This is a genomic window from Cyanobium sp. Morenito 9A2, assembly GCF_024345575.1.
Lineage (GTDB): Bacteria > Cyanobacteriota > Cyanobacteriia > PCC-6307 > Cyanobiaceae > ATX-6F1.
In genome coordinates, this window is the sequence record NZ_JAGQBJ010000011.1 from 53,194 (window position 1) to 103,843 (window position 50,650).

Sequence of the window (50,650 nt, forward strand, 5' to 3'; positions counted from 1 at the left end):
CCCCTGCTCAACCGATCGTTTTTTCGTGGCTCGGATTGCCGGCGTCGACATCCCTCGTGACAAGAGGGTCGAGATTGCACTCACCTACATCTATGGCGTCGGGCTGACCCGGGCCCAGAAGCTCCTCGCCAAGACCGGGGTCAACCCCGACATCCGCGTCAAGGACCTTGACGACGCCGATGTTCAAAAGCTCCGTACGGCGGCTGAGGGCTTCACCCTCGAGGGTGACCTGCGCCGCCAGGAGGGTATGGCCCTCAAGCGCCTTCAAGACATCGGCTGCGTGCGCGGCCGTCGTCACCGCATGGGCCTCCCGGTGCGTGGACAGCGCACCCGCACCAACGCCCGCACCCGCCGCGGGGCTCGCAAGACCGTGGCCGGCAAGAAGAAGTAAGCCCCCTTGTGAACCCCCATCGGGGCGTTCCACTTCCCACCTCTCCCCTACCAGCCCCCCTCCATGGCGAAGCCAGCCAAGAAATCCGGCGCGAAGAAGACCAAGCGCAACGTGCCCAACGGTGTCGCGCACATCCAGAGCACCTTCAATAACACCATCGTGTCGATCACCGACACGGCGGGCGAGGTGATCTCTTGGTCATCGGCCGGTGCCAGTGGCTTCAAGGGTGCCCGCAAAGGCACCCCCTTCGCCGCCCAGACGGCCGCCGAAGCCGCCGGTCGCCGCGCCCTGGAGCAGGGCATGCGCCAGATCGAAGTCTTGGTGCGCGGTCCGGGCTCCGGCCGTGAAACCGCCATCCGCGCGCTTCAGGTGGCCGGCCTCGAGATCACCTTGATCCGCGACGTCACGCCGCTGCCCCACAACGGTTGCCGGCGGGCCAAACGCCGGCGCGTTTGATCCTTTGAAATCCGGCCCGTCGAGGCCCGCTTCCCTCACCTTTTCGAGCTTCGCACCGTGCTGCAGTACCAGATCGATCGGACCGAACACCAGATCTCCGACGACCGTTCCCAGACCGGCGTGTTCGTGATCGGCCCCCTTGACCGGGGTCAGGCCATCACCCTGGGCAATGCCCTGCGCCGGGTGCTGATGGGGGGCCTTGAGGGCAGCGCCATCACAGCTGTGCGCATCGCTGGCGTCAACCACGAATACGCCACGGTGCCCGGTGTACGCGAAGACGTGCTCGACATCTTGCTCAATTGCAAAGAAGTCACCGTCAACAGCCGCAGCCGTGACCTGGAGATCGGTCGTCTGGTGGCCAACGGCCCCGCCACCGTCACGGCCTCCGAGCTGCAGTTCTCACCGCAAGTGCACGTCATCGACGGCCAGCGAGTGATTGCCACCGTGGCCGAAGGCCACAGCCTCGAACTGGAAGTCCACGTGGAGCGCGGCATCGGCTACCGCCCGGTGGATCGTCACCACGAAGACGTCAGTGCCATCGACCTGCTGCAGATCGATGCGGTCTTCATGCCCGTGCGTCGGGTCAACTACACCGTCGATGAGACCGCAGTCGGGGAAGGTGGCTCCTCCCGTGAACGTCTCCGCCTGGAGATCCAAACGGACGGCTCCGTCACCCCCGACGATGCCATGGCCCAGGCGGCCAATGAGTTGATCGCCCTGTTCCAACCCCTCGCCAGCCTCACCTTGGTGGATGAGCCGGGCCTGGAGCCGGAGCCTTCAGCCGAAGCCCAGATCCCCCTCGAGGAGCTGAACCTCTCGGTTCGTGCCTACAACTGCCTCAAGCGAGCCCAGGTCAATTCGGTTTCCGATCTCATGGGCTTCAGTTACGAGGATCTCCTTGAGATCAAGAACTTCGGTTCAAAATCGGCCGATGAAGTGATCGAAGCGCTTGAGCGCATCGGGATCTCCCTGCCCCAGAGCCGCACCAGCGCCTGATCGGCGGCCCAACGTTTCCCTTCCCCAGCCTCAGAACCATGCGACACCAGTGCCGAGTCCCCCTGCTGGGACGCCCCGCCGACCAACGCAAGGCTTTGCTCCGTGGTCTCACCACCCAACTGATCCGCGAAGGCCGGGTGACCACCACCAAGGCCCGCGCCAAGGCCTTGCGCAATGAAACCGAGCGCATGATCACCCTGGCCAAAGAAGGCAGCCTCGCGGCCCGCCGTCGCGCCATCGGCTACATTTTCGACAAGCAGTTGGTGCACGCCCTTTTCGACAAAGCCCAGGAGCGTTACGGCGAGCGCAACGGCGGCTACACACGGATCATCCGCACGGTGCCCCGCCGGGGTGACAACGCCGAGATGGCCATCATCGAGCTGGTCTGAGCACCCCAGCCGACAGCTCTCAACGGGCCGCCCCGAGCGGCGCGCAGGCGGGGCGCCAAGCGACTCGAGCAGAACGCCGCATCGCCCTCTGCCTTCAGTACGACGGAGCGCCCTACCGGGGTTGGCAACGCCAGCCCACCGGGCTCAGCGTTCAGCAGGTCCTTGAAGAGGCCATTGCCTGTCTGGATCCCGATGGCCATGCGCGTGTGTCTGCTGCCGGCCGTACCGATGCTGGCGTCCACGCCGCCGCCCAGGTGGCGCACTTCGACTGCGCTGGACCCATCCCAGCTCAACGCTGGCCCGCAGCCCTCAACGGCCGGTTGCCCCCCAGCCTCCGCGTGCAGGCGGCGGCGGCTGTCCCCTCCGACTGGCATGCCTGCTTCAGCGCCGTCAGTCGGCGCTACCGCTACACGATCCACAACGCCCGGCAGCCGAACCTTTTTCTGGCTCCCTTTTGCTGGCACCGCTACCAGTTGCGTCTGGATGAGCAACTGATGCGGACCAGCCTGGGCAGGCTCCTTGGCCACCATGATTTCTCCGCCTTCCAGCGGGCCGGCAGCAGCCGCTCCCATGCCCGCACCACCGTCCAGGAGGTGAGCGTGGAGCGCCAGGGCGATCTGATCGTGACCGAGATCCAGGCCAGCGGCTTCCTCTACGGGATGGTGCGCCTGCTGATGGGCCAACTGGTGGCGGTGGGTGAAGGCAGGCTCTCCCCCGTTGAATTCGAGCGCCGCTGGCGCGAGCGGGCCCGAGGCGAGGTCAAAGAAGCGGCCCCACCCCAGGGCCTCTGCCTGCTGCGGGTGGGCTACCCAGAGCCTGTTTTCCCAAAGGCTGCGTGGTACGATTGCCAACCGAGGTATCTCCTCGAGATTCCTGATCCACCGGAGCTTTTGCCCCCTCTGCCGGCCCCCTGAGCCGGCAGAACAATGGATCAGAGCTGGGGAATCATCCCCCTCCTGAGTGCCCCCGATCCCACCAGCCCGCCCCTAAGACGCGCCTTGAATCAAGGCCGTCCCCGGCGAAGCGTTAGGGTCAACACAATGCGTCTGCGGCACTAGAACTCCGGTGCCCTGCCGTCACACTCCCTGTCCAGCCCCATCCATCGGGATGGCGCGCTACCGATCCGGCCAGCCGGTGCGATGAACAAGACTCTCGTTCCCCAGATTGATTCCCTCGAGCGCCAGTGGTTTCTGGTGGACGCAGCGGATCAGACCCTCGGCCGCCTGGCCAGCGAAGTGGCCCAGGTGCTGCGGGGGAAGAACAACCCCAACTTCACCCCCCATCTCGACACCGGTGACTTTGTCGTTGTGATCAACGCCGACAAGATCCGGGTAAGCGGCAACAAAGCCACCCAAAAGATCTACCGCCGCCACTCTGGTCGACCCGGTGGCATGAAGACCGAGAGCTTCGAAGCTCTCCACGCCCGCCTGCCCGAGCGGGTGGTCGAGAAGGCGATCAAGGGCATGCTTCCCCACAACGCCCTCGGCCGTCAGCTCTTCCGCAAACTGAAGGTCTACAAGGGCGCTGAACATCCCCATGCCGCCCAGCAACCCAAGGTCCTCGCGCTCGATCCCGCCACCTCCGCCCCATGAGCACTCCCTCCAATCGCGTCGTTTACTGGGGCACCGGCCGTCGCAAGACCGCTGTCGCCCGTGTCCGGGTGGTGCCCGGCACCGGCACCGTCACGATCAACGGACGCCCTGGCGACAACTACCTCAACTACAACCCCAGCTACCTGAGCGCGGTCAAAGCACCCCTGCAGACCCTGGGGCTCGCCAACGACTACGACTTGCTGGTCAATGTGCGCGGCGGTGGCCTCACCGGCCAGGCCGACGCGATCAAGCAGGGTGCCGCTCGGGCCCTTTGCGACCTCTCCCCCGACAACCGCAAGCCCCTGAAGACCGAAGGGCACCTCAGCCGTGACCCCCGCGCCAAGGAACGGCGCAAGTACGGCCTCAAGAAAGCCCGCAAGGCTCCTCAGTTCTCCAAGCGCTGATCCCCACCATGGCCAAGCCCGACATCCATCCCACCTGGTACCCCCAGGCCAAGGTGATCTGTAATGGGGAGGTGATCATGACCACCGGCTCCACCTCCCCCGAACTGCACGTCGACGTGTGGAGCGGCAATCACCCCTTTTACACGGGAACCCAAAAAATCCTCGACACCGAGGGACGTGTGGACCGTTTCATGCGCAAGTACGGCATGGCCGGTGCGGCCTCCGACGTGAACGAAACCAGCCCAGCCAGCGAGGGAGCCACGGCGACCTCCTGAAAGGATCGGTTCAAGCGATGGCACAGGCCGGGTGCTGAAAGGCATCCGGATTTTTGCCGTCTGGAGCTGCCGCACTGATCGCCATGGACGCCACCTTCCTCAGCGAGCGCCTGGAGACGGCCTGCCGCACCTTCGCCAGCCTTGAGCGGCAACTGGCTGATCCCGACGTGGCCGCCAACCCCGGCCAGCTCGAGCGCATTGCCCGCGAACGTTCGCGGCTTGAGCCATTGGTGAATGACTACGAACAGCTCAATGGTCTGCGGCGGCACCAAAGCGAAGCTCGCGAGCTGCTGCGCAGCCACCGCGGCGACATCGAAATGGAACAACTCGCCCAGGAAGAGCTCTGCGATCTGGCGGCCAGCATCGCTGCACTGGAACAGAGACTCACCCTGGCGTTGTTGCCCAGGGACCCGCGGGATGAGCGCAGCGTGATGCTCGAGATCCGGGCCGGTACCGGCGGTGATGAGGCGGGGATCTGGGCCGGCGATCTGGCACGCATGTACGAGCGCTATGCCCAGTCGCTGGGCTGGCAGGTGGATCCGGTCAGCGCTTCGGAAGCCGATCTGGGTGGCTATAAAGAGCTGATCCTCTCCATCCGCGGCGAAGGGGTCTTCAGCCAGCTGAAGTACGAAGCCGGCGTGCACCGGGTGCAGCGGGTGCCGGCCACCGAATCCCAAGGGCGGGTGCACACCTCAACAGCCACAGTGGCGGTGATGCCCGAGGTCGATGCGGTGGAAGTGCAGATCGACCCGACCGACATCGAGATCAGCACGGCACGCTCGGGCGGCGCCGGCGGCCAGAACGTGAACAAGGTGGAAACGGCCGTGGATCTGCTGCACAAACCCACCGGCATCCGGGTTTTCTGCACCCAGGAGCGCTCCCAGCTCCAGAACCGCGAGCGCGCCATGGCGATCCTGCGAGCCAAGCTTCTGGAACGCCAGCTGGCCGAGGCTGCCGAGAAGGAAAGTTCAGCGCGCCGGGCCCAGGTGGGCAGTGGTGATCGCAGCGAGAAGATCCGCACCTACAACTACAAAGACAACCGCACCACCGACCACCGCCTGGGACGCAACTTCGCGCTTGAACCGGTGCTGCAGGGGCAACTGGGGGACCTCATCGGCAGTTGCATCGCCGCGGAACAGCGCCGGCAACTGGAGGAACTCGCGCACAGCTCTGCCGGATGAGCCGCCTGGCTTGCCTCCGCTCAGGCCCCAATCACGTATTTGGCCCATTCCTGGTGGGTGCCGGCGCGAATCTGGCGGGTGGCCTCGAAGTAAAGGCTGCTGATCGGCCGCCGGGGTTCGCGGGCCAGGGGCATGCCCGCCTCCCGGGGGGTGCGGTTGCCCTTGCGCACGTTGCAGCGCAGGCAGGCCGTGGTCACGTTCTCCCAGCTATCCCCGCCGCCGCGGCTGCGCGGCAGCACATGGTCGATGGAGAGTTGCTCCCCTTGGAAGCCGCAGTATTGGCAGCTGTGGCCGTCGCGGTGGAAGACGTTGCGGCGGGTGAGCGGCAACTGCTTGTAGGGCACGCGCACGAATTGGCGCAACCTGATCACGGTGGGGAGGTGATGGTCGGGGCGAATGGGCCGTCCCAAATCGTGCTCCAAGCCCTCAGCCTTTCCTTTGAGCAGCATCACCATGGCGCGGCGCCAGGTGGTGATGTTCAGCGGCTCATAGGAGGCGTTCAGGACAAGAACGTGGCGCATGCCAGTTCCACTGTTGGGGGGCATGCTAGGTGGACTTTGCCCCGGGCCTGGTGTCGAGCGACGCTGTTGGCGCCTCTCCCCGCCTTCGCCCCCTGAGCGGCCCGGTCCCGATGGTGTTGCCCGACCCCAGCGAACTGGCAATCCTGCTGGACGGTGAGCTGAGGGGTGACTGGCAAACCGCGACCAGATCAGCCCCCCTGCGGACCGCCGCCATCGATTCCAGGCGTGTGCGCAGCGGCGATGTGTTTTTCGCCCTGGTGGGCCCCCAGAACGACGGCCACACCTATGTGGAGGCCGCCCTGGCCGCGGGGGCGGCTCTGGCGGTGGTCCAACGCGGCTGGAGGCCCAGCGCCTGTCCTCTGCCACGGCTGGAGGTGGAGGCCCCACTGGCGGCCCTGCAGGCGCTGGCGGCCTGGCACCGGCGCCGTGCCATGGGGCGCGTGCTGGCGATCACCGGCAGCAACGGCAAGACCGTGGTGAAGGAGGCACTCACCGCGCTGCTGGCCACGCGCTACAAAGTGGCCGCGTCTCCGGGCAGCTGGAACAGTCAGGTGGGGGTGCCCTTGGCGGTGCTGAGCGCACCGCTGGGCACGGAGATCGGCGTGTTCGAGGCAGGGGTCTCCGCCCCCGGCGAGATGGCGGCCCTGGCGGCGATCCTGCAGCCCGATCTGGGGGTGCTCGTCAACGTGGGCCTCGCCCACATCGCCGCCTTCGGCACACGGGAGGCCACCGCCCGGGAAAAACTGCGGCTGTTCGCCACGCTGCCTGCCGAGGGGTGGGTAATCACCCCGGACGACCCCCTGGTGGCAGCGATGCCGATGCCCTGCGAGCGGCTGCTGGTGGGGAGTCAGCCCCGGTTGCTGGAACAGCGCCCCATTCCCAACGGCACCCTGCTGACCCTGGCCTTCACGGACAGCACTGTGCACATCCCCGTGCTCAGTCGTTCCGCTCCCTTGATCGACGACCTGCTGATCGCGATCACCGCTGCCGTCCGCCTCGGGGTCAGCACCGAGGCGGTGGCCACCACCCTCCACGAGTACTCCTTCGGCCCCACCCGCATGGAGACCTGGCGCACACCCGATGGGGTCACGATCATCAACGACGCCGCCAGCTCCGATCCGCTCTCGGTCCAGGCGGCCCTTGACACCGTGGCCGCCGGCCCCAGGGGCGGGGGCAAGCGCATCTTCGTGTTCGGCGGCATGGGCGAGCTGGGGGAACTCGATCAGCGCGAGCACCGGATCATCGGCCGGGTGGCGGCGGAGCGCGGCTTCACCCACCTGGTGTTGCTGCCCCATCCCTCCCAGGCCCAGATGGCGGCGGCCTGGCGCGAGGTCCAGCCCGAAGCGCCGGTGCTGGAGGTGAACCTCTCCGACCTGCGGGAAACCGTGCGTCGGCTGGCCGAACCCGGCGACACGCTGCTGATCAAGGGCCCCCGCAATGAAGGGCTCGCAGCGGCGGCGCGAACGATCTGGGAGTCGATGGCACCTAGGCGATTCCAGGTGGACCTTGGCGCCATCGCTGAAAACATCGCCCGCGTGCGAGCCCTCTGCGGGCCAAAGGTGGCCATCCTGGCTGTGCTCAAGGCCTGGGCCTATGGCACCGAACTGGCGCGGGTGGCCAGCTCCCTGCAGGAGAGCGGCGTCGATTGGATTGGCGTCTCAGCTGCCGATGAAGGGGCGGTGGTGCGCCGAGCCGGGGTGCACCTTCCGATCCTCGTGATGCTGATGAACGGCGAGGAAGTGGACAAGGTGGTCCGGTACCGGCTGACGCCCGTGGTCTATTCCCTCGCTTTCGCCCGCACCCTGGTCGAGGGCCTGCGGGCCCATGGTGCCAGCTGCGAGGTACACCTGGAGATCGACACCGGCATGGGGCGCCTGGGGGTACCCCCCGCCGAGGCCCTGGAGGCCGCCCGTCTGCTGCGCCGCTCGGGGGTCACCCAACTGAGTGGCCTGATGACCCATTTTTCCTGCGCCGACGACCCCACTGCCGATGGGCACAGCCAGGAACAATTGGAGCGTTTCGAGCTGGTGGTGGCGCAGATCCGCGCAGAGGGGGACCCCGAGGAGGCCCTGATCGTCCATGCGGCCGCGACGGCGGCGGCCCTGCGCTTCCCCCGCTCCCGCTTTGACATGGTGCGCCTGGGCCTCGGGCTCTACGGCATCCATCCGTCGGCCGCGGTCGCGCGAACGCTGGACCTGCAGTTGGCGGTGGCCTTCGTGAGCCGTCTGGCCCAGGTGTCGCTCTGGCCGCGCGGCCAAAAGGTGGGCTACGGCGGCACCTACGTGGTGGAGGCGGAGGCCTTGCGTGTGGGCATCGTCGAGGCCGGCTACAACGACGGGGTGCCCTGGCGCCTGGCCGGGGCCGGCGAGGTGATGGTGCAAGGCCAGCGCGTACGCATCCTCGGCCGCATCTCGATGGATTCAATGGCCGTGGACCTCTCGGGGGTGCCGGAGGCGGCCGTGGGCGACGAGGTGCTGATCTTCGGCGCCAGCGAGGGGCAGGAGCTGCGGCCCGAGAGCGTGGCGGAACGGGCCGGCACGATCCCCTACGAGTTGCTGGTCAACGTCGACAGCCGCCGGGTGCAACGGGTGTTCCGCGGCGACTAAGGCGCAGGCAGAGGTGGCCGAGCGACAGCACTGATAAGCTTTCAAGGCTGCTGGAGAGGTGGCTGAGTGGTTGAAAGCGGCTCCCTGCTAAGGAGTTACAGGAGGCAACTTCTGTCGAGGGTTCGAATCCCTCCCTCTCCGTTCCCAAGTTCTGTTCAGCCGGGTTGACGCCCGTGGTCGCAGGCCCTTTCAGTCGACTGGACTGACGCTGAGGGTACGGGCGATCGCCGGCAACAACGCGCCGTCGGCGGCCCGCTCCGCCCCCTCGCTGAACACCACCAGCAGGAATGGTGCCTGGCCCTCAGCCTCGACATAGGCGGCGTCATGGCGGGCCTGGCTCATCCAGCCCGCCTTGCTCCACAACCTGGCTCCCTCCGGCAGACCCTCCCCCAAAAAGCCATCCACCTGATTCTCCGGATCGGCTTCGCGATCGGCCGGATCGAGGGAGCGATCAAGCAAATCGCGCAGGCGAGCGCAGGCGGGTGGCGACACCAGCGTCCCGGCCAGCAGCCCATGCAGGAGGCGTGCCGTGGCATCGCTGCTCAGGCGGTTGCGATTGTCCACGGCCGCTCCATAGAACTGGCGCTCACGGCCAAAGGGCCCGTCCCCCCAGGTCTTCTGACAGGCGTTGCAACCCGACCACTCCGCCCAGCCCAGCCCAGCGAGCCATGCATTCACCAGCTGGCGCTGGGCCTGCCAGGCGGCCAGCCGTGGGGCGGGCAAGTCCGGGCCACTGGTGGTACCGCTGAGCAGATCCACCAACAGGCCTGTGGCGTCGTTGCTGGAGTCGCGGATCATGTCTGCCATCGCCCGCCGCAGCTCTGGGCCGTCCTCCAGCAACTGCTGCTGCAGCCAAGCCTCTACCGCCACCGCATAAACGAGCTTCACCACGCTGGCGGGATACCGCTGGCGCGAACCGCCCCAACTGGCCCCAGAGACCGGCAGGCCCCAGAAGGCCGACGGCTCGAGACCCGCCCCCTGATCGATCAGGCTGCTCCGATAGCGCAGCCAGGTGATCGAGAGCTGAGTTCCCAGCCCCGGACGGCCCTCCAGTTCAAGGCGCTCGACCAGCGCCTCCAGGATCGAGACCATCGCCTCGTCGGGGCGGTAGAACGCCATCGAAACAGCCAACAGCAATGGCGAGATTAGGCACCTTGGATCGAGCCGACCTCCCCACCGGCACCCCAGCCGCCCCTGAGTTGCTGCAAGGAGGCAGCCACTGGCTGCTGCAGGGCGACCTGAACGGCTACAGCCGTCCCACCGGCCAGGGCCTGGCCACCCAGGCGCGAGCTGGTCGGGGCCTGCGCGTGCTGGCCAGCCCAGAGCCACGGGGCAGTCGGCTGCGCGTACGGTTGTTGGAGGACGGCTACCCCTGCTGGGTGGAACCAGCCGATCTGCTCGGCCGCGCCACGGCCCGGGGACCCTGGCGCGCGCGGTTGCTGGAAGCAAAGGCGATTGAGGCGGCGACCGCCGGCGTGATGCATTTCGCCGACCAGGCCCAGAGGATCAGCAATCACTACCTCTGGGGAGGGAGCCTGGGCCCCAACTACGACTGCTCAGGCTTCATCCAAACGGCCTTCGAGCGCTCAGGGGTGTGGATCCCCCGTGATGCCTACCAACAGGAGCGATTCTGCCAACCCGTGGCTGTGGGGCCAACGGTGTTCAGCCTGCTGCGGCCTGGGGATCTGATCTTCTTTGGCACACGCCAGCGCTGCACCCATGTGGGCCTCCACCTGGGCAACGGCCGCTACCTGCACAGTTCCGGCCGCGCTCACGGGCGCGATGGCCTGGGTGTAGACGGCCTCAGCCCTGCTGACACCGATCCCGTAGCGAGCCACTACCGACGCGAACTGCGGGGCGCGGGCCGGGTGGTGCGCTGCCATGACGGATCGACCCTTGCCTAAGTTGCAATGATCCACGGCCCCAACCCAGGCCCCCATGAGCGAGTCCCAGGCCCCCGAGGTCTCGATTGTGGTGCCCCTCTTCAACGAGGCGGAGAGCCTGCCACCGTTGGTTGAACAGTTGCTGGCCAGCCTGCGCCCCCAGGGACGCAGCTTCGAGCTGGTGCTGGTCGACGATGGCTCGGTGGATGCCACCGCCAGCGTGCTCACGCGGCTGGCGGAGACGACCCCCGAACTGGTAGCGGTGCTACTGCGTCGCAACTACGGTCAGACCGCCGCCATGGCCGCCGGTTTCGATGCCAGTGTCGGGGCCTTGATCGTGACCCTTGACGGGGACCTTCAGAACGATCCGGCCGACATCCCTTTGCTGCTCAAACGTCTGGAAAAGGGGTTCGATCTGGTCAGCGGCTGGCGCCACGAGCGTCAGGACGGCGCCCTCAACCGCCTGCTCCCCTCCAAGATCGCCAACGGCCTGATCGCCCGGGTCACCGGCGTGAAGCTCCACGACTACGGCTGCTCGCTCAAGGCCTACCGACGCGAAGTGGTCGCCGACATGAACCTCTATGGGGAGCTGCACCGCTTCCTGCCAGCCCTGGCCTTCATTGAGGGGGCACGGATCACCGAGGTGAAGGTTCAGCACCACGCCCGGCGTTTCGGCCGCAGCAAGTACGGGCTGGATCGCACCTTCCGGGTGTTGATGGACCTGCTCACCGTGACGTTCATGAAACGGTTCCTGACCCGACCCATGCACGTCTTCGGCCTTGGGGGGCTGGCGGGAATCGGCGCCGGTCTGCTGATCGCCCTGCATCTGAGCTACGCCAAGCTCGTGCTGCAGGAAAACATCGGCAACCGACCCCTGCTGATGGTGGCCGTGCTGGCCATCGTCACAGGGGTTCAGCTTTTCTGCTTCGGCCTGCTGGCCGAACTGCAAATGCGCACGTATCACGAAAGCCAGGGCCGGCCGATCTACCGGGTGAGGGCCACGATGCGGGGAAGGCTGGGCACCTGAGCCGCCGTCACCGGGGAACACCTACGCCCCGGAAGGGTGCAATCGCCGCCGCCGCCAGAGCCACCACAGCTGCATCCCCATCGCGCAATCCCCGACGCAGCCAGGGCAGACCCGAGGGGTGAGGCCACTGCTGGCACGCTGCCATCGCTTCGAGCCGATCGGCAGGGCGTCCTTGCCACAGCCCCCTGATTCGCCCCGCGCAGCCAAGCACTCCCGGGGTGAGACCCCCCGGTCCGCAATGATCGCCAAGGGTGCGTCAACCAGTTCCAACGCCCGGTTCAGAGCCGCCCCAGCTGCCGGAGGGCCGTCAGAACCGTCGCTGCGCAAAGGCCAATCAGGGCTTGCATCATCTGATCGAACGACCTCCAAGGGACAGGTCTGGGCGGGTTGAACTTTTATGTCGCCACTTGATCCTTGCTGGGGGCCCTTGGGAAGAGCTCCTTACAGTACCGGCGGTAGCTGTGTTGGCCCAAGCTGATGACTGGAGATTTTGTCGTTGCCTGGTTGCCGTCGGTGTTGGTTCCCTTTGTGGGAATTCTGGGTCCGGCGATGGCGATGGCCCTGCTGTTCAACGTGATCGAAGCGAGCGACTGACGTTCCGATCGCCCTTCCCTTCGCGCTTAACCCTTCCCCCTCAGCCATGACCGTGACCCCCGTGGCCGACCCCTGTGTCGGCAATCTGGCCACCCCCGTCAACAGCAATTACTTCACCAAGGCCTTCCTCAACGCCCTTCCGGCCTACCGTCCCTCCCTGTCACCCAACCGACGGGGCCTTGAGGTGGGCATGGCCCATGGGTTCTTCCTCTACGGACCCTTTGCCCTGACAGGCCCCTTGCGCTCCACCGAGTACGCCAGCACGGCAGGTCTGCTGGCCTCGATCGGCTTGGTGACGATTCTCACCGTCTGCCTGTCGATCTATGGCACCGCCGGCAACGGTCCCAACGTGCAACCTCCCGATGCCACGATCGCCAATCCTCCCGCTGACCTGTTCACCAAGGCCGGCTGGGCTGAATTCGCCAGCGGCTTCTGGCTGGGGGGTTGTGGTGGTGCGGCCTTTGCCTGGTTGCTGGCAGGCACCGCCATCGTCGCCCCCTTGGTGAAGATCGCCAGCGGCGGCTAAACCGTGGGCTGAATCGCTCATAGATTCACCTGATCCCACCAAGGTTCGCCTCTTACACCTCGCCCCGCCTCGCCGGGGCTTTTTTATGGTCGCCAGAAGTGCACACAGCCGCCCTGTGATCCAGGCGGACAGGAGGACGTGCCCAGGGCGGGTAGGCCGCAAGGCGGAGGGTGGGCAGGTTCATTGAACAACCGAAGAACGCCAAGAACCTTGGGCCGCATGCAGAGCGTCAAAAACCAAGCGAGCACCCCCTGAGTGACATCAACCATGGTGAACAAGGATGGATGAAGCACACTCCTGCCTACTTAAAGCAAGACTTTAGATATTGCGCTCAAAAAGAGACCTGAAGACTTGTTCAGTTTGAATTAACCCAGAGGTGAAGGGATTGGAGAACAGATCGAGAAACAGCGCTGGCAAGGGCAAGGCAAGCAACAAGGCGCCACCATTGATCCTATGGCGCCAACCACCTCGAGCCGTGGAGAAAAGAAGCACCGCAATAGCAAAATAAAGCACGATGACAGCCAACCAAAGGATCGACTGAAAATTTGGCTTGGCCTGGGATAGACGCTTCTCGCGAGCGTCGATAATGTTGTAGAGAATCTCCGCAGACTTTTGCTGGTAAAGCGTGGCTGCAGGAGACTCCTCAATGCCCTTGGGCAAGTTCGCATTTTTGGACGAGAAGAACAACTGCAACTCATCAAGCGCTAACGAGGTCTCGGGGCTGCGCTGACCGGAGCGCATGGTCTTGGATTCACTTTCAGCGATCGAATCGGCATAGTCGTAGACCAGTCGGCGCGCCTCCACCCGCTGCTCCTCTGGGAGAACTGAAACAATCGCTCCGAGCCTGTTCAACGTGACCGCTTCGGCGGTGGCGGTGGAATTCAGCTCCAGGACATGAATGAAAGCATTGGAAAGCAGAAAGGCCGTCACCAGACCAAAGATGCTAGCCAAAGGTCCCAGCATGATTGGATCGAACTGGTCACTCAGGAGCTTGCGGCGCCGCAAAAAGGACACAAGCTTAAGCGCCAAGAACACCAGCACCAAGGCGATTCCGTAGATGCGGATTACTCCGACCAAGAAGGGGAACAGCTGATTGATGAAGAGCAACATGAGCTAAATGGGAAAAAGGTTGCGACAGAACGGACAGAGTCAGTGAATAAAATTGGCGCCGCCACCCATCATGAATGTGAGCTGAACAAAGTCACTTCCATTGTGATTGGTCGGTGAGAAGGACAGCTTGAATCCGCCGAAGTCAACATTGCTCATCGACTCCAGACCTCGCCGCAAAGAGACCCGAGTCGGATTAGGCCCTGCCCTACGTAACGCTTCGACGGTAGTCTTGGCAGCTAGAAAACCTTCGAGGCTGTAGAAGCTAAAGCGAAGACGTGGATCCGAGCGGCGCAGAATGCTCTGGTACTCGTGCACGAGAGGAACTGTGGCATCCCAGGGGAACGGTACGACCTGGGTGATGCCAATGTTGCGACCCAAGGGGCCCAAGGCCTTGGCGAGGGGAATACTTCCAACGAACGATAGGCTCATCAACTGGGCTTCGGACCCCAGTGACTTGATGTTGCGCACAAAACTGGCCGCCGTTCCATAGGTGGTGACCATCACCACAGCATCGGGCTTGGCATCGTGAATCAGCCGGGCCGCTACTCCTGTCTCCAAGCTGTTGCGTTGGACAGAGGCCTTTTGCACCAGCTTCATCCTGCGCCGAGCAAGGGCAAGTTCAACGGCACGCAGCCCGTCGCGGCCATAACCATCGTATTGATAGAGCACCGCCACATCGCGAAAGCCATAACGGACCAAGTAGGAAACAATCCGCTCGGCCTCTTGGTTATAACTGGCCCGAATGTTGAAGATCAACGGATTGGTGGGGGTCCGAATCAATTGGGCACCACTCACGGGAGCCACCAGGGGAACGCCCTGGCGCCTCATCTCTGGCAACGCAGCTTCTATTCCAGGAACACCAATCAGGCCGAACAGAGCGTAGACCTTCTGCGATCGAATCAGATCGTGCACATTGAGGCGGGTTTTGCCAGGGTCATATTGATCATCAAGCACTTGGACAGCTATTTTTCGGCCATACACACCGCCCTGGGAATTGACCAGATCAAAGTAAGCCAAGGAGCCCGCCACAAAGGCTTGCCCCAGTTGTCCTGAGGGACCCGTCAAGGGGACCGACTGTCCAAGCAGGATGGTTTGCTGGTTGATGCCGGCCTCCGAAGCACGGAGCCAGATGGCGGGAGCGATCACCGCGAGGGCACCTCCCGTTGTCACCAGGAGGACCAGCCATCGGCGGCGCGCAGGCCCTAAGGAACACCAACGAATAGCCACCAACCTTGCACGTCTACGGATGCCGAACATTCGTGAGAATTCTGCTGTGCATTAATCACAAAGCTAATCCCAGCAACGATCAGAAGAAACGAATCCTCGCATCCATTGACCCATGAAAAAGCCCCGGCTGACGCCGGGGCAATGGAGGTAAGGTGCGTCCCTCGAGGAAGGGTGCTTATCCGAACTTGCCTGATGTGGAAGCGATCAGGAAGGCCGCATAGGTTAAGACATAGCCGACTGAGAAGTGAGCCAGACCAACCACACGGGCTTGGACAATCGAGAGGGCCACGGGCTTATCGCGCCAGCCAACAAGGTTGGCAAGCGGAGTGCGCTGGTGGGCCCAGACGATGGTTTCGATCAACTCTTGCCAGTAACCGCGCCAGGAGATCAGGAACATGAAGCCCGTCGCCCAAACCAGGTGACCGAACAGGAACATCCAGGACCAGACGGCCAGGTTGTTAGAGCCAAACGGGTTGTACCCGTTGATCAGCTGAGAGCTGTTCAGCCAGAGGTAATCACGGAACCAGCCCATCAGATAGGTGCTGGATTCGTTGAACTGAGCCACGTTGCCCTGCCAGATGGCCAGGTGCTTCCAGTGCCAGTAGAAGGTAACCCAACCCACGGTGTTCAGCGCCCAGAAAACCGACAGATAGAAGGAATCCCAGGCCGAGATGTCGCAGGTACCGCCACGGCCAGGGCCGTCGCAGGGGAAGGAGTAGCCGAAGTCCTTTTTATCGGGCATCAGCTTGGAACCCCGGGCATCCAGGGCGCCCTTCACCAGGATCAAGGTGGTGGTGTGCAGGCCAAGCGCGATGGCATGGTGCACCAGGAAGTCTCCAGGGCCGATCTGCAGGAACACATCGGTGTTGCCGGAGTTCACCGCATCCAACCAGCCCGGAAGCCAGACGGCGCTATCAGTGCTCGCGATGCTGCCGGAGCTGGCCAGCAGCACATCCATCCCGTACAGAGCCTTGCCACTGGCGGCCTGCACGAACTGGGCGAACACAGGCTCCACCAGGATCTGCTTCTCGGGGGTACCGAAGGCCACGACCACATCGTTGTGGACGTAGAGGCCCAGGGTGTGAAAACCGAGGAACAGGGAAACCCAGCTCAGGTGGCTGATGATCGCTTCTTTGTGCTCAAGCATCCGAGCCAGAACATTGTTCTTGTTGGCTTCGGGGTCGTAGTCACGAATGAAGAAGATCGCACCGTGGGCAAAGGCACCGACCATCAAGAAGATGGCGATGTACTGGTGGTGCGTGTAGAGCGCCGCCTGGGTGGTGTAGTCCTTCGCGATGAACGCGTAGGACGGCAGCGCATACATGTGCTGCGCCACCAGGCTGGTGATCACGCCAAGGGAGGCCAGGGCCAGACCCAGTTGGAAGTGAAGGGAGTTGTTGACTGTGTCGTAGAGGCCCTTATGGCCAGCGCCCAGGGCGCCACCGAAGGGAGTTCCCTTGGGTGGATTGTGGGCCTCGAGGATTTCGCGAATCGAATGACCGATCCCGAAGTTGGTCCGGTACATGTGACCGGCGATCACGAAGATGCAACCAATCGCCAGGTGGTGGTGGGCAATGTCCGTGAGCCACAGTGCTTCTGTCTGGGGGTGGAAACCACCCAGGAAGGTGAGGATCGCGGTGCCGGCTCCTTCCGAAGTACCGAACATTTGGTAGGCCGTATCCGGGTTCTGGGCGTAGACCCCCCAATTACCCGTGAAGAACGGCGCCAACCCAGCCGGATGGGGAGCAACCGAAAGGAAGTTGTCCCAACCGACGTGCACACCCCTTGATTCGGGGATCGCCACGTGGACCAAGTGACCGGTCCAAGCGATGGAACTGAAGCCGAACAGCACAGCCAGGTGGTGGTTGAGCCGGGATTCAGCGTTCTTGAACCAGGCCAAGGACGGCAGGAACTTGGGCTGCAGATGGAGCCAGCCGGCGAACAGGGCCCAGGCCGAGAGGATCAACAGGAAGATGGATCCCTGATAGAGCTCAGCGTTGGTGCGCATTCCGATCGTGTACCACCAGTGGTAAAGACCTGAGAAGGCGATGTTCACCGGAGAGGAAGCGCCGGCCTGGGAGAAGGCCGTGATGGCCCCCTGGCCGAAGTGAGGATCCCAGATCGCATGAGCGATGGGACGGACATGCAGAGGATCGGCGACCCACTGCTCGAAGTTGCCCTGCCAGGCGATATGGAACAGGTTCCCAGAAACCCAGAGACCGATGATCGCGAGATGGCCGAAGTGGGTGGAGAAAAGCTTTTGGTAAAGCTTTTCTTCCGTGATCCCGTCATGGCTCTCGAAATCGTGAGCCGTGGCAATCCCGTACCAAATACGGCGGGTTGTGGGGTCCTGTGCCAGACCCTGGCTGAACGAAGGAAATTTCGTTGCCATTGGGAAAGGTCAGGTGTGAGGTCAGCCGACCGCAATGAGTCGGGACAGGAAGAAAGCCCAGGTGGTGGCGATACCGCCCAGGAGGTAGTGGGCAACGCCCACGGCACGGCCCTGAGTGATGCTCAGAGCGCGTGGCTGGATGGCCGGAGCCACCTTCAGCTTGTTGTGAGCCCAGACGATGGACTCGATCAGCTCCTGCCAGTAGCCGCGGCCGCTGAACAGGAACATGAGACTGAAGGCCCACACAAAGTGCGCACCCAGGAACATCAGGCCATAGGCACTCGAGGAGGAGCCATAGCTGTTGATCACCTGAGCGGCCTGGGCCCAGAGGAAATCACGCAGCCAACCATTGATGGTGATGGCGCTCTCGGCGAAGTTGCCGTTGGTGATGTGCGAAACGGAGCCGTCTGCATTCACCGTTCCCCACACGTCGCTCTGCATCTTCCAGCTGAAGTGGAAGATCACGATCGAGATCGAGTTGTACATCCAGAAGAGGCCGAGGAACACGTGGTCCCATGCCGACACCTGGCACGTACCGCCACGGCCGGGGCCGTCGCAGGGGAAGCGGAAGCCCAGGTTGGCCTTGTCGGGCACAAGCCTGGAACTGCGGCTGTAGAGGACACCCTTCAGCAGGATCAGCACGGTGACGTGGATCGTGAAGGCATGGATGTGGTGGACCATGAAGTCGGCCGTTCCCAGGGGGATCGGACCGGCGGCCACCTTGCCGCCAACGGCGACAACGACACCGTTGAACACTTCGCTTACACCGGCCAGCGCATTGGGAGCGGTGGTGCCGGCAGCAGCGGCGTGCAGACCCTGAATCCATTGAGCGAAGATGGGCTTCAGCTGAATGGCCGAGTCACTGAAGAGGTCCTGGGGGCGACCCAGGGCACGCATGGTGTCGTTGTGGATGTAGAGGCCGAAGCTGTGGAAGCCCAACCAGATGCACACCCAGTTGAGGTGGCTGATCAGGGCATCACGGGCCTTCAGCACCCGATCCAGCACATTGTCAATGTGCTTAGCGGGGTCATAGTCGCGGATCAGGGCGATAGCGCCATGGGCGCTCGCACCAACGATGAGGAACCCACCGATCCACATGTGGTGCGTGAAGATCGAGAGCTGGGTGGGGTAATCAACAGCGATGTAGGGATACGGAGGCATCGCATACATGTGCTGAGCAACAATGATGCTCAGCGAGCCGAGAAGAGCCAGGTTGATGGCCAGCTGGGCATGCCAGGACGTGGTCAGGAACTCATAGAGACCATCGTGGCCCTTGGGGGCTGGGAACAGCAGGGGATCACCCTTCTGGCCCTCGAGGATCTCCTTGATGCTGTGACCGATGCCCCAGTTCGTGCGGTACTGGTGACCGGCGACGATGAAAAGCACCGCAATCGCCAGATGGTGATGGGCGATGTCAGTCATCCAAAGGCTGCCGGTTACAGGATTCAACCCGCCCTTGAAGGTCAGGATGTCGCTGTAGGCGGCCCAATTGCCGGTGAAGAACGCCTGGAGGCCGGCCCCGAATCCTGGGAACAGCTGGGCGATCAGATCCTGGTTGAGGAATTCGTGAGGCAGGGGGATGTCCGCCACCGAAGCGATGGTCTTGCCATTGAGCACCAGGGGCTTCCCGGCATCGATGGCATCCATCAGAGCAGTGGTGGGCAGGGACACATGAATCAGGTGCCCTGTCCAGGACAGGGATCCCAAGCCCAGGAGACCGGCCAGATGGTGGTTGAGCATCGACTCAACGTTCTGGAACCACTCGAGCTTGGGAGCTGCCTTGTGGTAGTGGAAGACGCCGGCGTTCAGCATCAAGCCCGCCATTACCAGCGCACCGATGGCGGTGCACAGCAACTGGAACTCGTTGGTGAAGCCCCAGGCCCTCCAGACATGGAAGAGGCCGGAGGTGATCTGAATGCCGTGGAAACCGCCACCCACATCCCCGTTAAGGATTTCCTGGCCAAAGATCGGCCAGACCACCTGCGCACTGGGTTTCACGTGCGTGGGGTCGGCCAGCCAACCGGAATAGTTGGAGAAGCGGGCACCGTGGTAGAAGGCGCCGCTCAGCCAGATGAAGATGACGGCCAGATGGCCGAAGTGAGCACTGAAGATCTTGCGAGAGACCTCTTCGAGATCGCTCGTGTGGCTGTCGAAATCGTGAGCGTTGGCGTGGAGGTTCCAAACCCAGGTGGTGGTTTTGGGACCTTTGGCGAGGGTGCGATCGAAATGTCCGGGCTTGCCGAACAACTCGAAGCTGACAGGAACGGGGTTCCGGTCAACCTGGGCCTTCGCCGTTTTCCCACGTTCTGGTGGGCTGATGGTCATCGAGACGTTCCTCGAGGGACGGGGTCGAGGTGGAGGTCCACCCCTCCGACCGGGCCGGAACGGCCAGGCCGGTGGGCCTTACGAACCCCCGGAAAGGCCGGGGGGTTCATGGGGCACCAGCGCATGGAGCGGGAGCAGCCCGAAGGCCGAAAACGCTTGCCATGACTGGAGCTGGGGCCCCATTGAGGGGACCGCTGGCGAAAGTATAGGGGCCACATCCAAAGCACATAGGCGGGCAGTTACAAAGGTTCAATGCCGCCGCTATCCAGTCTGCGACTGGGCTCTTGACGGCGGATTGTGTTAGCGAATGAAGGCCTGTTGGGACTGAATTGTTATCACCATTGCCGGGGATTTCATCGGCTCAAGCATTGATCCAAACCACCCGCCATCCTGGGCAGCAGAATGCCGCCAGCACGGCACCCCGACGCGAGGAGACAACCGCATGCTGGCAGCGGCGCTTCGGGGGCTGACCGCCCTGATGCTCGTGGTGATGACCTTGCTCTCCACGGGCTGTCAGGGACAGTCCCACCTCCCTTCACCTGAGCCGGTGCTGGGCCCGAGCCAGCCCAGCGGCAATTTGCAGGAAGTGGCCCCACCCGGTGCCGTCTTGCAGCTGCAGACCCGCCTGGCGGGCCACCGGCCGCGGGTGACGATCCAGGCCCCCGCCAACGGAAGCCTGCTGCCCGCAGGGCCCTGGGAGCTCACGGTTTCCGTGGAGGATTGGCCGCTGGCCGACGCCGGGCCGCTCGGGATCGGCCCCCATCTGGTGCTGCAGCTCGATGGGGAGCCCGCTATCCGTGTCACCAGTAACACGCTTCCGATCAAGGTATCGATGCCTCAGCTGGGCCCAGGCAGCCACCGGCTCACCGCCTATGCCGCCTTCCCCTGGGGCGAAGCCCTGAAGCAACCGGGAGCAAGTCAACAAATCACACTGCACCGGGTGGCCCCCAATCCCCTGTCCCTGCCGGCGGAAGGAAGCCCCCAACTGATCCCCGTGCCCGCGGCGCGCGCCAGCAGCGGCCAGCCCGTCCTGATCGATTGGTTGTTGCTGGGGGCCCCCCTGCAGCATCTGCGCGACGGAGACGACAGCTGGCGGCTGCGGGTGACGGTCAATGGCGACAGTTTCCTGCTTGATCGCCAAGCCCCCCTCTGGCTTCAGGGCCTTCACAACGGCAGCAACGCGATCGTGCTGGAACTACTCGACCAGGTCGGTCAGCCGCTCAACCCACCCTTCAACAGCGTGGTGCAGGAGCTGGAGCTGACGGCTGATCCCCTCCGGGGCTGGCAGCTGGGCCAGCTCGCTGACGATGACCTGCAACGGCTGCTTGGTGTGGCCACCGCCGGGCCAGCTGAGCTGGAACCCTCGCCGTCACCTGCCACTCCCGCCGCCGAAAACCTGCCTGCTCCCCCAGGATCTGAGCCAGCGCTGCCCGTGGAAGCGGCGCCACTGCCCCCCTTGGCGCCCCCGGCCTCCCTTGACTCGCCAGCCAGCAGCCCTCCGGAGGAGCCAGCCGCTCAGCAGCCTGGCCCCGCCGCCGCCAGCCCCGCAGCCCCGATCACCGAGCCGGCTCAGCCGATGTCCCTACCGCTAACCGCTGCCCCACCAGACCAGCCCCCGACCCCAGCTACAACGTCAGCCAGCGCCCCTGAGCCCAGCGCTGAAGCGTCTGAGCCAGCCACAGCTCCATGGCCCGAAGCCTCACTCGATCAGGCCCCTCCCAGGCCCCGAGACCTGGTGAACCCCGACGGGACCCTCGTGATGCCCCCAAGCGAGGGACCCCTAGGCCGCCTCCGTGCCAGGTTCGCTCGATGAAGGAGCAACCGATTCGGGGCCTGGGCCTCAGCCCCGCCGCCACTCCCGTTTTGGAGCGACTGCGGCGGGCGGGCTTACTGGATGAGGTGGGTCCAGCCGGTGAGGCCGGCTCCCTTCTGCGGTGCCACTGGGAGGAGAGCGCGGCCTTTGTGGTGGTGGGCGCCTGCGGCGCGGTGGTGCGCTTGATCGCCCCCCTGTTGAGCGAGAAGAGTCTCGATCCTGCCGTGGTGGTGGTGGATCCCCAGGGGCGCTATGCGATTCCGCTGCTGGGGGGCCATGGCGCCGGCGCTGAACCACTCAGCAGGCGGATCGCGGCCCTGCTGGGGGGCGAGGCGGTGCTCACGGGCGCCTGCGCCGCCAGTGGACGACTTCCCCTCGACAGCTTCGGTGCCGCCTGGGGTTGGCGGCGGGGCCAGGGCGACTGGAGCCCGCTGATGAAGGCCATCAACCAGGGGCACCCTCTCCAGCTGCGCCAGGAGAGCGGTAGCTCGCTCTGGCGCCAGTCGCCGGCGGCCCAGCAGCTGGCGCTGATCAAAACCCTTCGTAGTGACGGGTCTGAACCCACACTGGTGATCAGCCACTCGCTGGGGGAAGGTCTGCGCTGGCATCCGCCGAGCCTCTGGCTAGGGCTGGGCTGTGAGCGCAACACCAGCCTCAGCCTGCTGGAGCGGGCCGTCGACCGCAGCCTGGCGGCCCATGGGCTTGCAGCAGAGGCCGTGGCGGGGTTGGCCAGCGCCGAGCGCAAAGCCGACGAACCGGCCCTGCTCGAGCTGGCCCAACGACGGGGCTGGCCCCTGCGCTGTTTTGAAGCCAGCGAACTGGCCCGTGTGACCGTGCCCAACCCCTCGCCCGTGGTGGAGCAGGAACTGGGAACCGCCAGCGTGGCCGAAGCCGCCGCCCTGCTGGCGGCGGGAGCCGGGGCCCAGTTGCTGATGGAGAAACGGATTGAGCGCCCCCAGCGGGGCGAGCAGGGCGCCTCCACCCTGGCGGTGGCCCTCTGTGCCAGCCAGCAGGCGCCCCAGCGGGGCCGCTTGCATCTGGTGGGCAGCGGACCGGGTTCGCTTGAGCTGCTGACCCCCGACGCACGCCAGGCCCTGGCCGAAGCCACGGTCTGGGTGGGCTATGGCCTCTACCTGGATTTGCTCGAACCCCTGAGGCGCCCCGATCAGGTGCGCCTGGATGGCGTACTCACCCAGGAAACCGAGCGCTGCCGCCAGGCGCTCGAACTGGCCGCCCAGGGCCTGACCGTGGCCCTGGTCTCCTCAGGGGACAGCGGCATCTATGGCATGGCGGGCCTCGCCCTGGAACTTTGGATGGCCCTGCCCCAAGGCGGACAGCCAGGATTCCAAGTGCACCCCGGCCTCTCGGCACTGCAATTGGCGGCCGCCCGGGTCGGGGCGCCGCTGATGCACGATTTCTGCACCATCAGCCTCAGCGATCGGCTCACCCCTTGGCCCACGATCGAGGAGCGCCTCAAGGCCGCCGCCCTCGGGGATTTCGTCGTTGCCCTCTACAACCCCCGCTCCCAGGGCAGGCAATGGCAACTCGAGCGCGCCAGGGCGTTGCTGCTCGAAGGCCGGCCCGAGCACACGCCCGTGGTGCTGGCGCGTCAACTTGGACGCCCCGAGGAGTTTGTGCAGCTCAGCACCCTCGGCGAGCTGCCCTTTGAGCAGGTGGACATGCTCACCGTGGTGCTCGTGGGCAACCGCAGCAGCCGGGTGGAGCAGGGCCGCATGGTGACCCCCCGGGGCTACCCAGGGGCGGTGCTCGCTTGACTCAGGAAGAGGAAATCGGGATGACAGGATTCGAACCTGCGGCCCCTTCGTCCCGAACGAAGTGCGCTACCAAGCTGCGCCACATCCCGATGGCCGGAGTGTAGGTGATGGGGGCCGCCCTCTATCGAACGGGGATTCCTAAAGTGAAATCCCGCCGACTGCCCTCCGCCGGAGTGGTCTGAGCCCGTGCTGAAGCCCAACTGGTTGCGCGTCAAGGCGCCCCAACGCGAACGCATCGGGGCCGTGGCAGATCTGCTTCTCGACCTCAAGCTCAACACCGTCTGTCAGGAGGCCAGCTGCCCCAACATCGGCGAGTGCTTCGCCGGCGGCACCGCCACATTCCTGATCATGGGGCCCGGCTGCACGCGTGCCTGCCCCTACTGCGACATCGACTTCGACAAGAGCGTGCGGGAGCTCGACCCCAGCGAGCCGATTCGGCTCGGTGAGGCGGTGGCGCGCCTGGGCCTGCGCCATGTGGTGATCACCTCGGTGAACCGCGACGACCTCGCCGACGGCGGTGCCCGTCAGTTCGTGGCCTGCATCGAGGAGGTGCGGCGACGCTCGGCGCACACCACGATCGAGTTGTTGATTCCCGATTTTTGCGGCAACTGGGAGGCCCTGGCCGCCGTGATGGCAGGGGCGCCCGACGTGCTCAACCACAACATCGAAACGGTGCCCCGGCTCTACCGCTTGGTGCGCCCCCAGGGAATCTACGAGCGTTCGCTGGAACTGCTGGATCGGGTGCGCAAGGGCTGGCCGCGCACTTACACCAAAGCAGGGTTGATGGTGGGCCTGGGCGAGAACGATGGCGAAGTGCTGGATGTGCTAGCCGATCTCCGGCGCCATCAGGTGGACATCGTCACCATCGGCCAATACCTATCCCCTGGACCCAAGCATCTGGACGTCCAGCGCTTCCCCACGCCCGAGCAGTTCGAGGGCTTCCGCCGGCACGGAGAGAGCGAACTGGGCTTTCTGCAGGTGGTCAGCTCACCGCTGACCCGAAGCAGTTACCACGCCGGTGAGGTGCAGCGCCTGATGCGCGAACACCCCCGCTGAGCCGCCCCCACAAGGGAAGCGCTCAGACGACCACCTGCTCCCGCTGGCCCAAGCCCACGGTGGTCAACTCACTGGGAGGAACCAGCACCTTGAAGCGCCCGCGCCACAGGGGCCAATGGGCAAGGATCTCTGCCGCCTTCAAGCTGCCGGTGTGATCGAGATGGGCCTCCAGAAGCGGTTTGAGCAAACGCTCCTGTTCAGGGGTTTCAAGGCCGTGGAGGCTGACGGTTTCGCCATTGAGTAACGAGGCCAGGCCTTCCCGCTCGTCGAGCAGGAAGGCCACACCACCGGTCATGCCCGCAGCCACGTTGCGGCCAGTGCTGCCCAGCACCACCACCACGCCTCCCGTCATGTATTCACAGCAGTGGTCGCCGGTGCCTTCGACCACCGTGCGAGCACCACTGTTGCGAACGGCGAAGCGCTCCCCGGCGCGGCCGAGGGCGAACAACTCACCACCGGTGGCTCCATAGAGGCAGGTGTTGCCCAGAATCACCTGATGACCGGCATCGTTGCCCCCAGGCGGGGGCACCACCACGATCCGTCCGCCATGGATGCCCTTGCCGACATAGTCGTTGGCCTCCCCCTCCAAGCGCAACTCCATACCCTGAAGCAGGAAGGCACCGAAGCTCTGGCCAGCAGCGCCGCCAAAGCGCAGGTTCACGGACCCCTGGAATCCGGCGTTGCCGTGGCGGGCGGCAATCTCACCGGCCAGACGGGCGCCAACGCTGCGGTCGGTGTTGACGATCGCCAAGGAACGGCTCACCCGGCCGTGGGATTCGATCGCGGCTGCGATGGCGGGATCGGCGAGCAGGAGATCTTCAAGGATCGGTCCATTGCCATGGGCCTGGGTCGCATGCTGCAGCCAACTGCGATCCTCGGCCCCGGAAATAGGATCGAGCAGGCAGGAGAGATCAAGGAAGCTGGTCTTTGCCAAGGCGATGGAACGCGGCTCGAGCATTTCAGTGCGCCCGATCAAATCCTCCAGCCGCGCCACTCCGAGCACACTCAGCAGCTGCCTCACTTCCTCGGCCACGAACAGGAAGAAATTCACGACGTGCTCAGGCAAGCCGGTGAAGCGCTTGCGCAGGGCTTCCTTCTGGGTGGCCACACCGACGGGGCAATTGTTGGTGTGGCAGACCCTGGCCATGATGCAGCCCTCGGCAATCATGGCCACCGAGCCAAAACCAAACTCCTCCGCCCCCAGCAAAGCGGCCAGAATCACGTCCCAGCCCGTCTTGAGGCCGCCGTCGGCGCGCAGCAGCACACGATCACGCAGACCGTTCTGCAGCAGAGAGCGGTGCACCTCGGTGAGACCGAGCTCCCAGGGACTGCCGGCGTGCTTGATCGAGCTCAGGGGCGAGGCGCCGGTGCCGCCATCGTGGCCCGAGATCTGAATCACATCGGCGTTGGCCTTGGCCACACCGGTAGCGATCGTGCCGATGCCGATCTCCGAAACCAACTTCACTGACACCTGGGCGGCCGGATGGACTTGGTGAAGATCGTGGATCAGCTGAGCCAGGTCTTCGATTGAGTAGATGTCGTGGTGAGGCGGCGGCGAGATCAGTGCCACGCCTGGCTTGCTGTTTCGCAGCCAGCCGATGTAGTCGTCGACCTTGGGGCCTGGCAACTGGCCGCCTTCGCCGGGCTTGGCCCCCTGGGCCACCTTGATCTCCAGCTGGCGGCCGCTGCGCAGGTATTCAGGGGTGACACCGAAGCGTCCTGAGGCGATCTGCTTGATCGCCGAGCAAGCGGAGTCGCCGTTGACAAGCCCCCTGATGGTCGGAAGCGTGGGCGAATGGCCGCTGGCGTCGACATCGAGGAGGGCGTGGTAGCGGGCCGGATCCTCGCCCCCTTCGCCGCTGTTGCTCTTGCCGCCGATACGGTTCATGGCGACGGCCAGCACTTCATGGGCCTCCCGCGAGAGGGCGCCCAGGCTCATGCCGCCCGTACAGAACCGGCCACAGATGCTCGCGACGCTCTCCACCTGATCCAGGGGCAGGGGAGCGGGGGCTGGCCGAAGCTGCAGAAGATCGCGCAGGGCCGTCACCGGCCGGTGCTCCAGCAGGGTCCTGTAGATGGAGAAGTGGTCGTAGCCGGGGCCGGCGGCAACGGCCGCATGGAGGGCCTTGGCCATCTCCGGGCTGTTGAGATGGAATTCACCGCCGGTGCGGTACTGCACGAAGCCCATGAATTCGAGCTTGGTGCGGTTGAGTTCGGGATAGGCCTTGGCATGGAAGGCGAGGGTCTCGCTCGCCAGGTCCGTCAGGCTCAGTCCGGCCACCCGGCTGGTGGTGCCGGTGAAGGCGCGCTCGATCAGGTCGGCCCCCAGACCGATGGCTTCAAAAATCTGAGCCCCGTGGTAGCTGGCCAGCAGAGAGATGCCGATCTTGGAGAGGATCTTGCGCAGCCCATCCTCAAGGGCCTTGCGCACGTTGGCCTGGGCTGTGGCCGCATCGATCCGGGGCAGCCTGCCCCGCTCCATCAACGCCTGGGTCTTGGGATGCACCAGCCAATGGCGCGTGGTTTCCAGGGTGAGCCAGGGGCAGACCGCGCTGGCGCCGTAGCCGATCAGACAGGCCAGGTGGTGGGTGCTCCAGCACTGGGCTGTGTCGATCACCAGGGAACAGTGCAAGCGCAGGCCTAGGTCAAGAAGATGGTGATGCACGGCACCCACCGCCAGCAGAGGGGAGATGTAGGTGGTGCCCGCACTGAGGCCACCGCCGACCCGGTCCGAAAGGATCAGGATCTGGTTACCGGCGCGCACCGACTCGACGGCTGCCTCGCAGAGATCGTTCACGGCCTGCTCCAGACCTTCCGGACCCGCCAGCACCGGCAGCAGGGTGGAGAGGGTGGAGGTCGGCAGGCCCTGCCCGGAAAGGGCCGCCAACTCGGCCTCGTTGAGCACTGGGGTGGACAGGTGCAACACCTGGGCACCCGTGGCCTGGGGGCGCAGGGCGGAACCGCGCCGTCCCAGGTGCATCTCCAAGCTCATCACCAGCTTCTCGCGCAGCGGGTCGATCGGCGGGTTGGTGACCTGGGCGAAACGCTGCTTGAAGTAGTCGTAGAGAAGGTGGGGCTTGGAGGAGAGCACCGCCAGGGGGATGTCGTCACCCATGCAATAGGTGGGCTCCTTGCCGGCGCCGGCCATGTCCTCGATGATCAGGTCCAGGTCTTCGGAGCTGAATCCGAAGGCGGTCTGCAGTTGCAGCAGTTCCAGGTCCCCCAGCGAGCGCACCTGCTCCCAGGGTTGGGTCGCCAGGCTGCGGCGGTGTTCTGCCAGCCAGGCGCCATAGGGGTGGCGTTCGGCGGCCTCGGCCTTGACATCCCAGTTGTGAAGCAGTCGGCCCTTCACCAGGTCCACAGCCAGCATCTGGCCGGGGCCGAGACGGCCCTTTTCGATGATGGTGCTCTCCTCCAACTCCACCACGCCGGTTTCTGAACCCATCACCACCAGGCCATCGTTGGTGATGCAGAAACGCGCCGGACGCAGGCCGTTGCGATCGAGGGTGGCGCCGACACTGAGGCCATCGCTGAACACCAGAAGCGCCGGGCCGTCCCAGGGCTCCTGCACACAGGCGGAATACTCATAGAAAGCCTGGATGGCAGGCCGGCTTTCAAGTTCGGGCTGCTGACGAAACGCCTCCGGCACCAAGGTCATCAGGCTGTCGGTGATCGGCCGACCGCCGCGCACCATCAGCTCGAGGGTGGCATCAAGGTTGGCCGAATCGCTGAAGGAAGCGTTGACGACAGGCTTGAGATCGGCCGTCGCCTCGCCCCAGACCTCATCGAGGTGGGATTCGGAGGCTTTGGCCCAGTTCAGATTGCCCAGGAGGGTGTTGATCTCGCCGTTGTGGCCCAGCAGCCGCATGGGCTGGGCCAGGGGCCAGCGGGGCAAGGTGTTGGTGCTGAAGCGCCGGTGATAGACGGCGTAGCTGACCGCGAAACGCCCATCGCGCAGGTCGCCATAGAAGGCATCCAAGACCTCTGAGCGCACCATGCCCTTGTAGACGACGGTGCGGGCGCTGATCGAGGCGAAATAGAGATCGCTGGAACCGGGGCCCCAGGCCTCCCGAGCCCGGTCACCGATGCGGCGACGACAACGGAACAACAGCGCTTCAAGCGCATCACCGCCTTCGCTGGCCTCCACCAGCCATTGCTCGATCACCGGGGCCGTCGCCCGGGCCAGGGGGCCCAGCACGGTGGAATCGACCGGCACGGCTCGCCAACCCACCGGGCGGAGGCCCAAGCGCAGAGCCTCCTCATCACAGAAACGGCGCGCGAGCTCCCGACGCTCGGGATCACTGGGCATGAACACCATCCCCAGGCCCCGAAGGCCCGAAGGCACCGTGGCCACCTCGGGCCAGACCGCCTCCAAAAAGCCCCAGGGGATCCCGCAGAGGATTCCGGCCCCATCGCCGGAATCGCCATCACCGCCGCAACCACCCCGGTGCTCCATGCACTGCAGTCCGCGCAGGGCCTGGCGAAGAATCCAGTGGCTGGCCTCGCCGCTCAAACGGGCCAAGAACCCCACGCCGCAGGCGTCCTTCTCTCCGGCAACCGCCACCGGAGCTGGGCTGTCGCAACGGGGCCAAACGGGGCGGGAGGGAAGTGGCATAGCCCGGGAATCAGCGACTGAGACCGCGGAGCAGCCCAGGGAAGGGGTGACCGCTTCTACGATCTCTGATCCTAGGGACTGAGTTCCTCCTTACCGTGAGACGGGGAACGGAGAAGCCCCATGAACGGAGCTAGGTTGCGCTCAACGAAGCCCGGGGCCAAATGGCAGCATTCATGCCCCTGTTGAGCATGGCCGTGCTGCCGGCACCGCCGCCGCCACTTCCCATCGAGCGCAGCAGCGAAAGGGACCTGCCGCCATGGGTCAAGGGGTCGGAAGCAGTCCAGGAGGGCCAGGCGATCGAACTCAACGGCCAACGCCTTCAGGCCCGTTGGCGCTGGCAGGACGGGCCAGGGAGAAGACCAAGCCAGCTCTGGATCCCCCTTGATGTGCTTGAGGCCCAGCTCGGCTTTGTTCGCCGCGACCGGTCCAGCGGCGAACTGGAACTGGAGTGGTTCGGCCAGAGCCTTCAGGTGCCATCAGCCGATCAACGCAGCCTGCAGGATGAGGTTGCAGTGGATGTGGCCCGCCCCCTGCTGGCCGCCGGAGCGCGGGTAGAGCCCATGGGGGGGGTGCTTCAGCTGCATCTTTCGACACCCCAGCTCCTGCGGGTGCGCTCCCGCGACGTCAATGGCAGTCGGCGGGTGGTGCTGGATCTGAGCGGCCCCACCTGGTTGCGCCAGGCCGACGCCCGACTTGCCCTCGATCTCACCAGCACCACCGAGCTCCAACAGCAGCTCCAAAGTCTCGGCCTGTCGGTGCGACCGGGGCCGGTCAAGCTCTCCCTGGGATTGGGTGGCGCGGGCGCGGACACCCGCATCAGCACCCTGGGGGGGCCCAACCGGGTCGTGATTGATCTTTCCAATGTCGCTGCGGGACGTGTTGGCGACACCGACGCCAACAACGGTGCGGCCACGGCAGCAGAGCCCAACCTGCGTGATCCGCGTCTGCTGGCACTCCTGGGCTACGGGGTGCAATTGGGCCGTGAGGTGCATGGCCTCGGTCAGAGGCGCCTGTTGATCAGCAGCGTGCGGCTCGATCCACGCCTGGCGAGCCTCGACCTGCGGCCGCTCACCCGCCCCGATGGCATGCAGGGGCTATCGAGCCTGCCGGTGCTGGCCCAGCAGGAACAGGCGGTGATCGCCATCAATGGCGGCTACTTCAACCGGATCAACCGCCTGCCCCTGGGCGCCGTGCGCGTCAGCGGCCGTTGGCTGTCCGGGCCGATTCTCAACCGGGGCGCGATGGCCTGGCAAGACGGTGAACTTCCCCGCTTCGGACGCCTGACCCTCCAGGAAACCCTCGCCGATCGCTCTGGCCAGCGCTGGCCGATCACCCTCGTCAACAGCGGCTATGTCCAGCGCGGCATCAGCCGCTACACCGCCGACTGGGGCCGCTTCTACAGGGCACTGAGCGGAGCCGAAACGGGGCTGCTCCTGCGCGGCGGGGTCGTGCTGGAGCGCTACGAAAGCGACCAGCTGAGCCAGGGGATTCCCCTCAGCGGTGACGATGTGCTCCTGATCGGTCGGGCTGGCGCAGTGCTCCCCTGGGGGGTGGGCGAACGCCTGAACCTGAGCAGCTGGAGCAGCGATCCCCTTGGTCTGCAGCCCTACGTGATCGGCGGAGGACCACTGCTGTTGCAGGGTGGGCGCATCGTGCTGAATGGCGGTGCCGAGAGTTTCAGCCCCGCCTTTCTTCAGCAGGGTGCCCCACGCACCGTGGTGGGAAGCGATGGCCGCCAGCTTTGGCTCGTAACACTTCAGGGAGTGGGCCATGGGGGGCCGACGCTGGGTGAAACCGCCCTCGCCCTGCAACAGCTGGGGTTGCAGGAGGCCCTTAACCTTGACGGTGGCAGTTCCACCGGACTGGTCATCGCCGGCACCCACACGGTCAAAGGTCGGGGGGTGAGCGCCTCGATCCACAATGGTCTGGGGCTGATTCCCCGCCGCACCGTGCAGGTCCCGGGGGGCGGCAGCCTCACCAGCCAGCAGCGCTAGCTCGGCCCCGGTCCCGGCCATGGGAAACCTGGTCCTTCGGGCCGCCAGAATGACTGCTTCCATGATCAACACTCATGCCCAAGGCTCAGAGCCTGCGCCTGAGCGCGGCCGCCGCCGCTGAGCTGGGGCGTCAGGCCGCCGTCGCCGGCACCCCAGGGGTCATGCACCTGGATCTGGTGGAGAGCAGCTGCGAGCGCTGGGCCTTGCGCATTCGTCCTGGCCATCTGGCGGGGGTGCCCGTGGCCCGAGCCGATGGCATCACCCTCCACGCCCCCGTCGACCAGCTGGCGCGTCTGAACGGCCTCAACCTCGACTATCGGGGCGATCTCAGCGGCGGCGGTTTCCTGATCCGCCCCGATGACGGGGTGCGCTGCTGCGTCTGCGGCTCCTCCTTCAGCCGTCCCGGGGAGGGTGGGACGGCGACGAAGTAAGGTGGCGGATTGTCGAAACGGTCGGACGTCCGACCCCCACTCCGGCCCTCGATGCCCACGATTCAGCAGCTGATCCGCACCGAACGGCAGCGCCTCACCCGCAAGACCAAGTCACCGGCCCTGCGCTCCTGCCCGGAACGCCGCGGTGTCTGCACCCGCGTCTACACCTCCACCCCCAAGAAGCCGAACTCGGCACTCCGCAAGGTGGCCCGTGTGCGCCTCACCTCCGGGTTTGAGGTGACTGCCTACATCCCAGGCATCGGCCACAACCTTCAGGAACACTCCGTCGTGCTCATCCGCGGTGGCCGTGTGAAGGATCTGCCCGGTGTCCGCTATCACATCATCCGCGGAACCCTTGACACCGCGGGCGTTAAGGACCGCCGTCAATCTCGCTCCAAGTACGGAGCCAAGACCCCGAAGAGCTGAGTCCGGCCCGGCCGTTCCCCAGCCCTTCACTCACTCCCGTTCCTGACTCCCTGCTTACAGGTTTATGTCCCGCCGCAATGCCGCCGAAAAGCGCCCGGTTCTGCCGGATCCGCAGTTCAACAGCCGATTGGCCTCGATGATCGTGGCCAGGTTGATGAAGCACGGCAAGAAATCCACCGCCCAGCGGATCCTCTCTGACGCCTTCGGCCTCATCAACGACCGCACCGGTACAGATCCGCTGGAGTTGTTCGAAACCGCCGTCCGCAACGCCACTCCCTTGGTGGAAGTGCGCGCCCGACGCGTCGGTGGAGCCACCTATCAAGTACCCATGGAAGTGCGCCAGGAGAGGGGGACCGCCATGGCCCTCCGCTGGCTGGTGAACTTTTCGCGCGCCCGCAACGGTCGCTCCATGGCCCAGAAACTGGCCGGAGAGTTGATGGATGCGGCCAATGAGGCCGGCAGTGCCGTGCGCAAGCGTGAAGAGACCCACAAGATGGCTGAAGCCAACAAGGCTTTTGCCCACTACCGCTACTGAGCTCAAGCGGTCGAATCAAGGGCAGATTCGACCCCTGCAGAACCGCCCTGTAGAGTTACGCCCGCTTTTTAGTTGACAACCTTCGGAGAAGTTCCCCGTGGCCCGCGCCTTTCCCCTGGAACGCGTCAGAAATATCGGTATCGCCGCCCATATCGACGCGGGCAAAACCACCACGACCGAACGGATTCTGTTCTATTCGGGCGTTGTCCACAAGATGGGTGAGGTCCACGACGGCGCCGCCGTCACCGATTGGATGGAGCAGGAACGTGAACGTGGCATCACGATCACCGCTGCGGCCATTTCGACCAGCTGGAAGGATCACCGCATCAACATTATTGATACCCCCGGTCACGTCGATTTCACCATTGAAGTCGAGCGCTCGATGCGGGTGCTCGATGGCGTCGTAGCAGTTTTCTGCGCCGTCGGTGGCGTTCAACCCCAATCAGAAACGGTATGGCGCCAGGCGGATCGCTACAACGTGCCCCGCATTGTGTTCGTCAACAAGATGGACAGGACTGGGGCCAATTTTCTCAAGGTGGTCGAGCAGATCAAGGATCGCCTCAAAGCCAAAGGTGCTCCGATCCAATTACCGATTGGCGCCGAAGGCGACCTGAAAGGAATCATCGATCTGGTGCGTCAGAAGGCGATCATCTACACCAACGACCTGGGCACTGACATTCTCGAAGAGGAGATCCCCGACGACATGAAGGAAGAAGCCGCCCAATGGCGGAATCACCTGATGGAAGTCGTAGCGGAAACGGATGAGGAGTTGATTGACGCCTTCTTGGAGAACGGCGAACTCACCGATGAGCAGCTCATCAAAGGCATCCGGGTCGGCGTGGTCAAGCACGCCCTGGTACCGATCCTCTGCGGCTCGGCCTTCAAAAACAAAGGCGTCCAGCTGATGCTTGATGCTGTCGTTGACTACCTGCCGGCACCGGTCGACGTGCCCCCGATCACCGGCCTTCTGCCTGATGGCAGCGAGTCCTTCCGTCCCTGTGATGACAGCGCCCCGTTCAGCGGCTTGGCCTTCAAGGTCATGGCTGACCCCTATGGCAAGCTCACCTTTGTGCGCATCTACAGCGGTGTGCTCCAGAAGGGCAGCTACGTTCTCAACTCCACCAAGGACAAGAAAGAACGGATTTCACGTCTGATCCTGCTCAAAGCGGATGATCGCGAGGAAGTCGATGAGCTGCGCGCGGGTGATCTAGGCGCCGTGCTTGGCCTCAAAGACACCACCACAGGGGACACCCTTTGTGTCGAGAACGATCCGATCATCCTGGAATCCCTGTTCATCCCCGAACCAGTGATTTCAGTGGCGGTAGAGCCCAAGACCAAAGGCGACATGGAGAAGCTCTCGAAAGCTCTCCAGTCCTTGGCTGAAGAGGATCCCACCTTCCGCGTGTCTACCAACCCGGAAACCGGCCAGACAGTGATCGCCGGCATGGGTGAACTTCATCTCGAAATCCTCGTTGACCGCATGCTTCGGGAGTTCAAAGTGGAGGCCAACATTGGTGCGCCTCAGGTCTCCTATCGGGAGACAATCCGTGGCAGCGCCAAGGGTGAAGGCAAATTCGCCCGCCAGACCGGCGGCAAGGGCCAGTACGGTCACGTGGTGATCGAAATGGAGCCTGGCGAGCCTGGTACAGGCTTCGTCTTCACCAATAAGATCGTTGGTGGCATCGTCCCCAAGGAATACATCGGGCCTGCTGAAAACGGCATGAAGGAAACCTGCGAATCAGGCGTGATCGCGGGTTACCCGATGATCGACATCAAAGTCACCATGGTTGACGGGTCTTACCACGATGTGGACTCCTCGGAAATGGCGTTCAAAATCGCTGGCTCCATGGCCTTCAAAGACGGCGTCAAGAAGTGCAACCCTGTTCTTCTTGAGCCGATGATGAAGGTGGAGGTCGAGATCCCCGAGGATTATCTCGGATCAGTGATCGGCGACCTTTCCTCCCGTCGTGGCCAGGTCGAAGGGCAGTCCATTGACAATGGGCAGTCCAAGGTCCAGACCAAAGTGCCTCTGGCCGAGATGTTCGGCTACGCCACCCAGCTCCGATCCATGACTCAGGGTCGGGGTATCTTCTCGATGGAATTCAGCCACTACGAGGAAGTTCCTCGCAATGTCGCTGAAGCCATCATCTCCAAGAATCAGGGCAATTCCTGATCTTCACCTTCTAAAACCACCCCCCGATTCTTTTTCATCATGGCTCGCGAGAAGTTCGAAAGGACCAAACCCCACGTCAACATCGGCACCATTGGCCACGTTGACCACGGCAAAACCACCCTGACGGCCGCCATCACCAACGTGCTGGCCTCGCTGGGTCAGGCCAAGGCCCAGGCCTATGACGAGATCGATGGTGCTCCGGAAGAAAAAGAGCGCGGCATCACCATCAACACTGCCCACGTTGAGTATGAAACCGGCAAGCGGCACTACGCCCACGTGGACTGTCCGGGTCACGCCGACTACGTCAAGAACATGATCACTGGTGCCGCCCAGATGGACGGTGCCATTCTCGTGGTCGCTGCCACCGACGGCCCCATGGCCCAGACCAGGGAGCATATCCTTCTGGCCAAGCAAGTGGGCGTGCCCGCGCTGGTCGTGTTCCTGAACAAGAAGGACATGGTCGATGACGAGGAAATTCTTGAGCTCGTCGAACTGGAAATGCGTGAGCTGCTGAGCAGCTACGACTTCCCCGGTGACGACATCCCCGTGGTCGCCGGCTCGGCCCTCAAGGCCTTGGAGCACATCCAAGGTGGCGGCAAAGGCGTCCGCGGTGAGAACGAGTGGGTCGACAAGATCCTCGACCTGATGGATGCGGTCGATGAATCGATCCCCGAGCCTGAGCGTGAAATCGACAAGCCTTTCCTGATGGCCGTCGAAGACGTCTTCTCGATCACTGGCCGCGGCACCGTCGCCACTGGTCGGATCGAGCGAGGAAAGGTGAAGGTCGGCGAAGAAATCGAAATCGTGGGAATCCGCGACACCCGCAAGTGCACCGTCACCGGCGTGGAGATGTTCCGTAAGCAACTCGAAGAGGGTCTGGCTGGCGACAACGCCGGTCTACTGTTGCGCGGCATCCAGAAAGAAGACATCGAACGCGGCATGGTGCTGGTGAAGCCCGGCTCCATCAAGCCCCACACCAAGTTCGAAGGTGAGGTTTACGTGCTCAAGAAGGAGGAGGGCGGACGCCACACCCCCTTCTTTGCCGGTTACCGCCCGCAGTTCTACATCCGCACCACGGATGTGACCGGCCAGATCACCGCCTTCACCGCCGACGATGGCAGCAATGTGGAAATGGTCATGCCCGGAGACCGCATCAAGATGACCGGCGAGCTGATCTGCCCGGTGGCCATCGAGCAAGGCATGCGTTTCGCCATCCGCGAGGGCGGTCGCACCATTGGTGCCGGCGTGGTCTCCAAGATCCTCGACTGAGGCTGATCTAGCCTCTTGGGGTGGGGTTCAAACCCCACCCTTGAGCGGACCTTTCACAGCACCTCGACAACCCAAGACGGCCCGGCCGCTGCCCCATCAGCCGGAGTGCTCACCTCCTGCCGTCCCCTGCGCTCTTTCAATCAACGCCATGTCCACCGCTATCCCCCAGCAGAAGATCCGCATCCGCCTGAAGGCGTTCGATCGCCGCATGCTCGATCTCTCCTGCGAAAAGATCATCGAAACCGCCGATCACACCGCCGCAACGGCCATCGGCCCCATCCCCCTGCCCACCAAACGCAAGATTTACTGCGTGCTGCGCTCGCCCCACGTGGACAAAGACTCCCGCGAGCACTTCGAGACCCGCACCCACCGACGGATCATCGACATCTACAGCCCCACGGCGAAGACCATTGACGCTCTGATGAAACTGGACCTGCCCAGTGGCGTTGACATTGAAGTGAAGCTCTGAGCCCATGTCCGGCGCTGGTAGCCCTGGATTGTCCTTAGCATCAGGGCTCTGGTTGCGGTCCCCCAGCCGGCTGACTCCAGGCCTCCCACCTTCGTTCTGCCGCCGCGCAGCATGACCCCGTGACCGATCTGTCCGTCAGGGAACTGCCCCTTTTCCCCCTGCCGGATGTGGTGCTTTTCCCCCAGGAAGTGCTCCCCCTCCACATCTTCGAACCGCGTTACCGCATGATGCTGAGCACGGTATTGGAGAACGACCGCCGCTTCGGCGTCGTGCGATGGGATCCCCAAGCCCAACGGATGGCCGATGTGGGCTGCTGTGCTGAAATTCTGCAATGTCAGACCCAAGACGACGACCGCAGCAACATCGTCACCTTGGGGCAGCAACGGTTTCGGGTGCTTGATGTGGTGAGGGAGGCACCGTTCCGGGTGGCCATGGTCAGCTGGATTGAAGACGACAGCGCCGCTGACCACGCTGAACTCCAGCGTCTTTCTCTGGACGTCACCAAAGCCCTGCGGGATGTGGTTGAGCTCACGGGCAAGCTGTTTGGCAAGATCACACCCCTGCCGAGCGACCTGCCCGACCTGCCTCGAGAGTTGTCCTTCTGGATCGGCTCACATCTGGGTGGCCCGGTGGCCGACCACCAACAGACGTTGCTGGAGATCACCGATACCGGTGAACGCCTGCGCTTGGAGTTCGACCTGCTGGATCGCACCCGCCGCCAGTTGGCGGCACGCACCGTGTTGAAGGACACCTTCAAGGATCTCGACGACCCAGACCCCACCTAAAGAGAAGCGTTTGGCAATTCCGGGGCCAATTCCGCTGGCAGCACTTCTGGCGCTTGCTTTTCTGGCCGCAGCGCTGCTGCTCTGGCAGCGCCAGGGCCGCCGTTACCAGAGCACGGCCTCTGTGGCGGAGGCCTACGACCGCTGGACCGAAGACGCGCTGCTCGAGCGCCTCTGGGGTGAGCACGTGCACCTGGGCTACTACGGCAACCCGCCCAGGTCGGTGGATTTCCGCCAAGCCAAAGAGGACTTCGTCCACGCTCTCGTGCGTTGGAGTGGCCTTGACCGACTCCCCGCCGGCAGCACCCTGCTGGATGTGGGCTGCGGCATCGGTGGCAGCGCGAGGATCCTGGCCCGTGACTACGGCTTTCAGGTGCTGGGCATCAGCATCAGTTCCGGCCAGATCGAGCGCGCCCGGGCCCTGACGCCTCCAGGTCTTTCCTGCCGCTTTGCCTGCATGGATGCCCTCGCGCTGGATCTGCCATCGGCAAGCTTCGATGCGGTCTGGAGCGTGGAGGCGGGACCACACATGGCCGACAAGCAGCGCTACGCCGATGAACTCCTACGCATGGTCAGGCCCGGTGGCCGCCTGGCGGTTGCCGACTGGAACCGCCGTGATCCGGAGCGTCAACCCACGACGGCCCTCGAACGCTGGGTGCTGCGCCAACTGCTCGACCAATGGGCCCACCCGGAATTTGCCAGCATCCCCGGCTTCCGGCGCCATTTGGAACAAAGCAGCCAACTGGGGGGAGCCGCGACCGTCAGCACAGACGATTGGAGCGTCGCCACCCTGCCCTCCTGGATCGATTCGATCCTGGAAGGGGTTCGCCGGCCAGGCGCCGTGGTGGGATTGGGTCCCGGCGCCGTGGTCAAGGGGCTTCGGGAAGTTCCCACCTTGCTGCTGATGCACTGGGCCTTCGCCACCGGGCTGATGCAATTCGGGGTATTCCGCTTACGTCAAGCTCCCTGATGGGCCCTGGCTCTGGGTATCAGGAGGGGGCTGATCCTCGCTGGCGACCAAGTTGGTGAGCGGGTAAGCACCGAACAGGGCAAGGTGCTCACAGAGCGGACGGAGTTCATCGAGGGCCTGCTCCAGTGGCAGGCGACCCTCGCTGAGCTCCAGATCAACAAAAAAGATGTACTCCCCCATTTCCCGCTTCGAGGGCCGCGACTCGATTCGGCTCATGTTCAATGAGCGGCGCGCGAAGCAACCCAGGGCCCCCAGCAACGCCCCCGGGCTATTGGCTTGGAGTGAGAAGGCAACGCTGGCCAGGGGACCATCAAGGCCGCGCTCGCCCCGGCGCAGCAGCAAGAAGCGCGTGCAGTTCCCGGGCACATCGTTGATTGGGTAGGCGAGCACTTCGAGGCCGTGCTTTTCAGCCGCCTCCAGGGAGGCCACAGCGCCGCGGAAACGGCTGCCGGCGACCATTCGGGCCGCCTCCGCAGTGGAGCTGGTGGTGAGCTGCAGGGCCCTGGGCAGCTGATCGCCCAGCCACTGGCTGCACTGGGCCAGGGCCTGCGGATGGGAGAGAACTTCGCTGATGCCGCTGATCGGCCCACTGCCCACCAGAGCATGGCGGATCGGGAGCACCAGGGCGTGGGCCACCGCCAGTTCTGGATGTTCCCAAAGGGCGTCAAGGCTGGCGGTGACACCCCCCTCGACAGAATTCTCGACCGGCACCACGGCCCCGTCACAGTCGGCACTGGCGAGGGCCTTGATCACTGCCCGGATGCCCATCTGGGGCACAAGATCAGGGTTGGCCACCCCACTCAGCTCCGCCAGCCGCAGGGCGGCCTGTTCGCCGTAGGTGCCGGCCGGGCCGAGGAAGGCGAGGCGCATGGGAGGGCCGGATGGGGGGATCGATAGGATCATGCCGCGCCGACCCTCAGGCCATGAACCTGACCTTCAGCGCCTCCCAGAGGCTCGTGATCCCGGTGCGGGAGCAGGCGGAGCGGCTCGACGAGTACCTCGCCGATGAGCAGCGGATTATCAAGGCCCTGTTCGATCCCGTCCAACTGAGCCTCCTGGGACCTGGCCGCTACCGCTATGAGGTCACAAAGCTGCAGGTGTTCCAACTCCAGATCCAGCCGGTGGTGGAGATGGAGACGCGCAAGACCCCTGGCCGTCTTGACATCGAAGCCACTGATGCCCAGCTCGTGGGCCTCGGCATGGTGGAAGAGTTCCAGCTCAGCTTGAGCTCCTGGTTGCTGGCCAAGGGCCAAGCGTTGGAAGGGGAAGCCTCGTTATCGGTCAGCGTCAGCCGGCCGCCGCTGCTGAGATTGATCCCTGTCTCGGTGCTGACGGCCACGGGCGGCTCGCTGTTGGGGGGCCTGCTCAAGGGCATGAAGATTCGAGTCAGCCAGCAGCTGCTCAAGGATTTCCAGCAGTGGTGCTTGAGCCACTGAAGAGCCGCACCAGAAAACTCTGGCGGTGCAGGTCGGTGGCCCCGCGCTCCAGCAACGCCTGACAATGCAGGGCAGTGCCGTAACCCATGTGGCGCTCCAGCCCATAGCCAGGGTGGCGCTGGCCCAGGCGCTGGATCAGTCCATCGCGGGCCTCCTTGGCAAGCACGCTGGCAGCGGCGATGGCGGCGCAATCGCGATCGCCGCGCACAATCGTGCGCTGCTCACCCTCCCAGCCACGCAGTGGCAGCACCCCATCGACGAGAACCAGCGACGGGGTGAACGCCAGGCGCTGGAGGGCCCGGCGCATGGCCGCCTCGGTGGCCGCTCGGATGCCCTCTCGATCGATCTGCCTCGCTGAGGCCTGGCCAATCGCCCAGGCCTCAGCGACGGCGGTGATGCGAGGCACCAGCAGACGCCGGCGGCGGGCCGTGAGCGCCTTGCTGTCGGTGAGTCCCTCGGCTTCCAATGAAGTGCTCGCTTGACGTGATAGCACCACCGCCGCCGCCAGCACCGGCCCGAAGAGCGCCCCCCGGCCGACCTCGTCAACCCCGGCACAAACGCCAGGGTCATGCAGATGCCAGGGGTCGTTCAGCTGGCGGCGGAAGAACGGCGGCGGCGGCGGCGGGGCTCACCATCAGCATCGACATCAGCAGGAACTGGGTCCTCTGCCGTCTCCACCAGGCTGCTCACGGCAAGGCGGCGTGTGGGCGCGGGTGGGCTGTTGGAGACCACCACCGCAGACCGGACAGGCGTGGGATCGATCGCCACGGTGACGAAAGGGACTTCCGCCGAGTCGTCAGCCCCGGCGCCGTAGGGCTCAAAACTTGCCACGGGCAACGGCGTGATCTCCACCAGCGAAGGCAACGCCGACTGATCTTCCGTGGGGTTGGCGTGCTCACTGTCACTGGACTCCTCGGCGGTTCCATAGCGACCCGGGCTAGCACCGCCCTCTCCGCCACCCCGCTGACGCCGACGGCGGCGGGGCCCGGAGGCCGAGAGCTGCTGGCGGGCTTCATCGAGAATCGCCTCGGCATCCTCACCCGGGCGCACCACCCGCACCACAAGATTCTCCGTGCTGGGAACGGGATCAAGGAGAAGCGCTGGGTTGAGACCAAGCCAGCCAAAGACGAGCTCCTGCTCAGGCTCCATCGAAACAGCCACAAGGTCGGGTTCCGGCCGACGGCTGGAGCCGCCCTCCGATCCACCGCCGTTGGAATAAGTTCCGTTGGACGGCGTGGTGGGGGAGGGGAGCACGGGAATGACGGCGAACTCGTCAGCGGAGCCGTAGGCGGAGACCGGAGCTGGGCTCGCGCTGGCCTCGTAGCCATCGCCACCCCCGCGGCCCCCGCGGCCCCCGCGGCGGCGGCGGGGGGAGGACTCGGTGGCCACGGAGGAGCTGGACACCTCGGCCCGGGCGGAGGCGGCGGAGCGCACCAGACCGGTCTGAGTCGCCAGGGGCTGCAGGGTGTCCTTGCCTGGCAAAACGGCCACATGACCAAGGCCACCGCAGCTGGGGCAGGCCCGGCCGAAGAGCTCATAGATGTTCTGGCCCTGACGCTTGCGCGTGAGCTCCACCAAGCCCAATTCCGTGAGCTGGGCGATCTGGGGACGGGCGGTGTCGTCGCGGGCCGCCTGGGTGAAATGCTCCAGCAACTGGAGCTGATCGCGACGGGACTCCATGTCGATGAAGTCGATGATCACCACGCCGCCAATGTTGCGGAGCTTGAGCTGGCGGGCGATCTCCACCGCCGCCTCGCAGTTGGTCCAAAGGACCGTCTCGCGAGCGTTGGCCGAGCGCGTGAACGAGCCCGAGTTGACGTCGATGACGGTGAGCGCCTCGGTGGGCTCAATGATCACGTAGCCACCCGACGGCAGGTCGACCCGGGGCTTGAGGGCATCGCGAATGGCCGCGTTGACCTTGTGGTGCTCCAGGATCTCGCTGGACTCCCGGTGATGTTCCACCAACAGGTTGGCCTGGTCGGCACCCAAGAAGGCATTCACCCGGGCCACGCCCTCGGCACTGTCGACCACGACGCGCACCACCTCAGGGCTGTAGAGGTCGCGGAGCACGCGGTGGATGAAGTCTTCGTCGCGGTTGAGCAAGACCGGCGGCGCGGCCGTCTCGGCCGCCAACTGGATGCCCTCCCACTGTCGGAGCAGGCTCTCTAGATCATCGATCAGCAACTCCTCGCTGACCCCTTCGGCTTCAGTGCGCACCAGGAGGCCGGAGCCGGGGGGCTTGATCAACACCCCCAGGGCCCGCAGACGGTTGCGCTCGTTCTCGCCGTTGATGCGGCGGGAGATGTTCACCCCCTGGCCGTGGGGCTGCAGCACCAAAAAGCGGCCGGGCAGGGTGAGGTTGCCGGTGAGCCGCGGACCTTTGGTGCCCGTGGGCTCCTTCATCACCTGTACAAGCACCTTCTGGCGGGGCTCGAGCAGTTCAGTGATGCCGGCCGCCCCCTTCCTCAGCCGTAGCGGGCCCAGATCGGTGACGTGGATGAAGCCGTTCTTCTCACCTTCGCCGATGTTGACGAAGGCGGCATCGATGCCAGGGAGCACGTTTTCGACGGTGCCCAGGTAGACGTCACCGATCTGGTAACGCCCCTGGGCCACGACCAATTCGTCAACACGGTCGTCGTTGAGGACCGCCGCGATGCGCAGTTGCTCGGCGATGACGATCTGCTGGGGCATGGAGGAAAGGGAGGGAGGCTCAGCGGAGCCCTGCCGTACGGGAGGGAACATCCCCTGAAGGGAACGCAAGCGGACCGAACCCTGTCCCAGCGCTGCTTCCGAGGGCGCTGGGGAGGGACTGGGGAACCGTTGCGGGAAAGAAGCTCAGAGTGGACGACGGCCGGTATGACGACTGCGGAAACCCCGCCAGTTCGGCAGGGGGAGACGGCCGGTGGAACCAGGGGTGAAGACAGCCCGCGTGCGCATCGGATCGATCGGTATGGCCTGAGCCCTCGATCGATCAACAAGGCGCAAAAAGCAGGAGACGCGCGCCCAAAATCCAAACGGTGCCGAATGAAACGGCTTTCTGGAAATGGGGTTTCAAGAAAGCTGATTCGGAAGGCAGGCTGCAGATTGTGATCTGCAATCGTTGTGCCGTCTTGGGTCAGATTAGCACGGGCCTCTGATCCAATGCGCTCTCACCCCGTAAGCCCAGTTGCTCGCGGCACAACCGGCCCAGGGCCAGGGGCCGCTCGAATCGATCGGCGAACCAGCTCTGCACCTGCTCCGGCCGGAGGCTGCGCCCCTGGGGGTCAATCCTTGCGTGGTAGCGCAAACGGACCGTGCCCTGCGGATCCGTGGGCCCTGGCTGCAGACACGCCAACTCCTCCAGGTAGGGGCGCAGGTCCCGCTCCCGTGGACGCCCCTTCTTGTCAGTGTCCTGCCAGATCCACTGGGACGCGACCAACAACGCCTCCACGGCATGCTGCCATTCGGCCGACCCCAGCGGGACCGGGCCCGGATCCAGCAGCTCCAGGCTCCAGGTGGAGGCGACCAACTCCTGGGACAGGCTGGCGCCGCCCAGCGGGACCTCGCGCACCGACAACAGTTGAAACCCCGCCGGGAGCTGGGCCTGGAGCCGCCTGAGCACCTGCTCGGGGGCGGTGGGCGCCGCCATCTCCAGATCCAGCCAATCGCCAGCCGCCTCAACCCCCAAAGGCAGGGCCAGGGCGAACTCCAAGCGGGGCAGAGGGTGGAAGCCACCGGTGAAGCTCACCGGCAGGCCGCTGCGGCGCAGGGCGCGCTCCAGCATTCTCACGCCATCGAGGTGGCTGAGCAGGGCCAGATCCCCCGTCTTGGCGAAGCGAAAACGCAACCGCTGCAGCCGTTCGCTGGCGGGCGCCCGTGGCGGCAGAGGGGCTGGAATCGGCGGGGGCGGCACCACCACGTTGTGGCCGAACTCAGGGCCACAGACCCCACAGCTGCTGCAGCCGTCAAAGGAGCAATCGGGCACCACCATCGCCGCGAGCGCCCGCTGCAGGTCATCCGCCAGCCAGGTCTTGTCGACACCGGTGTCGATGTGATCCCAGGGCAGGGGCTGGTGGCAGAACGCCGCCAGATCAGCGGCGCTCAGCGCTTCGGTGGCCGACCAGCTCCCCAGCTCCAGGGCCCGGTAACGCCCCCCCAGACCCGCCGCCTCGATCGCGCTGGTCCAGGCCGCGTGGGTGCGCTCGATCGTCTCGAACCAGGCATCGAGGCCAGCGCCGGCGCGCCAGGCGGCCTCGATCACCGGCGCCAGGCGCCGGTCACCCCGACCGACGAAGTCCTCCATCGCCGAAAGGCGCGGATCGGTGAAGTTCGTCTTCAGCCCCCGCAACGCCCGCAGCTCGCGGCGCAGCAGCTCCTGGCGCCGGCGGAATTCGCCTGTGGAGACGCTGTGCCACTGGAAGGGCGTGTGGGGCTTGGGGGTGAAGTTGCTGATCGTGAGGTTGAGCTCCAGCCGCCCGAGATCGCGGCAGTTCTGCTGCAGCTGCCGGCAGGTGATGGCGATGCCGACCACATCGGCGTCGGTTTCCCCCGGCAGGCCGATCATGAAATAGAGCTTCACCCGGCGGTAGCCGTTCTCCATCGCCGTGCGGATCCCCCGCAGCAGCTCGGCATCGGTGAGCCCCTTGTTGACGATGTCCCGCAGCCTCTGGCTGCCGGCTTCTGGAGCGAAGGTGAGGCCCGAGCGGCGGGTGCCGCCAAGGATGTGGGCGATGTTGGAATCGAAGCGGTCCACCCGCTGGCTCGGCAAGCTGAGGCTGACGTTGTGCTCCGCCAGCCGGTTGCGCAGCTCCACCCCCACCGCCGGCAGGGCCAGGTAGTCGGAGCAGCTGAGTGAGAGCAGCGAAAAATCGCTGTAACCCGTGCGCTCCATGCCGGTTTCCACCGCCTCGATCACCGCCTCGGGCTCCACATCGCGGGCCGGGCGCGTGAGCATGCCCGGCTGGCAGAAGCGGCAGCCGCGGGTGCAACCCCGTCGGATCTCGATCGTGAGCCGGTCGTGGACCGTTTCGATGTGGGGCACCAGCCCCATGGCGTAGTTGGGCATCGGCGTGGCCACCCGCCGCAGCAGCCGCTTGGGAAGATCAGGTTCGAGCGGCACGATCGACACCCCATCGGGGCTGGGTCCGTAGAGGCTGGGCACATACACCCCGGGCACCTGGGCCAGGTCGCGCAGCAGTTCGCGGCGACCCAGGCCGGACGCTTTGGCCTCGGCCACCACCAGGCCGATCTCCGGCAGCAACTCCTCGCCATCGCCGAGGGCGATGAAATCGAAGAAGGCGGCGAAGGGCTCCGGGTTGCTGGTGGCGGTGGGACCACCGGCGAAGATCAGCGGCGGGGCCGCCGGATCGGTGAGGGGACGATCGCCCCGCTCGCTGGCCCGGATCGGGATCCCCGCCAGATCGAGCATCTCGAGGATGTTGGTGGCCCCGAGTTCGTAGCTGAGGCTGAAGCCGAGCAGGTCGAAGGCGGCCAGCGCCCGCCGACTCTCGACGGCAAACAGGGGCTGGCCCTGCTCCCTGAGCCGCCCGGCCAGGTCGGGCGCCGGCAGGTAGGAGCGATCGCAGAGCTGCCCAGGGACAGCGTTGAGGATCGAATAAAGAAGAATGTGGCCGAGATTGCTGGCCCCCACCTCGTAGAGCTCGGGGTAGGTGAGACACCAGCGCACCCGCGCCGCCGGCCAGGCCTCGCTCCAGTCGCGCGGCTCAACGCCGCGCTCGTTGCCGAGGTAGCGACCGGGCTTGGCGATGCCCCGATCCACCAACGGCCCGAACGGCACGGGCAGCTCACCGGTGCGGACCTGAGCGGCTGCGGCTGTCATCGGATCAGGGCCGCAAGGCGGATTCCGATCGTAGGCAGGCCCTCTGAAAGCTGCCTGGCGGGGCGACGCCATAGGAGGATGCCGCCCATCCAAGCCGGCGTCGCTCTCCCGTGGTCCAGGTCAACGGCAATTACCTCAAACTCAAGGCGGGTTATCTGTTCCCCGAGATCGCCCGGCGGGTGAAGGCGTTCAGCGAAGCCCACCCCGAGGCACCGATCATCCGCCTGGGCATCGGCGATGTCACCGAACCCCTGCCGGAGGCCTGCCGCACCGCCATGAAGGCGGCCGTGGATGAACTCGGCACCCGCGAGGGCTTCCACGGCTACGGCCCCGAGCAGGGCTACCTGTGGCTGCGCGAGGCGATCGCCCAACACGATTTCCAGTCCCGCGGCTGCGACGTGAGTGCCGAGGAGATCTTTGTCTCCGACGGCTCCAAGTGCGACAGCAGCAACATCCTCGACATCCTCGGCGAGGGCAACCGGATCGCCGTCACCGACCCGGTGTATCCGGTCTACGTGGACAGCAACGTGATGGCGGGGCGCACCGGCGACGCCGACGGCGCCGGTCAGTACGGCGGCCTCACCTACCTGCCGATCACCGCCGCCAACGATTTCACCGCGCCCCTGCCCGAGGGCCAGGTGGACCTGATCTACCTCTGCTTCCCCAACAACCCCACCGGCGCCGTGGCCACCAGGGCCCAGCTCAAGCGCTGGGTCGACTACGCCCTCGCCAACGGCGCCCTGATCCTGTTCGATGCCGCCTACGAGGCGTTCATCCAGGATCCGGACCTGCCCCATTCGATCTATGAGATCGAGGGCGCCCGCCAGTGCGCCATCGAGTTCCGCTCCTTCTCCAAGAACGCCGGCTTCACCGGCACCCGCTGTGCGCTCACCGTGGTGCCCCGGGGCCTCAGCGGCACGACGGCCGATGGCGAGCCGGTGGAGCTCTGGGGCCTGTGGAACCGCCGCCAGAGCACCAAGTTCAACGGCGTCAGCTACATCGTGCAGCGCGGAGCGGAAGCGGTGTACTCCCCCCAGGGCCAGGCCCAGGTGAAAGCCCTGGTGGGCTTCTACATGGAGAATGCGGCAATCATCCGAAGGGAGCTATCGGCCGCAGGCCTGAGCGTCTATGGCGGCGAGCAGGCCCCCTACGTGTGGATCAAGACGCCGGCAGGGGTGGATTCCTGGGGCTTTTTCGACCTGCTGCTGAGCCAGGCGAACGTGGTGGGGACCCCAGGCAGCGGTTTCGGCGCCGCGGGCGAGGGCTACTTCCGGCTCTCAGCCTTCAACAGCCGCGCCAACGTGGAAGAGGCCATGACCCGCATCGCCGCTGTCAAACTTTGATCGACGTTGCCTCTAACCCCATGGCGGTGGAGACGCCCAACCGCAGCCCCGGAGGGGCCACGGTGCTCGACAAGGATCTGCAACGGGTGCGCAAGCCTTCGCCCCGCTACAGGGTGCTGCTGCACAACGACCCGGTCAGCACCATGGAGTTCGTGGTCTCGACCCTGCGGGAAGTGGTGCCGCTCCTGAGCGAGCAGGATGCCATCGCCGTGATGCTCGAAGCCCACAACACCGGCATCGGCCTGGTGATCGTCTGTGACATCGAGCCGGCGGAGTTCTACAGCGAGCGCCTCAAGGCCAAGGGGCTGACCAGCTCGATCGAGCCCGAGGGCTGAATGCTTTCCACCCCGCCGCAGGCTCCTAGCCCCCTCGGCGGGGTTTGGGGCAAAGGCGGGTGGTGGGCCACCGTCGGTTACTTGCCCCTGCTCCTGCTGGCCGGCTGGCTTCTGGCCAGGCCCCTGGCTCTGCTGGCTCCGGGCCTGCGGCCCGACCAGGTGAACCTGACGGGCACGCTGGTGAGCTTCGCTCTGCTGCTGCTCACCCTGCCGGCCTGGCTGCGGAGCCGCTGGGATGAGCCGCGCGCCTGGCGCCGACTTGGGGTGGCCGTGCCCCTGCCATCGGCCCTGAAGGCCCTCTTGCGAGGGCTGATCAAGGCCCTGTTGCTGTTAGCGCTGGTGAGTGCTGGACTGCTGTTGGGTGGCGCGGCCAGAGTGGGAGAGGGGATCACGGGCCCTCAGATGGCCAATTCCCTGGCCCTGCTGCTGGGGGTGGGCTTCGCCGAAGAGCTGCTGTTCCGGGGCTGGCTCTGGGGCGAACTGGCCCTGGGCCTCGGTGGCCAGCGGGCGCTGCTGCTCCAGGCCTTGATCTTCAGCCTGGTGCACCCCTATCCCCTGGACCAGGGCTGGCCGGCGCTCTTGGCCCTCAAGGGTGGCCTGCTGCTCTTGGGGATCGTCCTAGCCCTGCAGCGGCGTGCCGATGGGGGCGTGCTCTGGGGGGCCGTCGGGCTCCATGGCGGCCTCGTGGGGGGCTGGTTCCTGCTCCAGGGGGGGGTGCTCAGCCTCACCAACGGCGCTCCGCTCTGGCTGGTGGGGCCCGGCGGCCTGAGCCCCAACCCGATCGGGGGCCTGCTGGGCTTGCTGGGGCTCACCGCCCTGCTGCTGCTGCGCCGGCGCTGGTGGGGCGAGACTCAGGGCTCTGGCCATCCCCCCCCGTCGTGACCCTGCAGCCCCGGCGACGATTTCTCGCGCAGGCCGCCGTGGCCTCGTTGGGCCTCTTCGGTATGGCGGACACCGTCCGAGCTGATGCCCCCGAAGAGGCGCTCAGCACCTGCAGACCCGTCGATCCGCTCCGGGCCCTGCTTGAGGGCAACGCCCGTTTCGCCGCCGCCTGGATCCAGGCCGATCGAGCCAGCGCCCCAGCCAGCCGCAGCCGCGCCCTGAGTCGCCTCTGGCGCCACAACTGCATCACGACCGCCTCCACCCTGGTCGGCGGCCAGGCCCCCTGGGCCGTGGTCCTGGCCTGCGCTGATTCGCGCGTGGCCCCGGAGTGGATCTTCGATGCCGCCCCTTCGGATCTGTTCGTGATCCGCAGCGCCGGCAACACCGCCTTCGACGATGCCGTCGCCTCCTTGGAGTACGCCATCGATCACCTGGCAGTGCCCCTGGTGCTGGTGGTGGGCCACAGCGGCTGCGGGGCCGTCACCGCCGCCTTGGGCTCCGCTCCGCTCACGCCGCTGCTGAGCGAGCTGGTGGCACCGATCCGGGCCAGCCTCCAGCCCGGCGACGACCTCCAGCAGGCGGTCGTCCACAACGCCAAGCGCTCCGCCGCAGAGCTGAGCGCCAAGAGTGATCTGGTGCAACGGGCGTTAACCGAGGGCCGGTTGACGATTCGCTCCAGCGTCTACGACATCGCCAGCGGCAAGGTCACGCTGCTGAACGTCTAGAGAGATCCTTCAGCGCACGGCATTGGCCAGGGCCCGCCGGCCCTCCACCGGCGCTTTAAGAGCCTCTTCCAAGGGCGCCACGCCGTAGTCGCGCTCCAGCAGAGCCAGCACCGTGCGGCCGAAATCACGGGAATCGCTCTCAAAGGCCTCCAGGCAGAGACGACCGAACACCCGACCCATGGGTTCAGGGTTCCAGAGCAGCTTTCGGGCCGTCCAGGGCATCATGCTCATCGGGTTGTAGCCCGGCGTCAGCATCCCCTGCTCGAAGCCGTACTGCTCCAGGTGGGTGTGGGGCTGCAGTCCGATGAAGAAGATGGCCGGCTCCACCTGAGCCGCGCCGAAGATCCGCTCCAATTCGCGGTGATAGGCGATGGTCTGGCGGATGGTCTCGGGCCGCTCGTCAATCACGTTGAAGGAGTAGTTGACAGAGACCTGGGCGCGAAAACCTGCCTTCACCAGCAGGCGGCAGTTCTCCAGCACGGTGCGCAGGTTGTAGCCCATGCGCATCTTGCGCACGAGCTCCTGGGAGCCGGAGGTGATGCCGATCTCGAAGTAGTCCATACCTGTGGCCACCATCAGCTCGGCCAGCTCGGCGTCGAGGTTGTCGGCGCGGATGTAGGCGGCCCAGTGGATATCGGCCATGCCGGCAGCGGCGATGGCGCGCAGTAATTCCTTGGCGTCCTCGATGTAGCGGCGGGCCGGGATGAACTGGGCGTCGGTGAACCAGAAGCCGCGCACGCCGCGGTCATAGAGCTGACGCATCTCCGCCACCACCTCTTCCACGGGGTTGACCCGCACCTGCTTGCCCTCCACCACCGTGTAGACGCAGTAACAACAGTTATGGGGGCAGCCACGTTTGGTCTGCACGCCCACGTAGAAATCACCGCCCTCGAGGTACCAGTCGAGCTGGGGCCAGATCGAGGCGATATAGGGGTAATCGCAGGCGGTCTTGACCACGCCCGCGGGCTGTTCATGGATCAACCCCGGCCGCGGCGGCTCCCCCACCACGAAGCAGCGCTCGCTCTCCAGGCTCTCGCCCTGGATCAGCTTTTCCAGCAGGGGCTCCCCCTCGCCCACCGACACCACCGTGCCCCGGGGCAGCTTCTGGCCGAGCTGTTCGTAGAAGACGCTCACCGCCCCGCCACCGATCACCACCTTGGCCCCGGGATGGAAGCGGCGGGCCCGCCGCAGACCCCGGCGCACCAGGCGCAAGTTGCGCCAGAGCTCGCCATAGAAGGCCGCCATCAGCCGCAGGCCCCCCAGGGCCCCGCGCAGCCGGCGCAAGGGGTTGGCGGCGTAAAACACCTCGAAGGAGTGCTGCAGGGGGTTGCCGCTGCGGCCGTCCACCGGGGCATAGATCTGAATGTCACGCCAGGAGAACACCAGCAGACTGGGGCGGAAGGCCTCGATCGTGGCCAGCAGGACCCGTTCCACATCCAGCGCCGACAGCGCCGCCAGATCCAGGATCCGCTGGGGCAGCTCCGGAAAACGCTTGTGAAGATGGTCGGCCAGGTAGACCGGGCCAACCGGGAAGATCGGGTTGCACGGCAGGCGGATGAGCAGCACCCGCTGGGCCGGGTCGATCGGCGACATCCGAGCGCTCAGGCGAGCTTGGACGCTAACAACTCCGCCAACGGGACCGGCCGCAGCGACCCGGGGGGACAACCGCCCCGGCGGCCCCTTACCCGATCCTTAGCCTCAACCTTTCCACACAGGGCGCAACGTTCCGTTACACTTCTGCAGGCAGCGCCCGTCCCGGGTGCCGTCCTACCTAACCGTCTCCTTACGGGGGCAACCTCTCGCTCTTATGACCACCACCATTCAGCAGCGCTCCGGCGCTTCTCCGTGGAACCAGTTCTGTGAGTGGGTCACCTCCACCGACAACCGCCTCTACGTGGGTTGGTTCGG

The 50,650-nt window shown here is 65.2% G+C and carries 42 protein-coding genes, 2 tRNA genes and 1 pseudogene; 32 read left to right on the top strand and 13 right to left on the bottom strand.

The features are described 5' to 3' along the window. Positions 1-25: 25 nt before the first annotated feature. From rpsM to prfA, 9 genes are all read left to right on the top strand, one after another. Positions 26-391, top strand: coding sequence for a 30S ribosomal protein S13 (gene rpsM, locus KBY88_RS12725; RefSeq protein WP_254940308.1), 366 nt, complete (start codon positions 26-28; stop codon positions 389-391). A gap of 63 nt (positions 392-454) precedes the next feature. Continuing rightward, the gene (gene rpsK / locus KBY88_RS12730) at positions 455-847 is read left to right on the top strand and encodes a 30S ribosomal protein S11 (protein WP_254940309.1); all 393 of its coding nucleotides are present in this window, start codon (positions 455-457) and stop codon (positions 845-847) included. Positions 848-904: 57 nt separating this feature from the next. Further along, positions 905-1,843, top strand: coding sequence for a DNA-directed RNA polymerase subunit alpha (locus KBY88_RS12735; RefSeq protein WP_254940310.1), 939 nt, complete (start codon positions 905-907; stop codon positions 1,841-1,843). Between the two features lie 38 nt (positions 1,844-1,881). Continuing rightward, on the top strand, positions 1,882-2,232 hold the full coding sequence (gene rplQ / locus KBY88_RS12740; protein ID WP_254940311.1) for a 50S ribosomal protein L17: 351 nt from the start codon (positions 1,882-1,884) through the stop codon (positions 2,230-2,232). Positions 2,233-2,312: 80 nt separating this feature from the next. Beyond that, positions 2,313-3,146: a tRNA pseudouridine(38-40) synthase TruA gene (truA, locus tag KBY88_RS12745; protein WP_254940350.1), complete on the top strand. Its 834-nt coding sequence runs from the start codon at positions 2,313-2,315 to the stop codon at positions 3,144-3,146. Between the two features lie 225 nt (positions 3,147-3,371). After that, positions 3,372-3,824: a 50S ribosomal protein L13 gene (gene rplM, locus KBY88_RS12750; RefSeq protein WP_254940312.1), complete on the top strand. Its 453-nt coding sequence runs from the start codon at positions 3,372-3,374 to the stop codon at positions 3,822-3,824. Next, positions 3,821-4,228, top strand: a complete 408-nt coding sequence (rpsI, locus tag KBY88_RS12755; RefSeq protein ID WP_254940313.1) for a 30S ribosomal protein S9 — start codon at positions 3,821-3,823, stop codon at positions 4,226-4,228. Before rplM ends, rpsI begins: the two co-directional genes overlap by 4 nt. Positions 4,229-4,236: 8 nt before the next feature. Then, entirely contained in the window at positions 4,237-4,503 is a 267-nt protein-coding gene (gene rpmE / locus KBY88_RS12760; RefSeq protein ID WP_254940314.1) for a 50S ribosomal protein L31, read from the top strand. Between the two features lie 83 nt (positions 4,504-4,586). Then, complete coding sequence (prfA, locus tag KBY88_RS12765) at positions 4,587-5,684, top strand: peptide chain release factor 1 (protein WP_254940315.1); 1,098 nt, start codon at positions 4,587-4,589, stop codon at positions 5,682-5,684. Positions 5,685-5,704: 20 nt separating this feature from the next. Here the strand turns inward: prfA and KBY88_RS12770 are convergent, their stop codons facing one another. Continuing rightward, on the bottom strand, positions 5,705-6,205 hold the full coding sequence (locus KBY88_RS12770) for an HNH endonuclease (protein WP_254940316.1): 501 nt from the start codon (positions 6,203-6,205) through the stop codon (positions 5,705-5,707). 110 nt (positions 6,206-6,315) lie between these two features. Between KBY88_RS12770 and alr the strand changes: the two genes are divergently transcribed. Both alr and KBY88_RS12780 read left to right on the top strand, forming a co-directional pair. Next, entirely contained in the window at positions 6,316-8,811 is a 2,496-nt protein-coding gene (gene alr, locus KBY88_RS12775; RefSeq protein ID WP_254940317.1) for an alanine racemase, read from the top strand. 52 nt (positions 8,812-8,863) lie between these two features. Continuing rightward, positions 8,864-8,952: transfer RNA gene (locus KBY88_RS12780), tRNA-Ser, on the top strand. Positions 8,953-9,000: 48 nt separating this feature from the next. Here the strand turns inward: KBY88_RS12780 and KBY88_RS12785 are convergent. Continuing rightward, entirely contained in the window at positions 9,001-9,930 is a 930-nt protein-coding gene (locus tag KBY88_RS12785; protein WP_254940351.1) for a serine hydrolase, read from the bottom strand. 35 nt (positions 9,931-9,965) lie between these two features. Here KBY88_RS12785 and KBY88_RS12790 point away from each other — a divergent pair, with 35 nt between their 5' ends. The 4 genes from KBY88_RS12790 to KBY88_RS12805 all read left to right on the top strand — a co-directional run bounded on the left by KBY88_RS12790 (position 9,966) and on the right by KBY88_RS12805 (position 12,841). Beyond that, positions 9,966-10,715 carry a C40 family peptidase gene (locus KBY88_RS12790; RefSeq protein WP_254940318.1) on the top strand — a complete coding sequence of 250 codons (750 nt, stop codon included), beginning with the start codon at positions 9,966-9,968 and terminating at the stop codon, positions 10,713-10,715. 34 nt (positions 10,716-10,749) lie between these two features. Next, positions 10,750-11,721 carry a glycosyltransferase family 2 protein gene (locus KBY88_RS12795; protein ID WP_254940319.1) on the top strand — a complete coding sequence of 324 codons (972 nt, stop codon included), beginning with the start codon at positions 10,750-10,752 and terminating at the stop codon, positions 11,719-11,721. Positions 11,722-12,198: 477 nt separating this feature from the next. Further along, the gene (locus KBY88_RS12800) at positions 12,199-12,315 is read left to right on the top strand and encodes a photosystem I reaction center subunit VIII (protein ID WP_254940320.1); all 117 of its coding nucleotides are present in this window, start codon (positions 12,199-12,201) and stop codon (positions 12,313-12,315) included. A gap of 46 nt (positions 12,316-12,361) precedes the next feature. Next, a complete protein-coding gene (locus KBY88_RS12805; RefSeq protein ID WP_254940321.1) occupies positions 12,362-12,841 on the top strand; it encodes a photosystem I reaction center subunit XI in 480 nt (159 codons plus the stop codon). A gap of 318 nt (positions 12,842-13,159) precedes the next feature. Here the strand turns inward: KBY88_RS12805 and KBY88_RS12810 are convergent, their stop codons facing one another. From KBY88_RS12810 to psaA, 4 genes are all read right to left on the bottom strand, one after another. After that, positions 13,160-13,951 carry a bestrophin-like domain gene (locus KBY88_RS12810; protein WP_254940322.1) on the bottom strand — a complete coding sequence of 264 codons (792 nt, stop codon included), beginning with the start codon at positions 13,949-13,951 and terminating at the stop codon, positions 13,160-13,162. A 39-nt stretch (positions 13,952-13,990) separates the two neighbouring features. After that, complete coding sequence (locus tag KBY88_RS12815; RefSeq protein ID WP_254940323.1) at positions 13,991-15,097, bottom strand: ABC transporter substrate-binding protein; 1,107 nt, start codon at positions 15,095-15,097, stop codon at positions 13,991-13,993. Positions 15,098-15,353: 256 nt separating this feature from the next. Next, entirely contained in the window at positions 15,354-17,570 is a 2,217-nt protein-coding gene (psaB, locus tag KBY88_RS12820; protein ID WP_254940324.1) for a photosystem I core protein PsaB, read from the bottom strand. A 21-nt stretch (positions 17,571-17,591) separates the two neighbouring features. Then, complete coding sequence (gene psaA, locus KBY88_RS12825; protein ID WP_254940325.1) at positions 17,592-19,895, bottom strand: photosystem I core protein PsaA; 2,304 nt, start codon at positions 19,893-19,895, stop codon at positions 17,592-17,594. A gap of 490 nt (positions 19,896-20,385) precedes the next feature. On the opposite strand from psaA, the gene KBY88_RS12830 reads away from it, so the two are divergent. Continuing rightward, positions 20,386-21,708: a hypothetical protein gene (locus KBY88_RS12830; RefSeq protein ID WP_254940326.1), complete on the top strand. Its 1,323-nt coding sequence runs from the start codon at positions 20,386-20,388 to the stop codon at positions 21,706-21,708. Beyond that, positions 21,705-23,483 carry a precorrin-3B C(17)-methyltransferase gene (gene cobJ, locus KBY88_RS12835; protein ID WP_254940327.1) on the top strand — a complete coding sequence of 593 codons (1,779 nt, stop codon included), beginning with the start codon at positions 21,705-21,707 and terminating at the stop codon, positions 23,481-23,483. The genes KBY88_RS12830 and cobJ overlap by 4 nt, the downstream gene beginning before the upstream one ends. 15 nt (positions 23,484-23,498) lie before the next feature. On the opposite strand, the gene KBY88_RS12840 is transcribed toward cobJ, so the two are convergent. After that, positions 23,499-23,572 (bottom strand) — tRNA-Pro (locus KBY88_RS12840). A 91-nt stretch (positions 23,573-23,663) separates the two neighbouring features. On the opposite strand from KBY88_RS12840, the pseudogene lipA reads away from it, so the two are divergent. After that, positions 23,664-24,539: pseudogene (gene lipA / locus KBY88_RS12845) on the top strand (lipoyl synthase); the annotation flags it as partial. 22 nt (positions 24,540-24,561) lie between these two features. Here the strand turns inward: lipA and gltB are convergent. After that, a complete protein-coding gene (gene gltB, locus KBY88_RS12850; RefSeq protein ID WP_254940328.1) occupies positions 24,562-29,154 on the bottom strand; it encodes a glutamate synthase large subunit in 4,593 nt (1,530 codons plus the stop codon). A 161-nt stretch (positions 29,155-29,315) separates the two neighbouring features. On the opposite strand from gltB, the gene KBY88_RS12855 reads away from it, so the two are divergent. From KBY88_RS12855 to KBY88_RS12895, 9 genes are all read left to right on the top strand, one after another. Further along, positions 29,316-31,148, top strand: coding sequence for a phosphodiester glycosidase family protein (locus KBY88_RS12855; RefSeq protein ID WP_254940329.1), 1,833 nt, complete (start codon positions 29,316-29,318; stop codon positions 31,146-31,148). A gap of 74 nt (positions 31,149-31,222) precedes the next feature. After that, complete coding sequence (locus KBY88_RS12860; RefSeq protein ID WP_254940330.1) at positions 31,223-31,579, top strand: AIR synthase; 357 nt, start codon at positions 31,223-31,225, stop codon at positions 31,577-31,579. Between the two features lie 51 nt (positions 31,580-31,630). After that, positions 31,631-32,005: a 30S ribosomal protein S12 gene (gene rpsL, locus KBY88_RS12865; protein WP_186697323.1), complete on the top strand. Its 375-nt coding sequence runs from the start codon at positions 31,631-31,633 to the stop codon at positions 32,003-32,005. A gap of 64 nt (positions 32,006-32,069) precedes the next feature. Continuing rightward, positions 32,070-32,540, top strand: a complete 471-nt coding sequence (gene rpsG / locus KBY88_RS12870; protein ID WP_254940331.1) for a 30S ribosomal protein S7 — start codon at positions 32,070-32,072, stop codon at positions 32,538-32,540. Positions 32,541-32,637: 97 nt separating this feature from the next. Further along, positions 32,638-34,713, top strand: coding sequence for an elongation factor G (gene fusA, locus KBY88_RS12875; protein WP_254940332.1), 2,076 nt, complete (start codon positions 32,638-32,640; stop codon positions 34,711-34,713). A 39-nt stretch (positions 34,714-34,752) separates the two neighbouring features. Further along, entirely contained in the window at positions 34,753-35,982 is a 1,230-nt protein-coding gene (gene tuf, locus KBY88_RS12880) for an elongation factor Tu (protein ID WP_254940333.1), read from the top strand. 148 nt (positions 35,983-36,130) lie between these two features. Continuing rightward, a complete protein-coding gene (gene rpsJ, locus KBY88_RS12885; RefSeq protein WP_254940334.1) occupies positions 36,131-36,451 on the top strand; it encodes a 30S ribosomal protein S10 in 321 nt (106 codons plus the stop codon). A 119-nt stretch (positions 36,452-36,570) separates the two neighbouring features. Further along, complete coding sequence (locus KBY88_RS12890) at positions 36,571-37,236, top strand: LON peptidase substrate-binding domain-containing protein (RefSeq protein ID WP_254940335.1); 666 nt, start codon at positions 36,571-36,573, stop codon at positions 37,234-37,236. A 10-nt stretch (positions 37,237-37,246) separates the two neighbouring features. After that, the gene (locus tag KBY88_RS12895) at positions 37,247-38,203 is read left to right on the top strand and encodes a methyltransferase domain-containing protein (RefSeq protein ID WP_261348811.1); all 957 of its coding nucleotides are present in this window, start codon (positions 37,247-37,249) and stop codon (positions 38,201-38,203) included. Here the strand turns inward: KBY88_RS12895 and pheA are convergent. Further along, the gene (gene pheA, locus KBY88_RS12900) at positions 38,186-39,073 is read right to left on the bottom strand and encodes a prephenate dehydratase (protein WP_254940336.1); all 888 of its coding nucleotides are present in this window, start codon (positions 39,071-39,073) and stop codon (positions 38,186-38,188) included. The two genes, KBY88_RS12895 and pheA, sit on opposite strands and share 18 nt — an antisense overlap. A gap of 53 nt (positions 39,074-39,126) precedes the next feature. Between pheA and KBY88_RS12905 the strand changes: the two genes are divergently transcribed. Next, positions 39,127-39,639, top strand: coding sequence for a DUF1997 domain-containing protein (locus KBY88_RS12905; RefSeq protein WP_254940337.1), 513 nt, complete (start codon positions 39,127-39,129; stop codon positions 39,637-39,639). Here the strand turns inward: KBY88_RS12905 and KBY88_RS12910 are convergent. The 3 genes from KBY88_RS12910 to KBY88_RS12920 all read right to left on the bottom strand — a co-directional run bounded on the left by KBY88_RS12910 (position 39,605) and on the right by KBY88_RS12920 (position 45,457). Next, the gene (locus KBY88_RS12910; RefSeq protein WP_254940353.1) at positions 39,605-40,213 is read right to left on the bottom strand and encodes a ribonuclease HII; all 609 of its coding nucleotides are present in this window, start codon (positions 40,211-40,213) and stop codon (positions 39,605-39,607) included. The genes KBY88_RS12905 and KBY88_RS12910 overlap by 35 nt on opposite strands. Positions 40,214-40,227: 14 nt before the next feature. Further along, a complete protein-coding gene (locus KBY88_RS12915) occupies positions 40,228-42,330 on the bottom strand; it encodes an Rne/Rng family ribonuclease (RefSeq protein ID WP_254940354.1) in 2,103 nt (700 codons plus the stop codon). Between the two features lie 424 nt (positions 42,331-42,754). After that, positions 42,755-45,457 carry a TIGR03960 family B12-binding radical SAM protein gene (locus tag KBY88_RS12920; RefSeq protein ID WP_254940338.1) on the bottom strand — a complete coding sequence of 901 codons (2,703 nt, stop codon included), beginning with the start codon at positions 45,455-45,457 and terminating at the stop codon, positions 42,755-42,757. A gap of 110 nt (positions 45,458-45,567) precedes the next feature. Here KBY88_RS12920 and KBY88_RS12925 point away from each other — a divergent pair, with 110 nt between their 5' ends. From KBY88_RS12925 to KBY88_RS12940, 4 genes are all read left to right on the top strand, one after another. Continuing rightward, positions 45,568-46,800: an LL-diaminopimelate aminotransferase gene (locus tag KBY88_RS12925; RefSeq protein WP_254940339.1), complete on the top strand. Its 1,233-nt coding sequence runs from the start codon at positions 45,568-45,570 to the stop codon at positions 46,798-46,800. Positions 46,801-46,820: 20 nt separating this feature from the next. Beyond that, the gene (clpS, locus tag KBY88_RS12930; protein ID WP_254940340.1) at positions 46,821-47,135 is read left to right on the top strand and encodes an ATP-dependent Clp protease adapter ClpS; all 315 of its coding nucleotides are present in this window, start codon (positions 46,821-46,823) and stop codon (positions 47,133-47,135) included. Next, entirely contained in the window at positions 47,136-48,017 is an 882-nt protein-coding gene (locus tag KBY88_RS12935; protein ID WP_514130642.1) for a CPBP family intramembrane glutamic endopeptidase, read from the top strand. A 62-nt stretch (positions 48,018-48,079) separates the two neighbouring features. Continuing rightward, positions 48,080-48,742 (top strand): carbonic anhydrase, encoded by a 663-nt coding sequence (locus KBY88_RS12940; protein ID WP_254940341.1) that lies wholly within the window; start codon positions 48,080-48,082, stop codon positions 48,740-48,742. Positions 48,743-48,751: 9 nt separating this feature from the next. On the opposite strand, the gene KBY88_RS12945 is transcribed toward KBY88_RS12940, so the two are convergent. Beyond that, on the bottom strand, positions 48,752-50,335 hold the full coding sequence (locus KBY88_RS12945) for a photosystem II high light acclimation radical SAM protein (RefSeq protein WP_254940342.1): 1,584 nt from the start codon (positions 50,333-50,335) through the stop codon (positions 48,752-48,754). Positions 50,336-50,650: the final 315 nt, after the last annotated feature.

What these genes read in the sequence shown, in the direction of transcription:
- rpsK (WP_254940309.1), top strand. Translation starts at nt 455, where the DNA reads ATGGCGAAGCCAGCCAAGAAATCCGGCGCGAAGAAGACCAAGCGCAAC.
- rplQ (WP_254940311.1), top strand. Translation starts at nt 1,882, where the DNA reads ATGCGACACCAGTGCCGAGTCCCCCTGCTGGGACGCCCCGCCGACCAA.
- rplM (WP_254940312.1), top strand. Translation starts at nt 3,372, where the DNA reads ATGAACAAGACTCTCGTTCCCCAGATTGATTCCCTCGAGCGCCAGTGG.
- rpsI (WP_254940313.1), top strand. Translation starts at nt 3,821, where the DNA reads ATGAGCACTCCCTCCAATCGCGTCGTTTACTGGGGCACCGGCCGTCGC.
- rpmE (WP_254940314.1), top strand. Translation starts at nt 4,237, where the DNA reads ATGGCCAAGCCCGACATCCATCCCACCTGGTACCCCCAGGCCAAGGTG.
- prfA (WP_254940315.1), top strand. Translation starts at nt 4,587, where the DNA reads ATGGACGCCACCTTCCTCAGCGAGCGCCTGGAGACGGCCTGCCGCACC.
- KBY88_RS12770 (WP_254940316.1), bottom strand. Translation starts at nt 6,205, where the DNA reads ATGCGCCACGTTCTTGTCCTGAACGCCTCCTATGAGCCGCTGAACATC.
- alr (WP_254940317.1), top strand. Translation starts at nt 6,316, where the DNA reads ATGGTGTTGCCCGACCCCAGCGAACTGGCAATCCTGCTGGACGGTGAG.
- KBY88_RS12785 (WP_254940351.1), bottom strand. Translation starts at nt 9,930, where the DNA reads ATGGCGTTCTACCGCCCCGACGAGGCGATGGTCTCGATCCTGGAGGCG.
- KBY88_RS12795 (WP_254940319.1), top strand. Translation starts at nt 10,750, where the DNA reads ATGAGCGAGTCCCAGGCCCCCGAGGTCTCGATTGTGGTGCCCCTCTTC.
- KBY88_RS12800 (WP_254940320.1), top strand. Translation starts at nt 12,199, where the DNA reads ATGACTGGAGATTTTGTCGTTGCCTGGTTGCCGTCGGTGTTGGTTCCC.
- KBY88_RS12805 (WP_254940321.1), top strand. Translation starts at nt 12,362, where the DNA reads ATGACCGTGACCCCCGTGGCCGACCCCTGTGTCGGCAATCTGGCCACC.
- KBY88_RS12810 (WP_254940322.1), bottom strand. Translation starts at nt 13,951, where the DNA reads ATGTTGCTCTTCATCAATCAGCTGTTCCCCTTCTTGGTCGGAGTAATC.
- psaB (WP_254940324.1), bottom strand. Translation starts at nt 17,570, where the DNA reads ATGGCAACGAAATTTCCTTCGTTCAGCCAGGGTCTGGCACAGGACCCC.
- psaA (WP_254940325.1), bottom strand. Translation starts at nt 19,895, where the DNA reads ATGACCATCAGCCCACCAGAACGTGGGAAAACGGCGAAGGCCCAGGTT.
- KBY88_RS12830 (WP_254940326.1), top strand. Translation starts at nt 20,386, where the DNA reads ATGACCTTGCTCTCCACGGGCTGTCAGGGACAGTCCCACCTCCCTTCA.
- cobJ (WP_254940327.1), top strand. Translation starts at nt 21,705, where the DNA reads ATGAAGGAGCAACCGATTCGGGGCCTGGGCCTCAGCCCCGCCGCCACT.
- gltB (WP_254940328.1), bottom strand. Translation starts at nt 29,154, where the DNA reads ATGCCACTTCCCTCCCGCCCCGTTTGGCCCCGTTGCGACAGCCCAGCT.
- KBY88_RS12855 (WP_254940329.1), top strand. Translation starts at nt 29,316, where the DNA reads ATGGCAGCATTCATGCCCCTGTTGAGCATGGCCGTGCTGCCGGCACCG.
- KBY88_RS12860 (WP_254940330.1), top strand. Translation starts at nt 31,223, where the DNA reads ATGCCCAAGGCTCAGAGCCTGCGCCTGAGCGCGGCCGCCGCCGCTGAG.
- rpsL (WP_186697323.1), top strand. Translation starts at nt 31,631, where the DNA reads ATGCCCACGATTCAGCAGCTGATCCGCACCGAACGGCAGCGCCTCACC.
- rpsG (WP_254940331.1), top strand. Translation starts at nt 32,070, where the DNA reads ATGTCCCGCCGCAATGCCGCCGAAAAGCGCCCGGTTCTGCCGGATCCG.
- tuf (WP_254940333.1), top strand. Translation starts at nt 34,753, where the DNA reads ATGGCTCGCGAGAAGTTCGAAAGGACCAAACCCCACGTCAACATCGGC.
- rpsJ (WP_254940334.1), top strand. Translation starts at nt 36,131, where the DNA reads ATGTCCACCGCTATCCCCCAGCAGAAGATCCGCATCCGCCTGAAGGCG.
- pheA (WP_254940336.1), bottom strand. Translation starts at nt 39,073, where the DNA reads ATGCGCCTCGCCTTCCTCGGCCCGGCCGGCACCTACGGCGAACAGGCC.
- KBY88_RS12905 (WP_254940337.1), top strand. Translation starts at nt 39,127, where the DNA reads ATGAACCTGACCTTCAGCGCCTCCCAGAGGCTCGTGATCCCGGTGCGG.
- KBY88_RS12915 (WP_254940354.1), bottom strand. Translation starts at nt 42,330, where the DNA reads ATGCCCCAGCAGATCGTCATCGCCGAGCAACTGCGCATCGCGGCGGTC.
- KBY88_RS12920 (WP_254940338.1), bottom strand. Translation starts at nt 45,457, where the DNA reads ATGACAGCCGCAGCCGCTCAGGTCCGCACCGGTGAGCTGCCCGTGCCG.
- clpS (WP_254940340.1), top strand. Translation starts at nt 46,821, where the DNA reads ATGGCGGTGGAGACGCCCAACCGCAGCCCCGGAGGGGCCACGGTGCTC.
- KBY88_RS12935 (WP_514130642.1), top strand. Translation starts at nt 47,136, where the DNA reads ATGCTTTCCACCCCGCCGCAGGCTCCTAGCCCCCTCGGCGGGGTTTGG.
- KBY88_RS12940 (WP_254940341.1), top strand. Translation starts at nt 48,080, where the DNA reads ATGGCGGACACCGTCCGAGCTGATGCCCCCGAAGAGGCGCTCAGCACC.
- KBY88_RS12945 (WP_254940342.1), bottom strand. Translation starts at nt 50,335, where the DNA reads ATGTCGCCGATCGACCCGGCCCAGCGGGTGCTGCTCATCCGCCTGCCG.